Raw genomic sequence first — 57,671 nt, forward strand, 5'->3', positions numbered from 1 at the left:
GATATCAAAGAAAAGAGGAATACACTTGAAAAGAAAAGCCCTTCTATTTTCGACCTGTTTGCTTTTCGCTGTACCACTGGCGCCTGCAATGAACGTAAAAGCAGTGATGACAGAGGAAACACCAATAACTGCTGCGCAAGCAACATGGGCAAATACAAATAACATCACATTTACCGATGCTTTTTCTCTATTTAATTCGGGCGTTGCGAAGTTGCCTTTAGGCAAGCCCGTAAAAGTATCCGCGACCGTCTCTTTTTCAGGAGACATTGAAGCGATCCGTCAGGCACAGATAGCATTCGAGAATGTTGGCCAAGGTATACAAATCGACTATGATTCAATCCTTCAATTTAACGAAAATCAAAAGCAAGCGCAGTTCAGCTTTTTTATTACACTGATCGAACCGATCCCCAACAGTGAGACGCGCCTGTTCACTGTAAAAGTAGCCGATAATCGCCCTGGAGATACGAACCATTTAACGCCATACAGCCAACGCCAAACCGTGATCGAAGACAAATCCTACGTTTCGCATGACAGCACTCCGCCTGTACTCGTTCCTCCTACGACCGAGCCAAGCACGGAACCAAGCACGGAACCAAGTACAGAGCCAAGCACGGAACCAAGTACAGAACCAAGCACGGAACCAAGCACAGAACCAAGTACAGAACCAAGTACCGAGCCAAGCACAGAGCCAAGCACCAAGCCAAGTACGGAGCCAAGCACAGAGCCAAGTACAGAGCCAAGTACGGAACCAAGTACGGAACCAAGTACCGAACCAAGTACCGAATCAAGTAAAAAACCAAGTCAAAAGCCGAGCACCAAGCCTACAGAATCGGTTCCTTCTGAAAAAACCGAATCAAGCGTTACGGAAGTCCCAGTAAAAAACACTGTTCAGGTACATAGATCCTCGCTAGAAAGAGTGAATGAACGGTCAGTAAATCCTCATCTGGTGCAGAAGGAGAGGAATAAAGAATCGACTTCTTCTTATCGAATGCTGCCAAAGACTGGCGAAGCACTTTCAGATAGATTGCTGGTACTCGGAGGGATGTTTAGTTTACTCGGAGCACTCCTATTGGTGATCAAGCGTAAATCTTAAGCACGTCTTTACTAAGCCGACTTTTAGTCGGTTTTTTTGATTGGAATCGTTCACAATGATTGAAGGATAATGGCAAAATTGTTAAAGCGCTTAATTGTAATTATTTTAAATTGTGAAGTTACAAAATCAACTGTTAATGATTATCTTTCTCATTTAAGCGTTTCTTTTTTCAATTAAAGAATCAGAGTAGTACTCTTTTATTGAAGAAAGATGGAGGCGCAAAGGTATGAGTAATCGGAAGAAATTTTTGTCAACAGCGATGGTTGGACTCGTCGCACTAATTTTGGAATTTGGTTTCCATCAAAGCCAATGGGCATTTTGGCTGGTTTCGATCATTGGAGGAATAATGACGATCTCTATGCTGGTCGGGATGATCCAAACCTTGCGTTCAGGGAAATATGGCGTGGACATTTTGGCGATCACAGCGATCGTCGCGACATTGCTTGTTGGAGATTACTGGGCAAGTCTCGTTGTGCTGATCATGTTGACTGGCGGAGACAGCTTAGAGGATTATGCCAGCCATCAGGCCAGCCGCGAACTGCGTTCGCTTTTAGACAACTCGCCGCAGGTGGCCCATAGAGTAACAGGAGAAACGATTGACGATCTTGCGGTGGAGGACGTTCAGGTAGGCGAGTTGATTTTAGTGAAACCGGGAGAACTGGTGCCGGTAGATGGTCGGGTCGTTGCGGGAGAATCGTTTGTGGATGAGTCGTCATTGACAGGCGAGTCTAAACCCATTGAAAAGAAAGCTAACGATGAGCTGATGTCTGGATCGATCAATGGTGACGCAGCATTGCGGTTCAAAGTAACAAAGGCCGCAAAAGACAGTCAATACCAAACGTTAGTAAAACTGGTCAAAGAATCCGAAGCACAGCCTGCTCATTTTGTTCGACTGGCCGATCGGTATGCGGTGCCCTTCACCTTGATTGCGTATGTTATCGGTGGCGTCGCGTGGTTTGTATCAAAAGATCCTGTCCGTTTCGCAGAGGTGCTAGTCGTTGCGTCACCCTGTCCGTTGATTTTGGCGGCACCGGTGGCTTTAGTGGCGGGGATGAGCCGCTCGAGCCGTAATGGGATCGTCGTAAAAACAGGAACGACGATTGAAAAATTAGCACGGGCAAAAAGTGTGGCCTTTGACAAAACAGGGACACTGACAGAAGGAAAACTATCGGTCGACACGATTCATCCGACTTCAAAGGACTATTCCAAAGAGGCGCTGATCGCGTATGCAGCAAGCGGGGAACAAGAGTCTAGCCACATTTTAGCGCGTTCGCTTGTCACCTACGCCAAAGACCAAAAAATGACCTTGTACCCAGTTTCAGAGTTAGAAGAGGTCACGGGTCAAGGGATTCAAGCTATCGTTGAGGGCAAAAAGATTCGCGTTGGGAAAGCGGCTTTCGCAGGATCAGCGGTGTCCTTGAGCAAAGAAAAAACAGCCGTATTCGTTTCTATCGAAGGTGAGTCCATCGGTTACATCACCTTCACAGACGTTGTTCGCAAGGAATCCGCCGAAACGATCAAGGCGCTGACGGAACTAGGCATCAAGAAAACCATCATGCTGACGGGAGATCACCAAGTTATTGCAGATCAAATTGCTCGCGAAGTAGGGATCACTGAAGTCCACGCAGAATGTTTGCCAGAAGAGAAAATTAACGTTATTAAAACCTTGAGTGAAGCGGACCGCCCAGGAATCATGGTGGGCGATGGGGTCAACGATGCCCCGGCATTAGCCGTTGCTGATATCGGTATCGCTATGGGTGCCCATGGATCAACTGCGGCAAGTGAAAGTGCAGATGCGGTTATTTTAAAGGATGATTTAAGTCGTGTGTCAGAAGCGGTTCGACTCTCTCAAGACACGATGCGCATCGCACGTCAATCCGTCCTTATAGGGATCGTCATTTGTGTAATACTAATGCTGATCGCAAGCACAGGTGTTATTCCTGCATTAATGGGTGCGGCGCTACAAGAAGTGATCGATACCGTATCGATTTTATCAGCCTTGAGAGCACGTAAAGACAACTAAAAAAACGCAAATCTCTAGATTTAGGGGTTTGCGTTTTTTTTTAGCAGCAGACTCAATTCTTAAAATAACGATTTTGCAGTGTGATCAAGTTTCAAATACAAAAAAAATCTATTCAAATTCTGTTATTCGACTGTAGGCGTATTAAAAAGAAAACTTTATGCATAGATTGATTTGTTTTCAAAAGCATATAAAGACCGTTCCAATTTCTTCTATATAATTGACCGAATGAATGGGAAAAATGAGTTAAAAATGGCGTACAAATAAAGTGAAATAATTATTTTGAAAGATTGCGCAATAATTTGCAATCTAATTTATTTGAAAGCGTTTTTCGTTATGATACACTTATTTCAGAAGTTCATTTGCGCAGGGATTTCTAGTAGAAGAAGGGTGACTTTTTGTGTCATTTAAACCAAGTTACAGCTTTTTGCAAGACCGTTGTTTCTATGTTTAAGAACGATAATTAGCATAAAGGAGCGAGGTGTTTACACGTGTTTTCTTTTCAAGAACGATCAAACATGATTCAAAAATTAAGCAATCAGACGTATGATCTAGTGATTATCGGCGGCGGGATAACAGGAGCAGGGGTCGCTTTGCAGGCGGCAGCTTCAGGACTCTCAGTGGCATTGCTAGAAATGCAGGACTTTGCGGAAGGAACGTCTTCAAGATCGACCAAACTTGTCCATGGAGGACTCCGCTATCTTAAAACGTTTGATGTCGAGGTGGTTGCCGACACCGTAAGTGAACGAGCCATTATTCAAGGAATTGCCCCGCACATTCCAAAAGCAGACCCGATGATTTTACCTATTTTTGATGAACCAGGTTCCACCTTCAACATGTTTTCGATCAAAGTGGCGATGGCTCTTTATGACCATCTAGCAGGGATCACAGGCGGCCAATACGCGAACTATATGTTGAGTAAAGAAGAAATCTTAGAACGAGAACCGCAGTTAGAAGAAAAAGGGCTGCTGGGGGGCGGTGTTTATTTAGATTATCGGAACAACGACGCCCGATTGGTCATTGAGAATATCAAACGCGCAGTGTCAGATGGAGCCATAGCGGTGAGTCGGATGGAGGTTGAAGAGATCCTTCACGACGATCAAGGAAACGTATCTGGGGTAAAAGCCAAAGATCTATTGAATGAACAAGTCGTATCAATCACTAGTAAACTGGTGATCAATACAGCAGGCCCTTGGTCTGATTTTGTAAATAAGCTGGATAAGGAAATCGACCATCAGCCGCACATGCGTCCAACAAAAGGGGTCCATTTAGTCGTAGACGGCGAGAAATTAAAGGTTCCGCAGCCTACGTATTTTGATACAGGTGAAAATGACGGCCGCATGATTTTTGTGATCCCTAGAGAAAGCAAAACGTATTTCGGGACGACGGACACGGATTATGAAGGCGATTACAACCATCCGAGGGTAGAAAAATCTGATGTGGACTATCTATTGAAGATCGTCAATCGCCGGTATCCTGACGCGAAGCTTACGATTCAAGACATTGAAGCTGCTTGGGCAGGATTACGTCCTTTGATCAGCGAAGCAGGCGGCGATTACAACGGAACAAAAAAAGAAAAAATCAGCGACGAAAACTTTGAAAAAATCATTCGTGCAGCAGATGACTATAAAAATGGCAAACAGTCGCGACCGAAAGTTGAAAAAACGATCGCCGATGCAGCCAAGGAAGAACCTAAAGACAACCCTTCAGCGGTGTCTCGCGGCAGTGATCTGACGATCGCCAAAGATGGGTTACTGATTCTATCAGGCGGGAAGCTGACGGACTATCGGTTGATGGCGGCTGGCGCGATGAAGAAAATCGTGGCTCTATTGCCTGACAATACTATTGAAGTCATAGATTCTGAAAAATACCCTGTTTCTGGCGGTGACCTCGATCCAAAACAAGTGGATCAGGAACTCGACAGCCTTGCGAAAAAAGGGGAAGCGCTAGGGTTACCTGAGGAAGACGCGAAATATTTAGCTGAGTTATATGGATCAAATGCAAAAAAAGTGTTTGCACTGAAGGATCAAGGTGCTTTTGATGGCCTCACCTTAGCAGAGTCCATGTCCTTACGGTACGCGATGGCGGAAGAGATGACCTTGACCCCCGTGGATTACTTGTTGCGGCGAACCAACTATATGCTCTTTATCAGCCACCGGTTGATGGAGATCAAAGAGGCAGTCGTGGATGCGATGGCGGAGGTCTTCGAGTGGGATGCACAAACAAAGGAAGCGTATCAAAGGGAACTAGAAGAGCAGATCAGAGAAACACAATTAACGGATTTAAAGAAGTAAAAAACATATAAAAGGAGTGGGAACATGGAGTCTTATATCATGTCAATCGATCAAGGAACAACGTCAAGCAGGGCAATCGTTTTCGACAAAGCAGGTAAGGAGGTAAGTTCTTCTCAAAAAGAATTTACGCAGCATTTTCCAAAACCAGGCTGGGTAGAGCATGATGCAAACGAGATTTGGAACTCGGTACAATCAGTCATCGCCGGAGCATTGATCGAAGGCGGATTGAAGCCAAGCCAAATCGAAGGAATCGGAATCACGAACCAACGTGAAACAACGGTCATTTGGGAAAAAGAAACAGGGCACCCGATCTACAATGCGATCGTCTGGCAATCAAAACAAACAAGCGACATTGCGGACGACTTGAAGGAGCAAGGCCATTCTGAAATGATCCAGAAGAAGACAGGATTATTGATCGACTCCTACTTCTCAGCCACCAAAGTGAAATGGATCTTAGATCATGTCGATGGTTCACGTGAACGTGCGAAAAAGGGTGAGCTGTTATTCGGTACGATCGACACTTGGCTCGTATGGAAATTGACAGGCGGAAAGGTCCATGTTTCTGACTACACAAATGCCAGCCGTACCATGCTTTATAACATTTATGACTTGGAATGGGATCAAGAAATTTTGGACTTATTAGATATTCCGAGAGAGATGCTGCCAGAAGTAAAATCAAATTCTGAAATTTACGGACACACTGAGGACTATCATTTCTACGGCAATCAAGTACCGATCGGCGGAATGGCCGGAGACCAACAAGCGGCGTTAGTCGGTCAATTGGCGTTCGATAAAGGAATGGTCAAAAATACCTATGGCACAGGGGCCTTTATCGTCATGAATACAGGTGAAAAGCCGATCCTTTCTGAAAACGGGTTATTGACGACGATCGGGTATGGGATCGATGGAAAAGTGACCTATGCCATCGAAGGAAGTATCTTCGTAGCCGGCTCGGCGATCCAATGGCTGCGTGATGGGTTAAGAATGTTCAATAACGCGCCAGAATCAGAGGATTATGCGAAACGTGTCGACAGCAGTGAAAATGTATATGTCGTTCCTGCATTTACAGGGCTGGGCGCTCCTTACTGGGATCAGCAGGCTCGAGGGGCGATCTTCGGCTTGACACGCGGAACAACGAAAGAGCACTTTATCCGTGCAACATTAGAATCACTGGCCTATCAAACGGCCGATGTCGTGAATACGATGGCGAAAGATTCTGGCACAGACATCAAGTTGTTACGTGTCGATGGCGGCGCATCGAAGAATGATTTATTGATGCAATTCCAAGCTGACATTCTTCAAACACCAGTAGAACGTGCGCCTTATTTGGAAACGACCGCTTTGGGAGTAGCGTATCTTGCCGGATTAGCTGTCGGCTACTGGAAAGACATAGATGAAATCAAGAAATTCGCAGCAGATGGTCAACGTTTTGACCCTTCAATGGATAAAGAAGTTACCGATGATCTTTACGAAGGTTGGCAAGAAGCCGTACAGGCGACCATGCAATACAAACATAAACCAAAAGAAAACTAATTCAATTCGTCAGCTGCGCAGCATGTAAAGTTGTGCAGCTGATATAAGAATAAAAATTAAGGGGATGAGTTTATGGACACAAGTATGTCAACGCAGGTAATTGGAGAAATTATTGGGACCATGGTTTTAGTATTATTAGGTGACGGTGTCGTTGCAGGTGTAAGCTTGCGTAAAACAAAAGCAGAAGGCGCGGGCTGGATCGCGATCACTCTAGGCTGGGGCGCAGCGGTTACGATCGGTGCCTACGCGGCGGGGTATATGTCCTTTGCCCATTTGAATCCTGCTGTAACGATCGGAATGGCGATCGCCGGAAAAATCGGTTGGGATATGGTCGTTCCATACATCATAGGTCAAATGATCGGTGCAATCATTGGTGCAGTTCTTGTTTATATTCATTACTATCCGCATTGGAAAGAAACCAAAGATCAAGCGACCATTCTCGGTGTATTCTCTACTGGCCCAGCGATCCGAAGCTTAGGCGCCAATCTTATCAGTGAAATTATCGGTACCTTCATGTTAGTGTTTGCGTTGCTGACATTTGGCATGGGTAAATTTGGCGATGGACTGAATCCAATCGCTGTTGGTATTTTAATCTTAGTTATCGGGCTGTCTTTAGGTGGAACCACCGGGTATGCGATCAATCCTGCCCGTGACTTAGGTCCGCGGATCGCCCACGCATTTTTGCCGATTCCAAATAAAGGAGACTCTGACTGGGGCTACTCTTGGGTACCTGTAGTCGGTCCGATCATCGGCGGTATTTTAGCAGCATTGTTATTTATGGCGTTGCCAATTTAAGTTTGTTTAGGGTAATAGGACACGTTCTATTACCCTACTATTTTTAATACCTGTGTCTGCGGCCTCTGTAGAAGTGGATCGTGGACAAAAAAAGGGATTTGTTCTACGGTTAAGGAGGAACAAATACTTTGAAGTGAATAAGGAGGAAGAGCAAGTGAAAAAAATTATCAATGATCCAAAGAATGTTGTGGAAGAAATGGTCAGTGGATTAGTTGGCGCATATCCAAATTATGTAAAGCAAGTACCGGAAACATTAGTTGTTGCACGTAGTGATGAGTATGATCAAGTGGCATTGGTCAGCGGCGGCGGAAGCGGTCATGAACCTTCTCATGCAGGGTTTGTTGGGGATGGTATGTTAAGTGCCGCAGTTTGTGGTCAGGTCTTCACTTCGCCAACTCCCGATCAAATCCATGAAGCCATCAAAGCAACCGATAAAGGCAAAGGCACATTAATGATCGTTAAAAATTATTCAGGTGATGTCATGAATTTTGATATGGCAAAGGATTTGGCAGAAATGGACGATATTGAAGTCGATTCTGTTCTGGTAGATGATGACATTGCTGTAGAAGACAGTACCTATACACAAGGTCGGCGCGGTGTGGCTGGGACCGTTTTGGTTCATAAAATTTTAGGTGCCATGGCCCGTGAAGAAAAATCCGTTTCTGAATTGGCGAGCTACGGAAAAGCGTTAGTAGAAGATATAAAAACAGTCGGTATCGCGTTATCTGGAGCGACTGTTCCAGAAGTGGGCAAACCAGGATTTGTTTTAGCAGATGACGAAATCGAGTTTGGTGTAGGAATCCATGGGGAACCTGGGTATCGCCGTGAAAAGATCAAACCTTCTCATGCGATCGCCGAAGAGATCATCAGTAAATTGAAGGCAGAATTCAAGTGGCAAGAAGGCGATAAATACGGATTATTTGTTAACGGGATGGGCGCAACGCCATTGATGGAGCTGTTCATTTTATTCAATGACAGTAAAAAGATTTTGGCAGAAGACGGCCTCGATCTTGCTTTCAGTAAGGTTGGAAACTACATGACTTCGTTGGAGATGGCCGGAGCATCCATCACGATGATCAAATTAGACGACGAACGTGTGCGCTTATTGAATGAACCCGTTCACACGATTGCTTGGTAAAAAGAGCTGTTAGCTGGAACAAATAACGATCGAAATGCTGTACAAAAGAGTATCCAAGGAGGCCCATTATGTTTACACCAGATAATTTACGAAAAACCTTAGAACTATTCAATGAAAAAATCCAGATCAAGAAAGACTATTTAAGCGAACTCGATACACCGATCGGCGATGGCGACCATGGAAACAATATGGCTCGCGGGATGGACGCGGTGATGGCTGCGGATCTGTCTGGAGAATTGCCGGACATTTTGAAGGCGACTGCTATGGCGTTGATCAGCAAAGTCGGCGGGGCATCAGGTCCTCTTTACGGGACAGCAATGATGGAAATGATGAAAGCCAGCAAAGAATCAAGTGAACCAGAAATCTTACTAAATGCCGCCATTGCGGGGATCGAAAAACGAGGCAATTCAAAACCTGGTGAAAAAACGATGCTTGATCTATGGGTGCCCGCAGTAGAAAACTTGAACAATGGAACGTTGAATCCAGCAACACTTGAGATCTTAGTCGAAAAAACAAAAAATATCAAAGCAACAAAAGGACGGGCTTCTTATGTCGGTGAACGGTCAATCGGACACATTGATCCCGGCGCCATGTCCTCTGCATATTTATTTGAATCCATGATCGAGGCAGGTGTTTTTAATGACTAGAGGCGTAGTATTGGTATCACACACAAAAGAAATTCCCGAAGGACTGAAACGGTTGATCGGTGAAGTCGCAAAAGATGTTCCCGTTACGACTGCCGGAGGGTTAGAAGACGGCGGCATCGGCACATCCATGGAACGGATCTCTCAAGCGATCGAAGAAAATTCCGCAGACGAGCTCCTTGCTTTTTACGACCTTGGTAGTGCCAAAATGAATTTAGAAATGGCCATCGAAATGACCGAAAAAAAAGTGACGCTCTTTGATACCGCTTTGGTTGAAAGTGCGTACACTGCCTGTGCATTACTGGTAGCAGATGTCGGAGAAGCCGATATCGAAACGCAACTCGCTGCTTTAAAAGTAAAATAGAAACCCGTTATTCGAGGAGAAGTCAGTGTGAACTGGCTTCTTTTTTTTGTTGTATCGATGTGCCTACAAAAACTGGCTGCCAAATCGGCAGCCAGTTTTCTGTTAGTTCGGTGTTTTTCCCTTGGTGATTCGTGTCGCAAAATAGACGAGTAACAGGCTGAGCAGTACGATCAATGCCGCCGAGAAAAAGACGGCGTGATAGCCCGTGGTCGAAAGAGACGAATGTGCAAAAAGGGAAAAGATCATGCCAAAGAAGGTGATCATGAAGCTTTGTCCGAGTGTTCGAAAGAGCGTGATAAATCCCGATACTGCGCCAATATTGTTACCAGTCGCAGCCGCTTGTGCGGATAATACGCTGGTCGTGACCGTCGTCCCAATGCCAAAGCCTGAGAAACAAGCCAAAAGGAGAAAGGCAAGATAAGGTGCGTGTTGAGGTAGAACACCTAACACCGCAAATACCGCAATATTGACCGCCAAACAGAAAATCAATAAGCGTTCCCTACCGAAGCGCTTGCCAAGCTGGGCGGAAAAGAACGAACCGGTAATGAAGAAAATGGAGGACGGTAAAAGCGCCAATCCAGCAAAGGTTGGAGACAGGTGCATTTCCGTTTGAATCCATAAAGGCACATAAACTTGAAAGCCAATCAATACCCCGTTGATCAAAAAAGTGATCATTGTAAATAACAGAAACCCGGAAGCCTTGAACGCTTCGATGGGTAAAACAGGGTCTGTTTGCTTTCTTTCACTAAGAAGGAATGTGTACAGAAGGATGATGCCCGCGACGAAGAAAAGTCCGCCGAATCCGAGATTCGTAGTCAGTACTTGAATGCCAACGAGTACAAGAAACAGATTGACCGTTAAAAACAAATATTGTTTCAGTTCATCAAATGAGAATTTCGTTGAAGAAGATTTTTTTTCTTCCTTATAAAAGAACTGAACGATCAAGATCGTCAAAAGACCAAAAGGAATATTGATAAAGAAGACCCAATGCCAACTTAGCTGGCTGACTAAGAAGCCGCCAAGTAGCGGGGCAACCAAAGAAGCGATCCCCCAAGCCGAATTATTCAATCCCATGATCTTCCCGCGTGTCTCAAAATCGAACAAATCACCAATCAAGGCAAAGGTGATGGGCATAATGCCGCCAGCGCCGATTCCTTGGAGCACCCGAAAGAGAATCAGCAAAGAAAAGGACGTCGAAATGCCGCATAAAAAAGTTCCGACGATAAACAAGAAAAGTCCGAATAGAAAAACTCGTTTCTTCCCATATTGATCAGCCAGTCGGCTTAAAATCGGTGTAGCTAAGGCACTAGAAAATAGATAACTCGAGAATAATAAAGAAATAGGAACATCGCCAGCGAAGCTTTTCGAGATCGCGTTCGCAGCTGTCACGACGATGGTGGATTCGATGGCTGTCATAAAGGTCGCAATATAGATCGCCAGTAACATCCATCCTTTTTTTGTGTTGCCCATGAAAAGACCTCCTTAATAAGTCATGCATACAAGCCAATGGATTGACAAAAAAGTCAAATGGATTTATTATATGCTTGCGCACGCAATTATAAATCGCGCAGACGAGAGTTGTCAACTAAAAAGGAGGGGTTTTATGGAGCAGAAAACAGAAAGTAACTTGAAATGGTTAGGAAAATTATCGAGAGATTATCATAAAGAGCTTGATCTAGAGCTGGCCCCGTTGCGGTTGAACGCTACAAACTATTACTTTATCATGAAGATCCACGATCACGGAGGATTGCCTCAAGAGAAGTTGATCACACTGACAGGACTTAACGGAAGCAATGTGACGAGAACCACACAGAAATTAATCGATCTAGGATTTGTATTAAAAGAAAAAAACGACCATGATCGGAGAGGCTTTCTACTGGAATTAACCGAAGAAGGAAATGCGGTATATGCTGAAATCATCGAAAGCGTTGCGCGTGCTCAATCCAAGTTTCTCTCCTTGTTAACCTCAGCAGAGCAGGAAACATTTGAAAAACTATTAGGAAAATTAGCTGAGTCAGAATGAAAGGGCGATAACCATGCAAATCAAACACCATTTATCAGAACAATTAACAACCATGCCAAAGGACTATGAATTAGTCAATGAAGCGGTTGAGAGTAGAAATAAAAAAACAGTCACTATCGATCGCTACCAAAAAGACGGCGTGTATACCTATAACGGAGAAAGAGTGATTGAAGTCATCGAGAACGGTGTTCTTGTAAGCTTCAAGGATTATTCCCACGTACCCGATGGAAAATTACTATCCAATGAACGGGCAATGGATCTGGCGGAGGAAGTCTTCCATAAAACCAACCGCTCATATGCCAGAGGACTATCCTTCATCCGAATTGAAAATCAACGACGTTCTTTTATTGACGAGAACGGAGTAGAACAAACTTTCCCTGTGCAATGGATCAAGTTTGCACACAGAAACGGCAGCTACAACTGGGTAACCCTCGGCGGTGGCGGTGCAGTGGTAGAAATGGAAATCGATTCACGATGGGATTATTTCCGCGGTCGCCGCAAAACGGAAATGTGGGACAACGATGATTGGGTCCTAGCAAGAGAAGGAAACGGCCCGCAATTGCCAAGTCCGAGTGCGTTAGCGTAAAGGAGAATACGGATGAACGAGCTTCAATATGAAAGAGACATTGAACTTCTGGGTACTCTTCGGAATCGGCTCCGTCAATTAGAGGAGTCAGAGTATGTCACAGCCTATTATAAAGGCTACAGCTCTAGTGGGATGACGCTGGATGAGATCAAGGATGCGATGGAAGAACTCACAGAAGAAATCCGAGAATTAGAGAATCGGATGGAAGATATGGAATGGTAATGATTTTTACAGGAGACGCGAATACATGAGATTCGCGTCTTTTTTGTTTTAATAGGAAAGAAAGCACATTCAATTTCGTGTAACCGAAAACACTATATATTGTGTCTGTTTTTCTCATATCATTAAAAAGACACAAAATCTAGACTTTACTTCAAAAAAGTTTAGGAGTACTATTATCAAGGATAAAAAATAATTTTTAGTGAGAAGGGATGGATGAAACGATGCTATTGATCGCTGGTACGATTGGTGCGGGAAAAAGCAGTCTGACAGACGTGTTGTCGCAGGAGATGAACTCGAAGCCATTTTACGAGAATGTGGATGACAACGAAGTGCTGCCATTGTTTTACTCGAATCCAGAAAAATATACGTTTCTGCTTCAAATATTCTTTTTAAATAAACGCTTTTTAGCAATGAAGGATGCGCTGCAGCAAGCGGACAATGTCTTGGATCGCTCGATTTACGAAGACAGTCTGTTATTTCATTTGAATGCGGATCTTGGTCGGGTGAGTGCTGACGAGGTTCTCCAGTACGACAATTTGATGGAGACGATGCTGAAGGAATTGGAGCATGCGGCACCGAAAAAACGACCTGATTTACTGGTGCATATCAAGGTTTCTTTTGATGTGATGCTGGATCGGATCGAAAAAAGAGGGCGTGAGTACGAGCAAGTAGCCACGAATCCAGAGCTCTTGGCGTATTATCGAATGGTAAATGAGCGTTACCAAGAATGGTACGACAACTTCGATATTTGTCCAAAAATCCAAATTGACGGGGATCGCTATGATTTTGTCGCTGATCCGCAAGCGGCGGAGATCGTGATCAAACAAATCAAGGAAGAAACCGAAAAACTGAATCTGCAAGAGCCCCAGAGCTCCCGCTATTCTTCAAGAAGAAGTATTGAAAAAGGTATTTTTTAGTATTTCTTTTTAAATGAATCAAAAAGAACGACCGTTTTCTAGAAGGAGCCAATCATGTTAAACTATTTCAAATTTCTACTTCACCAATTAAAAGGATGGCCGCAACAAAACTATTATCTTTTTTTCTTTAGTTTAGGCTGTCAGGTCATGACACTCGTCAATCAACCGATGAACCCACTGACAGTAATCACCTTTATCGGAACGACATTGGGCGTGTTATGTATTTTGTCCATCAACGCCGCAAAATCAGTCAACGGTGTTTTAGGAATTATCTCAGCCATTTGTTTTATTTACGTCGGATACTCCGCAAAAAATTATTTGAGCATCGGCGAACAAATTGCGTATATGATCACTTTAGATATTCCCGTTTTGTTAAGTAAAGAATGGAATCATAACATGGCATCGAAAATTCGTAAATTTACTGGAAAGACATGGGTCCTCGCGATCATCAGCACGATCCTGATGTATTTCGTTTCGGGTTATTTGATCCAGCGCTTTACGGATGATCCGCGTCCTTGGATCGACGCGATTGCCTTTTCAATCAGTTTGAGCGCCGGAATCATCAGTTTCCTACGCTACAACAATCAATATTACTGGTGGTTGGCTTCAGGTCTTGCCCAGATGGTCCTTTGGTATATCTCATTCAGACATGGATCAGCCAGTTTGGCAATGTTCGTCAACAGTTCCGTCTACTTGATCAATGATGTCTTAGCCTTTACCGTTTCTCCTTGGTACAACAAAAAAGAACGGGAACGGATGCAGCAGATGGAAGAAGAATACTACCATTTGAGTCATTAATTTAAAAAATCGAGCGCCTAACAATGCCTAGCCGTTGTTAGGCGTTTTTTCTGTCAAAACCATCCAGAATGTTTAAAGAAGTTTTGCCAGATGAATTTATTATGAACAATAAGAACATTCTTTGATTATTCTGTGATTTATGAGATTTGCCTTTGAAAATCAGTTATTGTAGAAGTATCGAGCATGAACGAAGGAGGGCGCGTATGCGGTATTTGTATCAACAGCTTTTAGCGTTTTGGCTGATTATCATTTTAACGATCGTTTTGATCGGTCTTTCTTTCACGAATATTAACCGACGCACATTGGTGGCTCAAAATTACAATCAAATTCGAGATTATATCGATTCTGTTGAACGTAATTTGAGTCATCCAGAAGAAAATTTACCGGATACGTTCTCGAGTCCTTACAATGCACTGACTAGAGAAGAACACCTACGCTTCTATTTATACAACGCTGAAGTCATTCTTGCGAATCAAGGAATCAAGTTTGTATTGTTAGATAATAACAAATCTGTCATTTATTCTTCCACAGAGTTCAAAATTTTAGATTCCCTATTAAATAACGAAGAATGGGAAATCATTCGAACGGGAAGAAGCCTTGAGAAAACGATCAAGTACGACCTGAGAGGCGAACCGAGTCAAACGTCCTACATTCTTTCGGGCCGATTTGACCAGGATCAATTTTACGGGGTCTTGATCGCAGCGAAATCAGCCCGAGATTTGGAAAATAGCCAGAAGCTGATTACGGACAATCTATTGAAGGGCTTTGTTATTTCATTATTGTTTGGCGGCGCTATCAGTTTTGCCCTTGCGACACGTCAGGTGAAGAAGATCAATGATTTGAAGCGGGCAGTCAACCAAATCACGAATCGAAATTTTGAGATCACGGTGGAAGAGGAACAGGGAAAGGATGAGTTCAATGAATTGGCGCATGATTTTAATAAAATGGCGGTGGCTTTGCAGGACAACGAAAAGGAAATCATTCGCCAAGAAGAGCTGCGCAAGCAATTTATGGCAAACACGTCCCACGAAATGCGCACCCCATTGACGACGATCAAAGGTCTGCTGGAGGGATTGAAATACAATGCGATCCCTGAAACGCAAAAGGATAAAGCCATTGTGCTGATGCAAAATGAGACGGATCGGCTGATTCGCTTAGTGAAGCAAAATTTGGATTATGAAACCATACGCAGCCATCAGATTACCTTAACGATGTGTTCTTTTGATGGAACAGACGTATTAAGAAACATTCTGACGCAATTTCAAGAAACGGCCGACGCTGTGAATGACCGCTTGAGCTTGCTGAATGAGCAGCCGGTCGAGGTGTATGCCGATCGTGATCGTTTCATCCAGATCATGGTCAATGTGATCCAGAACGCCATCCAATTTACGGACAATGGTGAGATAACAGTCGACCTGCGAGAAACGGATTCAACGGTTCTTGTCTCTGTGGAAGATACGGGCATCGGAATGACCGAAGAGGAGCAAAAAAACATTTGGGATCGTTATTATAAGGCAGATCCCTCTAGAAAAAATACGAAGCTCGGCGAATCTGGTTTGGGACTTTCTATTGTGAAAGAATTGATTCAGCTTCATGGCGGATCGATCGATGTTTCAAGTCAGAAGGAGGTCGGAACCCTGTTTGTGATCCGATTGCCGAAAAAGACGCTGGAGAAAGACAAGCAATAGAAGTCGCTGAAAACAGCGATCAAATTCGTTAGACTGATTCCTTTGAATCGGTCTTTTTTTGTGGAAACAAGGTGAGAGAACTTTCTAGTTGACAATGTGTCTAAAAGACTTATAATTACAAAGTCGATAGATCTAAAAGACTGATGAAGGGGCATCAGGAAGGGGGATAATATGTACGATTTACTACTTTTAGGTTCACTGATCACTGGCGATAAGACCGGCTACAAGCTTCAAAAAATTGTCGGATCTGCCTTGCAGCCGATGCGAAAAGTGTCTAGCGGAGTCTTGTATCCTTCACTGGAACGGCTGGAGAAAGAAGGACTCGTCACCTCCACGATCCATGAAGAAGGTCGAAAGATGAAATTATGGCACATCACCGCGACGGGTGTGGACCGATTCATTGAATTGATGAAGGAAAAAATCCCTTCGGACGCGAAGCGAAATGACAGGATTCACTTCAAGCTGCGTTCGTTGGATAGCGTGTCGCTAACGGAGCAACTAGCAATATTAGAGGAATTTCAGTTATTTATTGAAAAGGATTTGGACTTTTATCAACACGCGCAAAAGGATATGACGGAGCATCAGGCGCGTTTTCCAGAAAACAAGGAACGCTTTCGTATTTTGGCCGAAGCCTATGAATTGGATATCCAATTAGCCAAAACAAAATTAACATGGATCAATAAACAGCTTGCTGATCGGAAGAATTCTTCTCAGCAGCTTGATACTTATAACTAGGGGTGCAAACAATTTATGGAAAATTCTTCAAAAAAATGGTTCTCATTAGTCGCGATGTCTTTGGGCGTCTTTATGGGACTTTTGGACGTGACGGTAGTAAATGTGGCGTTGCCAACAATGCAAAAGGCCTTCGATGCGCCATTTACACAATTACAGTGGGTGCTGAATGCCTACACATTAGTATTCGCGGTCACGTTGCTGATCGTGTCAAAAATGGGAGACATGTACGGGCGAAAGAAAGTCTTTTTGGCAAGCTTGATTTTATTCGTCATTGCTTCAGTAGTGAACGGCTTTGCGCCGACGTTGCTGGTTCTAGACATCGGACGGGGAATCCAAGCCATCGGCGGAGCAGGCATGATGTCTCTGTCAATGGCGTTAGTTGCTTCAAATTTTGATGGCAAGCAGCGTGGGTTAGCGTTGGGGATCTTAGGGTCGGTTATTGGATTATCTTCCGCTTCTGGGCCATTAGTGGGCGGCTTATTGGTGGATGCCTTTGGTTGGGAATCGATTTTCTTTATCAATTTGCCGATCGGGATCATCGCTGTTTTAATGACGATGCGTTATGTAAATGAGACGCCGAGCTACGGAAAAGATCAGAAAATTGATTTTCTTGGGATGATTTTGTCTGCCGCAGCATTATTTAGTGCGATCTATGGCTTGATCGAAAAGGAAACACACATCAATTGGGGTTGGACAAATCCTCACGTTGGTGGCTGGATGCTTTTAGCGGTCGTGTTCTTAGCGTTATTTATCTTTGTCGAATCAAAGGTCGAAAGTCCTATGATGAACCTGAAGATGTTCAAGAATATCAACTTTGTCGGGTCCGTCATCGTTGCTTTTGCGCTAGGTTCAGGAATTTATGCGTTTAATACGTACTTAACAGTATTGATGCAGAACTATATTGGCTGGTCTGCCTTTGACACGGGGATTCGTCAATTGGCACTATCTGTCTGGTCCTTGATTTTAGGACCCGTAGTTGGGATTCTGGGAAATAAATTCTCGAAAAAATGGATGATCGTTGCGGGCTTATTGGTCAGCGGCGCCGGTTTTCTTTTCTTGATCGGTCAGCTTTCCCCTACGATGGGGTATGCACAATTGTGGCCAACGCTAGTGATGATCGGGATCGCCAACGGGATCGTGAACCCGGTATTGAACTCCGCTGGGTTAGAAGGGGTCGCGCCTCATGAGATGGGGATGGCTTCAGGCTTGTTGAACGTCTTCCGACAATTTGGTACCAGCTTTGGGGTGGTGATCCTAGGCTTAGTAGAGGCAAACCGTTACGCGGCTGTCCTTAATCAGCATGCCGCATCAATGCACTTGCCAGAAAAATTGACCACCAGCTTGATCAATGCCGGTCCTTTCTCTGGTCATCAAATCGTGTTCTCAGAGGCATTAAAGAACGCACCCTTTGCCCACGAATTGCAAAAGGTAGTGGTGAATGCCTTTGATAAGGGACTGATCCAGATTTGTTACGTAGCAGGAACCATCGTGCTGATCGGTGCTGTTGGTGCAGCGATCTTTATGCGTGAAAACAAAGAAACGATTCAATAGAGCAGGCTCTTTATTAAAAAGATAGACCGACCGCCAATGTTAGATCGAAATCTAACGCTGGCAGTCGGTCTTTTTTAGAGGTCATCGATGAATTTTTTGTTATTTTTTTCTTCTAAAATAATCGACGTAGAAACTTTCCCATAAGCCATCAACTTGGAAAGAATCTCCTCCACCTCGCTAACGGAACGTGCATGACCGAAAAGAATATAGTTTTCTTCTCCGGTTACGGCATAAATAGAAACAAAGGCACTGATTTCCTCGACGATAGAAACAAATTTTTGTGCTGAAATCGTCAGATCACTGATTTTAACGAACAATGGCAGGATGTAGCCTAGTTTTTTATAGTCGATATCAACAGTAAATGCGTTTAAAATCTCTTCATCCATCAAGCGCTGAATGCGCGTTTTTACACTTGGTTCGGAAAGAGCGACTTCTTTTGAAAGATTTTTTACCGTTGTTCGGCTGTTTTTTGAAAGTAGTTTTAAAAGTTTCAAATCTGTATGGTCAAGCATGAAAGAGTCTCCTTTATTTATGCTAAAAAAATCCTTCATTTTCCTTATTTAATAAAAATAGAGCCCGAAATCTATTGGTTATCGTATATAAAAAAAGTGGGCAGAGGGATAAACTTTTAGGTAAGGACGTTATCAGACGAGCATTGAGTGTATTATAACTGAATGCATCCGTTTCTGGTAGGAAAATTTGATTAATGGAGCGTGAATGACGATGGAACGAACATTTGAAAAGGGCATTGAATTTGCCAAAGCAATGGATTTAAAGGATGAGTTACGAGACTATCGCAAGGAGTTCTTTCTCCAAGAGAACGAGATTTACATGGATGGAAATTCTTTAGGGATGGCCTCTAAACCAGCCGTTGAAAGTTTAGAGAAAATGATTGAGCGCTGGAAGGTGGAAGGGGTGCGTGCGTGGAATGACCTTTATCGCTACAGTGAGAAAATCGCGGATCTGATGGCGCCGTTGATCTGTGCCTCAGCAAAGGAGGTCACCGTGACTGGAAGTACGACAGCGAATATCCATCAGGCATTGGCAACTTTTTATCACCCAACAGTGAAGAAATATAAAATTTTGATCGATGATTTAAATTTTCCTACGGATCGGTATGCGGTGGAAAGCATCGTTCAGCTAAAGGGGTATTCAGCAGCAGAGGCCGTGAAGGTAGTGCCAAGTAGAGACGGGCAATTTATTGATGAAGAGGCAGTGATCGAGGCGATGACAGAGGATGTCGCAGTCATCCTGCTGCCGGCGGTCCTCTATCGGAGTGCGCAACTGCTGGATATGAAACGCCTGACGGAAGAAGCCCACAAGAGGGGTATCCTGATTGGCTTTGATCTCTGCCATGGGATAGGCGCAGTCGAGATCGACTTTTCAGTGATTCAACCGGATTTTGCTGTGTGGTGTACGTATAAATACTTGAATGGCGGCTTTGGATCAACTGCGGGCCTCTACATCAATCAAAAGCACTTTCAACAAACACCAGGCTTGGCTGGCTGGTTTGGAAATCGGAACGACACGCAATTTCAATTGAAGCAACAGTTTGAACACCAACAAGATGCGAGTGGTTGGCAGATTGGTTCTCCCGCACTCTTCTCGATGGCGACGCTGGAAGGGTCATTGCAGGTTTTTAATGCGGTTGGAATGGCGACAATCAGAGAAGTTTCACTGGCTAAAACGGCGTACCTTATGTATTTGATCGATGAACGATTGACCGCCTATGGCTATTCTTATACAAATAAGCAGGAAGATTCTCTTCGTGGCGGGCATGTATGTGTGGTCCATCGTGAAGCCTATCGAATTGCGGCGGCATTGAGAGATCATCACGTAGTTCCTGATTTTCGTGAACCCAATGTCATTCGCTTAGCGCCGATCGCCTTGTACACTTCCTATGAAGACATCCACAAAGTCGTTGATACGTTGGAAGAAATTGTTCGAGAAAAAATCTATTTAAATTACAGCAACGAACGTTCCGCGATCGTTTGATAAGAAGAACTACCGACTATTAAAAGAAACAGCAATCGGCGCATCGATTGCTGTTTCTTTCTCTATTTGTTACTGTAAAAGCAGGTAAAAGATAAAGGAGGGACGAAAGAATGAGCTTGACGATCAAAGAGGTAGGCGAGACCAATTGGCGAGCTGTCTGTGGTCTTACCGTCGCAAAGAATCAGAAAGGATTTATCGAAAGCAATGCGCGATCCTTATTAGAAGCGGCTTACGACGTATCCCTTCATTGGCAGCCTCTCGCTCTATACGATGGGGAACTTCTTGTGGGTTTTTCGATGATCGGCGCAAAGCAAGAGGAGGAGATGTGGCTAGATCGCTTGATGATCGACGCACAATTTCAAGGAAAAGGCTACGGCACACGGTTTATCCCGATAATCCTTCAATTCATGAGGCAACAGTATGCAGTCCGTCGAATCTATTTGAGTATCCACGATGAAAATGAGAAAATTCTTCCCTATTACCAACGCTTTGGGTTTATCGACAGCGGAAAATACGATCCTGAAAATGGAGAACGGATCATGTTTTTAGACATAGAATAACTGATTGTCACGTCTTCATAAGTTTCATAACTAAAATAAAAAAGAACGAAGCGCATTGATGGTAGAGTCAACGCGCTTTGTTCCTTTTTTATCTAATGTTTCTATGGTTAAAAGAGAGGGAGAATAGAACTAACTGGTAGATTAAGAGAATAGCTGCATAAGGAATCCTGAAATGATCAGTACGATCGCACCGCCAAGACGGTTCCCCATTTGAGCGAAAGCAATCAATTCCATGCGGTTTGCGGCAGATAATACAGCCACGTTACCAGTACCGCCCATGGAGTTGTTACATAGACCGGCAGTAATGGTCGATTCGATAGGGTACAAGCCAAAGAGGCGTCCCACGAATCCAGAAACAAGGGAGATCACAACCACACTTGTTAAACATAAAACAACAAATTGCCATGTTAATGCAGAAGCTAACACATTCAAGTTCAATAACGCAATACCAATACCGGCTAAAACAGCGGCAGTTAGGTTTTTAACGATCAAATTATTGAACATGATTGCTGCGTCTTCATAATATTCAGGTAAGATGTTCGTGATTTTACAAATAACAACGATGATGATCATAAATGCGTAGGCGTGGATCTTTGGAACGAAGAAGTTACAGATTTGTCCTAAGATGAAGAAGGACAAAGCAACCATCAAACCAACACCCAATTGAGCGATATCTGGTTTCACTTCGCGAGGTTTGCCATCGCCAAGGTCGCCTTTTTCCATCAATTTTCCGTTACCGTTTAATTTAGGCAACGATTGTCCAGCACGCGCGACTAACGCAGCACCAATGATTGCTAAAACGTTGGTCATAGCAGTTGCCGGGATCAAACGAGAGATGATGGCAGAAGCATCGGTTCCTAAAACATGTGCATAGATCGTTGATAATGGCACGGCGCCAGCACCCACACCGCCAGCCATAGCAGGCAATGAAATGTACAAGACAGAGTTCGCAAACCCGTTACCGATCAGCATACCAACAAGTCCAACGGCAAAGAAAGAAACGATCATTGAAATAAGAGCAACAGGAATAAAACGAACAGATGCCTTCATCAATAGTTTACGGTTCATTCCTAAAATGCTACCGGTGATCAAAGCAGCAATGTAAAAATCTAAGAAGCCCATATTTGTCACGAAGTTTTCTGTTGATTTTACCACTGCGTCAGGTAAGATTCCGAACGTTGCGATTGCGGCAGAAGCGAAGATCGCAAAAACAGAGCCGCCGCCAAGATAACTTTTAACGATAGGGATTTTGTTGCCGATAAAATGGAATAAGTTCCCAAAAATAACAAGAATCGCGATTGGTCCGATCATATTTGTCGGTAATTTTCCTAACGCCATCGCCACGATCAAGACAACGACCATGATCAAGTAGATAGGCAAACTCACACCGCTGATTTTTGTTGACCAGAAGCTGGTCTTTTTTTCTTCAACTGGCGTAGCAGCTGATGTATCTTTTTGTGTCATTTTTTAAAGATCCTTTCTTTAGTAAAACGTTGGTTGAATCCATAAAAATGGGGAGTAGAGTCACATCTACTCCCTCATCTAAGAGAGTTGTTTCTATCTATATCTAAACGAATCATTTAAAAGAGAGGGGAAGCTGATTCGGGATTAGTCTTTGTATTCTGGAGCCCATTTCGCTGCTTCAACAGCAGCTTTTACGTCTGAGATTTCTTCACGGTTCAATTTTTGGTCAACAACGGATTTAACCACTGTTTCCGCAATGATTTGTGAGAATTCCGTTAATTTCGCAACTGGAGGCAAGATAGATGCACCAGGTTTTGTTACATCAACGATTCCGCCAAGTGCGCGGCTTGCTTGAGAAATGATTTCATCATTGACACGAGTAGACGTAGAAGCGATCAAGCCTAAGCCAAGACCAGGGTACATCAAGGCGTTGTTTGCTTGTCCGATTTGGTACGTCACGCCGTTGTATTCCACATCAGCAGCTGGGATACCTGTTCCGATCAATGCTTTACCATCTGTCCAGTTAATTAGGTCTTCAGCAGTTGCTTCAGCTAATTTTGTTGGGTTTGATAAAGGCATAATGATTGGGCGAGGTGTGTGTGCAGCCATTTCTTTGATGACTGTTTCACTGAAGGCACCTGGTTGAGTAGATGTACCGATCATGATTGTTGGGTGGATTTCTTTAACAACGGCTTCTAAGTTTGTTAATTCTTCGCTACTTGTAAATTCGCCACGTTTTCTAGCAAATGGGATTTGACCAGGTGTCAAGCCTTCTGTATCTTCAAACAACAAACCTTGTTTGTCGACTTGGTAGAAGTGTTTGCGTGCTTCTTCTTCTGGTGTTCCTTGGCGAACCATTTCTTTTAATAGAATGTTTGCAATACCGACACCGGCTGTACCAGCACCAAATGTCAAGATCGTTTGATCTTTCAAGGCTTCACCAGAAATGTTCAATCCGCCTAAAACACCGGCAAGAACAACGATACCAGTACCTTGGATATCATCATTGAAGGTCGTGATTTTGTCTTGGTATTTTTCTAAAATGTTTGCTGCATTGCCGCGTCCGAAGTCTTCCCAGTGTAATAGTAATTCAGGGAAAAGATCTGATGCTGATTCAACGAATTGGTCGATGAAGTCGTAGTAAGTGTCGCCTGTCACACGTTCGTGGCGGTTTCCTAAGTAAAGCGGGTTGTTCAATAATGTTTCGTTGTTTGTACCAGCATCGATTGAAACAGGTAAAACTTGCGCAGGGTTGATACCCGCTGCAGCCGTGTAAACCATTAATTTACCGATGGCGATATCCACACCGTTGACACCCCAGTCGCCCATACCTAAGATTCCTTCTGCGTCAGTCACAACGATCAAACGAATGTCGCGGCCGTCAGCAGCATTTTTCAAGCTGTCTTTGATGCTTTCTGGATCATCGATTGATAAGAAAGCAGCGTCTTGTGGTTCAACGAAGATTTCGTTGTATTGTTCGATGGAATCCGCAACAACTGGATCATAAACGATTGGCATGAATTCAACGATATGTTGACCCATTAATTTGTAGAACAATGTGCGGTTTGTGTTGAAGATGTTCATTAAGAAAATACGTTTTTCCAAATCAGATGGTTTGCTTAGGTATTGTCCATACGCTTGAACGGCTTGTTGTTCTAATGTTTGAACAGTGCTAGGAAGCATACCAGTGATGCCGTATTTTGCGCGTTCTTCTTTAGTAAAAGCAGTCCCTTTATTTAGAAAAGGGTTGTTTAATAGGTTTAAACCTGTAATCATAAATAAATCCTCCTAAAATTTGATTGCTCACGAAGTATAAAAGGGAGGGCAAACTATAGTCAAAACATTGGGTAATGATAAAAAAAATTTATATGAGGGAGGTTAGGATAAAGGGAAAGTGGGGGAAAATAAAAAAGGAAAATCTTTTACAGATTTTCCTTAGCAGTTATTAAAAATAGTTTCATAGGTTGCGGGTAGTCAATTTGATGACCTTAGAAACATCGTCCTCAAGCTGATCAAAATCTCCGGAAAAAGTAGCGATATAAATGACCAGATCAACTTCATCTTGCTGCGGCAGAACAAACGAATACCCATTGATCCGTAAAAATACTAAAGCAGACATTAAGGCTGTCCGGTTGTTCGCATTGTGAAACGGATGCTTCTTTATCAGTTGAATCATCAGAATGGCCGCTTTTTCGTAAATCGAAGGATACACCATATATACGAAGGTCTCAAATGTTTATTCATCTGATACTAGTTCTCGGAGATACTCATTTTTATTTTCTTTATCGAATGCTGCAACAATCGTTTGATCAGTGTCATCGTTTTTTAAATCAATGATCTTAATATGATACTTGTCTTCCAGCGAGCCATCATTCATCCCCGAATAGAGGAAAGCCAAACCTTCACCAACTGAAACCTTCGCTAGACCGGCATCAAGATCCTTCACATAAGAATTTGCTTTGACATTGAAGCCATAATGGATAAATTGGCTGACAACGTAATCAACAACGATCGGTGATTGTTGTCTTTCTAATAAAATAAACGTCTCTTGACTTAGATCCGCAAAATCAACTTGCTTCTTACGACTCAGAGGATGATGAATCGGTACCGCGATCTGTAAACGATTTTGAATAAAGGGAATTTTTTCGATCGGCTCATTATGCTGAAAATAAGTAGCTAGATTAAAGACCACATCATATTGGCCATTAGTCAGACCATCCGTTAAGTTCATCGGGGTGTCTTGTTTCAATAAAAATTTTATATTCGGATGATCTACTTTGAAATGCTCAAGTAAGTCGTACATTTTCCTCATATTGAAATTCGGCAGATAACCGATGCGTAGAAGCTGTGTTCCTTTTTCGGAAGCCTCTTGCTGATCGAACATGTGGGACAAATGCTCGACCTGCTTTAAGACATCATTTGCTTCAGTCAAGAACTGTTCGCCGGCATTCGAAAGGACGAGACCGTGGTTAGTACGAATAAATAGTTCCACACCTAATTCGACCTCTAGTTCTTGGATTCTTCTGCTTAAAGTGGGTTGCGAAATAAATAGTTTCTGAGAGGCCTTAGTAAAACTCCCTTCAGTCGCGACTTCCACAAAGTATTCCAAATTTGATAACTTCATACGGACCTCCGATCCAATCATACTAGCTGTAGTCAGTATAAAGTCATCAGTGATTTTTCACAATTATTTTACAATAGGCAATTGCAGATATGAAGCATATTCGCCGCCAGTATGCAGGATATGAGCTTCATGATTGTCAGGTTTAGCACCAGGAGTACCGGGCATTACAGAACCGAGCTCATCTTTTGTACTTACGACGACTCTTAAGGTTTCTCCAGCTTCATAGGCTAAGCCCATGGGACTCAAGACAATATCCAGTTCAACGATTTCTCCTTGAGAAAGCTTTTCTACACAATCAAAGCGATAGGCAGGAATTTCATCCGTTGAAAACTGATCATCAAGCTGACGCATCGATGCCCGCAGACGTCCCCAAGCCCCTTTATAGCGCAACGCCGAAGCACCTTCTTGGGTAAAGTCTTGTAAGGCAGCTCCATGATTCGGCACGACAAATTCGCTTAATACATTGCCGAATTTATCCAATTTTTGTACCCAAACAAAGACATCCATATCATCGTAGCCATCCGCTTCCATGAACAGCTTTGCTTTTGGATAACCGACGAACGTTGTTGCTTGATCGAAGGTCATTTGGAAAGAGGTTCTTCCTGGTAAAGCTTCGGCTGTGTAGTTTACTGGAAAATCTGCTAATTCAGGATTCTCTTGCAACGTACGAAAGCGGCCGTTCATGTAATAGCGTTTAGTTTCACTTGCAGCAGGTGGAAAGCTTTCTGCTGAAATATCCGTTTGATTGCCGCCTTGAAAATCAAGGATTGAGTAACGAACCGTTGGTGTTTCCAGCCAATCATTTTCTTTTCCAAGTAAATAGTAGTCGAAGAAGCGGCGCAGTTCTTCAATATTTTTTTCATCATAATAGTAAGGCCATTCTTGACGGTCATGGATGCGAAGCCATTTTTCTTTTGAGCCTAGCGTACGCCAAGAACGGAAGGTGCCCATCGTGTGGAGCGTGTTTGAATAGCTGGCGATGACGAATGCTGGTACAGTGATCTTCCTTGGATCAGCCATTTTATCTTTCCAAAGCGCCGCATCTGCCAATGGATAAGCATCCATTTCCTTGGTCAAATCTTCCCGCAGCGCGCCAGTGGCACTGACATGGTTGACTTGCAGACGCTCGATGAAATTTTTATCAGGAATGCCTCCAATAAAGGCTAGATCACGATAACCGTCAGCCAACCCTTCTGTTGGATTGATACAAGTTAGGTGAGGCGGCTGTTCTGCTGCGATATACCATTGGGAGAAGGCCAAGTAAGAAGTTCCTGTCAGAGCAATTTTTCCGTTGCTCCAATTTTGCGCTGCCAACCATTCAATCAAATCGTAACCGTCTTCGGCTTCTTGTGAACCGAGCATCGTTGTATTGCCTTCGCTATGAGCGATGCCTCGCATATCTGGATTGCAGACTGCATAGCCATGAGCACACCAATAATCTGGATCTGGTGCTTCAAATTTTGTTAAACCGGAATTCCAGTGATTGCCCATGCCTAACATATTGAATAAATTTTTATAACGTGGAGCAGTTCCGGCGCTTTTTCCGTAAGGGCTCCAAGCAATCAAAACAGGAACTTTTTCTACTGTTACCGGTAAATAAATATCGGTGTAAATCGTCACACCATCGCGTAATTTCACGGGCACATCCTTCAGCATCCGAATATCACCAGATAACGGCTTGAAGCCTTCTGCGATCACCTCGCCTTTTTTTAAAATCACTTCTTTGGTTTCGAAGGGACTAAGCACACCATGTTCGATCCCATCATCAATGTATTCAAAAGCTGGACTAAATTTCATTTTATCTGTAATTTTTGCGGTCATATTCTTTTCCTCCACTTCATTTCTAGTTGTTGAACAGTTCGAATTATAGGAGTCCTTTTGAAGAAAGTAAAAGTCCGAATTTGGATAGTCATACTTTGTTTTTTTTTAGTTATGCAAAAAATGAATAGCTAAAGTTGAGTTCACTTCAGATTTACTAATACTAGGATTTATCTAAGCAATTTAAGGTAGAATAGAAGAAAGAAGTTTATGGAAAGCAGAGGAGGAAAGCGCCATGCGTCAACATAAAACTATTACACCTGAAATAAGAAAGCTGCTCTCATTTTCTCCATTGCAATACATGCTTGATACAGTGGAGGAGAACCCGCAACTAGCCAAAATCTTTGCAGACGACAACGAACGCCCGAAATGGTGCCTGCTGATCTTCGGTCACTACATTTGGATAGCTGGAAATATTGAAAACAGGGAAGAGGAAATTTCTTCTGTCATCGCTGAGACGGATCAAGAGATAGTGATCATCTTCTACGATGCTTTAGCGATTCCGAAAATGATCAAATCGAATTTTGCCTCTGTTTTTGAAAATGTTCGCAGTCTTTTTTATGTTTTACCAGTGCAAAAAGAAATAACGACATATGAAGGGGTAGCGGCAATTGACCAAGAAATGATGAGTTCGGATATAAGTAATTTGGGCATGATTATCGAGGAAGTTAGCGAGACGGCTAGCTACAGCAATCTTGATTCTTTCTTGCAGGAAGGTATTGGCTATGCATTCCTAGCAGAAGATAAAGTGCAGGGATTTTGTACAAGTGAATATCAAAGCAGTAAATCAATTGCGATTGGGATCGAGCTGAGTGAGGAATATCAAAGAAGAGGCATCGCCTCAAATATGGTAAGGCTATTCTTAAATGAAGCAAGCAAACGAAAACTAGCTGTTTATTGGGATTGCTGGAAAGAAAATGTTCCCTCAATTAAAACGGCAAAAGCATGTGGTTTTACAAAAATAGCGGAATATCCCGTGGTGATTATCGATAAGCAAGGTTGACAAAAAGGTTCTCCATTGATTTTTCAATGAGGGAACCTTTTTGTTTTATTAAGAATCAATTGTTTCATGAGGCTCTATGGTTTCCAAAAGGCCAACACAAAATATAAGTCGTCATCAACACGGCTTGAAGGCCTCCATATTGTAGCAAAACGCTCAAAGATGATATGATTGCAACGATAGAAAGGAGCGATAATTGTGAAAAAATGGAAAAAAATCCTTCTAGCTATTTTCATCGGAATCGTTGTCGTGATGATCGGCGGTATCGGGTACCTAAAATCACAGACCTATTCACCAGCAAACGATGCGAAGCAAACGGCAGAAAAAGCAGAACAGGCAAGTGAGTGGCTTTACTTCCCTTCAAAAGACACGTCAAAACCAATGGTTATTTTTTACCCAGGTGCGCTAGTCGAACCGAAAAGCTACAGTGTCTGGGCGAAGGAGTTGGCGGATGCGGGCTATCCCGTTTATATCATGAAAATGCCGCTTGATTTGGCTGTGCTTGCGCCGGATCGTGGCGAAAAGGTGCTTAAGGAACAGCCGAAACGTCCCTTCATCATGGGGGGCCATTCATTAGGCGGTGTGATGGCTAGTCGGTTTGCGAAAGGTCATTCTGACAACTTAAAAGGCGTATTCTTCTTGGCGAGTTATCCTGATGAGAAAGGTCGTTTAGCGGATAGTGAAATTCCTGTGCTGTCTCTGACTGGTGAGAATGATCATGTTTTGGATAAAGAAGCCTATCAGAAAGCCAAAAAGAACTTACCTGAGGCAACAGAGGATCAAGAAATCGCTGGAGGAAACCATGCTGGATTTGGTGCTTATGGGCATCAAAAAGGAGATGGAAAGTCTACGATCAGCGATCAAAATCAGCAAGTAGCACAGCGGCTGATCCAATGGTTAGATACGATAAAATAAAAAATTCCTTATTCTATTTAGAAATAAAGAACCGTTTCTAAGTAGAATAGGGATTTTTTATGCCTTCATTGCGTTGCTATGAAATAACAATGATAGACAATACACGAACGTGCGAGTTTTTTCTAATTGAATAAAAAAAAGCTTCCTGATTCATTGGGTTTATTGTTATTATAATCCTATAAAAATCAAGCTAGAGGAGCGATTAGATGAAAAAATCAGTTATTAGTATGGGTGTTTTAATAGGTTTATTGGCCTTGTCTGGGTGTAGTAAAAGCGAGGATATGACTACTAAAAATAGCAGTACGTCACAAACGTCGATTTCTACGACTATGTCTTCCACTAAACAATCAAACATAACAACCAGCAGTACAACTAGTACAACGTCATCGACAAGTACGGGAGTTTCGACTAGTCAATCAATGGAAAGTACAAGTGAAACCATTTCTGAGCCAGAAACAGCCTGGAATGCTGAAAAATCAGGTGAATTGGACTCATTTATGACTAGTTGGGGACAAGAGATGGGGCAAACCTATGGCGCGTACCAGCCGAACAATAATGTGAATTACTACGGCGTGCAATTTCCTAGTGAAGTGGTCGGAGCGAATGCTAAAATGCCGATAGCCATAAATGATATCATCGTTTCTAGTGAATGGTCCGAAACAGGCGAGTCTTCTGCGGATTACAGTATCGTCGCTGCTTATTCAGATGCGCAGACGGGATCACCCAAAGCGAGTATGAGCCGGCACGTCTATCTCTTTGGCTTTACCAATGATCAGCCGGTCGTGCTAGTCTCCATGCAAAATCAAGGGATGCCCGATGGTGCTCTGCATTTCCGTCTGACAGAGAATGCGGCTTTGACCAATGGGTTTCAAGGGATCGTCGCTGGGAATGTATCGGAGTAGCCACGTTTAACTAAATGAAAGCTGCATTCACTCAAAGCCTCTTTTTAAGAGGTTTTTTTTATCCACACAAACTCTCCATTCCTAAAAAAATAGCACTGATCGCTAAATATAGCCAACCTTGTTTCTCAGATCGCGGCTTAGTTATTTCGGCATCATTTGGTGGATAGATTCATTTTTTAAACGCTGGTGATGTACGAATTATCAAAATCACTAAAAAGGTTTTATCAGTAAAGGAACTGACGGATCATGCGAACCTTAGAGAAAGTCATCTTACCGGTAGATGTGGAATATACGATGCATTTTAAAATCAAGGAGTGACTGATCCACCTCAATAATAATGTTGGTATGAAAATGTACTCAAATGAAAAAGTCTTCTAAGTGGTTTAAACAGAGGCACAAGATCCCCATCCATTTCTCAAAGCACTGACAAGATCGCTGATATCAAAGACCTCAAGAAGCTGCCAAATAACTAAAAAAACAAAAAACTTATTTGATATCGGTTTTCTTGTGTTTTTTGTTCAATCAGATTGGAACGTTCAATCTGTTAACATCCTCTCTAGCATTCCCCCATCTTGACTATTTATCATTTACCACAAAACAGATTGTCTTTCCATTCACCATTAGGTATTCACTATTTTCTCCTTAAAAACTATTATTATCGGTTAAAAATTATTAAGAAAAAGGGTAGTTAATTTTCGTATCGTGAAAGCATTGTTGTAACAGTGTTTTCAGCATCCTTCACTAATTAAGAGCATTAATTATAGTGAAGAGTGCGTTTTTTTTATGAATTATACTGGCCTTACTGAAAGGATTACAAAAAGAAGGTGACGAAATTGAATAACGCAAGAAAGAAAAAAAGGAAAAATGTAGTATGCCGCGTACTCTTGATCGGAGTGCTTGTCTTTTTACAAATTGCCAATTTAAGTTACGGAAAAGCCTTGGCAAATGAAATCACTAGTACGGAATCGAGCACAGGATCGATAGAGAAGTCCGCAGAGAACAGTTCGATGGTTCAATCAAAAGAGGCTCAAACAGAAAGCATAAGAGAATCAGATAAAACAGTCCCCTCCTCCAGCGAAGGAAAGGAAAAGGATACTGTAAAAGAAAAAAATCCGGCAAACAAAACCTCAGAATCAAAAGATCAGAAGAAGGACGAGACGATCGACGATGGGGAAGAACAGGAGATAGGACCAAAGAAAAATACGTATAGAGCGAGTTCAACTGCCGACTTTGTGGTGGAAATTACTGGAAGTGCAGGCGTAAAGTATCATCTGTATTCCGATGGCACCGCCGTACTCGTGGATGGCAAAAGCGTGACTGGCGATTACAGACTCTTTGCGAATGCCAGATATCAAGAGGTTGTTTATCGAGTAACGAAGATAGCGGATAATGCCTTCAGTCATTCAGCAAATGGCAAGACGAATGAAAAAATCACTGGCATTGATTTTTCTAATTCGGAGAATCTGGAAGAAATCGGCAAGCAAGCTTTTTATGGCTGTACAAAAATCAAAACGGCGCTTGATTTTACAAACTGCAAGAAGTTAACGACGATTGGCGAGGGGGCGTTTTGGGATTGTTTTGAACTATCTGGCTTGGAATTTGGAAGCCATTCAGTGGTAAAAACGATTGGAAAGGATGCCTTTCGTACGTGCAAAAAACTAGCCGGCACTTCGATTATTCTTCCCGACAGTGTCAGAGAAATCGGGAACCAAGCGTTCTTAATCTGGGATGGTCCTCGATTCAAACGATTGCAGCACAAAACCGTGCTTGAAATGGATGGACAGCTGCCAAGTTTAGTCAGCGTTCCTCCGCCAGTCACAGAAGAAATCAAGGGATATGAAAGTGCTGTAGATAGTTCGAATGATAAAACGACCCTGCACAAAGCAGCGAAATGGTTAGACAAGGATCGCACAGAAGCTGAAATTCGGATCGATTATGGCAGCAGTTTTGACCGTCAAGCAAAACTGGATGTTGTTTTTGTATTGGATCATAGTGGTTCAATGCTGAATTCGGCCGATGCAGTGGGCACGATCGATCAAGAAAACTACAAATACCCGCGTTCTTTTTTGACCAACGATGTGGTGAATGGCGCGACAAATATTTTACTAAACAGTTCGCAATCTGGCTATGATAACCAAGTGGCATTGACGGCCTTTGGCGGGGGAGAAAGGTATCTATTTCGAACCAATTTTTCAGATGACGCACATGGTATAAAAGAATTTCTATATGACAATCCAGCAACTACCTACAATCAGACAAATTATTCTGCCGGCCTTCAAGGAGCGATAGACACGATAGAAGAATACCAAAAGCCGGGACGAATTCCTGTTGTTATATTTATCAGTGATGGGTTGCCAGAAGGGACTGGAGATATTCACGGATTGAATCAAGCAAAAATCCTAAGGGACCGTGGTCACCGGGTCTATCCGATCGGTATTTATGGGACCGGTGATGAGAATGAACGAAGGAAAAATCTGGAAAATATTTCCTACGATAATAAGACGGCTTATTTAGCAAAAGACAGCGCAGCCTTCGAAAAGATCATGGAAGACGTCTTAGAAGATGTGGTTAATTCAGCCGTACCGTTAGAAATAAAACTTGAAGATGTGTTATCTAAAGACTTTGAGCTATCAGAAGAGAGCGATGCAATCAGTATTTCTGAAGATGGAGGAACCGCAAGCACATCCGCTGGGAAAATAAGCTGGGATTTAGGCGGCTGTGAACAAGGTGTCCTTCATACGATGAAACTAAAAGTAAAACTGAAAGCTGGAACGGCGCTTTCTACCAGCGGGGTTCTTCCCACCAATGATTCATTACAGGCGGAGGACAATAGCATATTTTCGGTGAAGCAGCCAGAGCTGGTTCGTTATTTGGCGCATCATACGTTTGAAAATGCATCATTCACCGGTAAGGAGCTGCCGGAAGAAATCAAAGAACTGTTGCCAGGATCGAAAGGAGGCTTCGGAGATCATGAGACGATCGCTGTGACTGATGTGGCAAAAACCACCCTTCGAACAAAAAATGGCCAATGGTGGGAATTTGTCGGCTGGGATGCCAATCAAAAAACGATCGCAAGTGCCGATGTTACCTTTGTTGGAAAATGGAAATACCTTGGCTATGAGTGGAGTTTTATTAAGCAAACGTCAGAGGAAGAGGGACTGAAAGATGCGGAGTTTAGTCTTTATCAATGGAGTGGACAAGGTGTTCCTGCAAACGACGACTTAGTGACAACAACGACTCTTACAGAAGGCAAATGGACGCTCCTTGCTGTGAATAGCAGTCAAGAAAATGGCCGGGTTGATTTCAATGTACCTTATGGGAAGGATTCCCATTACCAACTAGTGGAGACGAAGACGCCAAGCAGTTATCGGCAGCCAGATGGCCAATGGCGATTTACTTTTGATGAGAATGGATGGATCAAGGACAATAAAATGGAACCGATAAAAGGGCCGAGTGGCGAGTTTCCTCCAGCATTTGAATCGATCAAAGAAGGCGAATTTACTGGATTTCTTGGAGTTGTCAATCATGCCTATAAAGGGGCGCTGCCGAATACTGGCGGATTCGGACGCTCTTCCTTCTCGATAGGTGCTTTCATTTGTTGGACGGCAGGGATGAGCGGTGTGGTCGTATGGTATTTTTTCAATAAAAAGAAGAAATGATCGCTGAGTTTCACCTGAAGAATTCGTAGCGATCTATCTACAGTGTCCATAACTGGAATTTGCGAGATTTAAGAGGGAGACCAAAAAACGAAAATGGCGTGTATTGTGTTATTTATTATGATAAAATAAATAACACAAACGCTGGGAGGTGCTAAAGGTGGAAGCAGCAAATAGCCACTCGCAAAGAATGAATGACCTATTCGAACAAGCGGTTAGATCCCCTATTGTTCTAATAGAAGCAGGTCCTGGATATGGAAAAAGTGAACTTTTGGAAGCATTTTTGGAAAAAGGCATCTACAATCATGCTTGGCTTCGTTTACGGAGAATGGACAATCATTTGTTTTTTAATTGGAAGAAATTAACGCAGTCATTGAAGAAACTCATGCCTAATCATTCCGATGCGTTTTCTAAATTGGAAACCCCCACGACGCTGGGACAAATCGCAGAGTTAATCGAGCTGATCGAAGCAGCGTCTTTAGAGACGCAGCGAAGTGTCTTCGTGATTGATGACTACAGCATTTTAGAAGAGGAAAATGTCCGCTTTTTGTATGAGAGTCTCGTTGAGAGCGATTTTTCAAACCTTTGTCTGGTAATTCTCTCAAATCAAAAAAGCGACCTTCATAGCCTTTGCATACGGAGTACTATCGATTACTTCTCTATTGATAAAACAAATCTGCGACTGACAGAGGGGGAGACTGCGGATTTATTTCACGCAAATGCCCTTTCTTTAACAACGGAACAACTGGCAAAATTATCAGAGAGATGGCAAGGATGGCCGTTACCTTTGTATATGCTGGCAAAGAGCTGCCGCGATTCTGAAGAAATCATGCAACAAAGTCAGGATGTATTGCTACAGTTATTCCATACACAATTTTTCCAGGAGTATCCTCTTAACCAAAAAAGAAGCCTCATACAATTGGCGTTACTGGATGTGATTCCCCCAGAATTGTTTGAGTTGTACGATGAAGCGGTTGTTGCCATGCTGAAGAAGCATCCACTCATTACCTATGATTATAAAAATGATGTGTACACTCTTCAAACCGCTTATAGAGACTTCTTAAAGGCCCGGCAAACTCTTATAGATCAAGAGGAAACACGTTCTTTTTATCAAAAAGCTGCAGAGGTTTTTTTGAAGCGAGAAAGAGACGAAGAGGCGCTGACGATGTTTGTCGAAAGCCGCCAATATGACCAAGTAGTCGCATTGATTTGGCGTATGCTGACACCTTTTACAGAGTATTCGCAAGCAAAATTTCTCTATGATCACTCTGAGAAGATCCCCAAAAGATATTTCGAGGAGTACCCGAGAGCAGAGCTCCAAAACATTTGGTTGTTACTCTCTATTGGAAAAGTCCATGAGTCGGATAATCGGCTGACAACTTTGATAAAACGGCTTGAATCAGAGGATTTCGAAGATAAGACGGTCTTAGGCGATGCGTATCACATGTTGGCTCAAAACGATCGCTTGGGGGGAGACGAAAGTTTTTTAGAGCATACACGACTTGCCAGTATATACTTGCCGGAGGGCATGAAGCATTGGAATAAGCCGGTACCAGTCATTCTCAAAGCGCCTTGGGCTCGTTTCCCGTGCTATGAAGAGGGGGTTCCTGATCAAATAGAACACGCAAAGCAGGTGTTCCGCACACTCAATTCGTATATTACAACTATTTTAGGTGGATTAGACATCCATGCAGATGTTTTTTGTCAAGCTGAGATCGCCTATTTTCAGTATGACTTGAAACAAGCAAAGATACTTTTGCTGGAACTATTGCATGCGGCTGAAAGCGAACAGCTTTATGAATCGATGCTATTGGTCCGTCATTTCTTGATGCGAACGGAACTGCTAAAAGGAGAACTATCAGAAGCTGAATCGCAATTAACGGCAGTGACTCGATTGATTCAAGAGCAGGAACTGTACCAATACAACGGTTTTCAAGCGCGGATGGCTAGTTGGCTCGCCTTGTATCTCCACTCCCCAGATGATGTCCCCACGCGGGTGGTCAAAAATGACATAGAAAAAGGGGCGAAATGGGAATTGGCCAGAAATGGTTTTCCTCAAGCAAAATACCTCATTCAAAAGAACCGCTATGACGAAGCACTTGCCCTACTGAATTATCTTGAAAGGTACTACAGCAATTACAAGGGGCTTTGGATGGACGTGATGTATGCAAAAACGTTTCGAGCGATCACGTATTTGAAAATGAATGAACACGATTTAGCCATTGCTGATTTAGAAGCGGTATACCACATGACTCATGGAAACAACATTATCACACCGCTGATCGAGTGGGAAGAAGACATGCGTCATTTGATTCATGTCGCACAGGAAAAAGCCCCAGAGGCATTTGATCCTGAATGGTTGCGACTAGTTGGTGCAAAAGCGACCACCCTCGCCAAACGGGTATCAAAAATACGCAAGCAAAAAGTTGCCGAAAAAAATTCCTTGCGCTTAACCCCACGCAGGCTGGAGATTCTCAAAGATTTGGCAGAAGGCCTCACGTCAGAGGAAATTGCCGAAAAGAAGGAACTATCCATTCATACGGTCCATAGTCACATAAAAAATATCTATAATGACTTAGGCGTTTCGAATCGAATAGAGGCGATCCGAATTGCCGAACAAAATCGATTACTGTAACCTCCCATACATTTGGATACGAAATAAGCATAGGAGACGACGCTCCTATGCTTTTTTTCTTTGTTGATTTACGACCACAAATCATTCATCGCATCGCGTTTTTTCTTGCCCGCGATATGGGTGTAGACAGTCGTCGCCGAGGTGCCTGATTGTCCGAGCTGTTCTGCGACTTGGACCAGTGAATTTGTTTTGCTGTATAGCTGTGTGGCGACTGAGTGCCGCAGTTTATGGGGCGAAATCTTGATTTTGAAGGCTTCTGAATATTTTCCCACCATGGCTTCCACCGCACCGCTGGCGATGCGTTTGGCTTTGCCGCGGTAACGTGTTAAAAAGAGCGCCGTTTCATTTTCATCTGGATGATAGAGCTGCTCCCGTTGAGCTAGATATTCTGTCAAATAGTCGATGGCGATGGAAGAAATGACGACCATGTCCCATTTTCCGCCTTTTCGATAGACCCGTGCTTCTCCTGTGTGAAGGTCGAGATCCTGTACATTCATGTTCACTAGCTCCGATAAACGCATCCCAGTCCCAAGAAAGAGTCCAATGATGGCGAGATCACGGAGCTGATTTTTTTTGAAGGCGGTGATGGCTTGCCGTGTTTCTAAAGTCTCTATGTACCGCTGGTCAACGAAATCCAGAAAATCGAGGGCTTCTTCATCTAGAAAAAGTTTTTTCTCAATGGCCGCGCCACGCTCAGCCATGGTTTTGTTATCCTTGACATTTGCGACTTTTCCCATCATATTGTGTTCAAGATAAGGTTTTCCTGTATGACGATCAATGGCTTCATTCAAATAGTTGAACAGCGAGCGCAACGCAGTGACTCCCCGTTGGACCGTCGCATTTTGGCGCAAAGGCAGGGATTGCTCGCTTTCTTCCAAGCGTTTTTTGGTGGATTCTTTCAGAATTTTGGGCGCTTTGACAAGGTGGGCTTTGTAAAACTCCAAATCTTCCGGCCACAAAGCAGAAAATTCCGCTAAAGTGACTTCCGAAAGCGTTTCGGCAGATGAAAAGCCTTCTTGAATCAGCCAATTCAAAAACCGTCGGTATTCTTTGGCGTACTCGTACAAGGTGATGGAGGAGTATTGATCGCCGCTTTTTTTGCGAAAATAATTTTGAACGAACCAAGGGAAAAATTGAATTTCCTCTTCCATTCGTCGATTGGCTTCTTGTTGATTCATCCGTGCCAGCTCCTTTATAACTAAAAGTATAAGATAGAGTTTTTCTGGTGTCAAACGACAGTTATTTTATGTCAGATAGTTATTTTATAAGTGATGCTCTATTAAACGAATTAGTTATTTTATAAAATCAAAAAAAGAAATAGTTGTTCATTTTTCGAAAGTATCCATCTGCCCAGGCGCGTATACTAAAAGAAATAAGAGGGGGGCGTTACTCATGATTACGTCAGATAAAAAACGAGAAGAATACTACCAAGCTTTAAAAACCAGAGACCAAAAATACGACGGCATCTTTTTTGCCGGAATAAAAACAACCGGGATTTTTTGCCACCCGACATGCACTGCACGAAAGCCTAACTATGAAAACTGCGAGTTTTATTCGTCGGCAGAGGAAGCATTGTTGTCAGGCTATCGGCCTTGTAAAATTTGTCAGCCGCTCTCATTTCCTCAAGCGATCCCTGAGGAGGTGCAATTGTTGGTAAATGAAGTCGAACGGCATCCAGAGAAGCGTTGGAAGGAAGCAGATTTTTCAGCGATCGGATTGAATTCAGCGACCGCTCGTCGTAAATTCAAAACTATTTACAACATGACCTTCGTGCAATACGCGCGGGCACGACGGATGGGACTGGCCTTCAAAGAAATCAGTCACGGCAGCAGAGTGATCGATCAACAGTTTGAAGCCGGGTACGAATCAGCCAGTGGGTTCAATGACGCGTTTACTAAAATTATGGGGAATCCCGTAAAAAAGACCACCGCACGTCCGTTGAATGCTTCCTTTATTTCCACACCGATCGGTCGGATGCTTTGTTTGACCGATGACGCGTATCTCTATTTATTGGAGTTTGAAGACCGACGTGGTTTGGAAAAGGAAATAGAGGGATTGCGGGAAAAATACAATTTTCGCATCATCTACGGACAGACTGTGGTCAGTCAAGAAGTGACGCGTCAATTAACCGAGTATTTTGCTGGGGATCGCACAGAATTCTCGTTGCCTTTGTTTTACGACGGCTCGCCATTCCAACAAGAGGTATGGCGGATGCTGGAGACGATCCCCTGTGGTGAGACACTAAGCTATCAAGAAATCGCGATACGTTTAGGGGATAAGAACAAGGTGCGGGCGGTAGGACGGGCAAATGGATTAAACAAGATCGCTATCGTTATCCCTTGCCATCGTGTGATCGGCAGTAATGGAAACTTGACGGGCTATGCCGGAGGATTGGAACGGAAGCAATATTTGCTGGATCTGGAGAAAAAGGAAAGACAGGTTGGGCGGGATGACCGTTCATTGAGCTAAAAAACGAGCGGATTTGGATTCGCTCGTTTTTTACGTGAAGCGCATGAGGGCAATCACAGCGGCTAAGAAAAGGAAAAGGTCCACCGCCATTAAATAGTAAATTTTCTTTTTAAGCTGAAGAAAGCGCGCCGATTCAGTGTCCGTCATGTTACTGACAGTCTTTCGTCGATTGAAAAGATACAGCAGCAGCCCTTCGCCGTGCTGTCCTCCGGCCGCAACGAGAGACCAAAACTTGGGATTTTTGATCCCTCGGCTTTTGGCATCCAATAGGACCAATGAAAAAACATAGTAAAACAACGAGAAAGCGGCAATTACGAACAGCACGCTTAAAATGATAAGTATCCCGATAGCATTCATAAAGAACTCCTCCTAAATTTTTTTGACGATCAGATAGAAAAGACTGAGGGTGTTGATACCGATCAATGCGAAAATAGATAGAACAAAGCCGTCACTCATAGAGGGGGTAAAAAGTAGGACCACCATCAATAAGCCATTGATACAAAGCATCGCAATAAAAATTTTTAAAAAGTGATTCACGACCGTACTTTCTTGTAAATGCTTCACCATTTCTTGATCTCCTTTCAGCAGCTCATCCAAGGACAAGTTATAAACATCAGACAAGCGAATGATTCGTTCAATATCTGGATAGCTCCGTCCGTTCTCCCAATTGGACATGGTTTGCCGGGTGATCCCTAAAACGGAAGCAACATAATCCTGCGTCAGGTCCAATTCCTTTCGACGTACTTTTAAGCGTTGACCAATCTCCATCGTAAGCCCTCTATTCGTTTTCTTTTTTCTAGCATAAAACAAATGCTGTCGAATCACTAGAAAAAGCGGGTAAAAATGCTTTTACATTGACCAATAAGGCGTTGTTTCGCTGAAAAAACATAGTTTGAGGTAAATGTCCAATCCATTTATTTTATATTATCTAAAGTTATTATCCAGAGGAGCCACTGCTATCTCACGGGATACTTGTTATACTTAGAACAAATGTATGACGTTTTAAGGAGGGATTGCAGTGAGTTTCTTTAGCTATAATGGAAAGAAAATCTTTTATGAAACACAAGGAGATGGAAAGCCGCTTGTTTTTTTGCATGGAAATACTTCGTCCTCAAAGTTGTTCAAACCTATGCTGCCTCTTTATAAGGATTTTCAAGTGATCTTGATTGATTTTTTAGGTTACGGGCGTTCGGACCGTTTGAAAAAATTTCCTGTAGAGCTCTGGAAAGAGGAAGCGCGTCAAACCATTGCATTGCTGGAACATTTGGCTATCAAAGAAGCCAACCTTGTTGGGACGAGTGGAGGTGCCTGGGTAGCAATCAATGCAGCATTTCTCAGACCAGATCTGATCGCGACAGTCACAGCGGATAGTTTTGACGGCCGCACCTTCCATGATGGTTTTGATGAAGCATTGCTGGCTGAACGCTCCTCTACAATGGCTGATCCAGAAGCCTCCGAATTTTATCATTGGTGTATTGGAGACGATTGGAAAGAAGTCGTCGAAAGGGACACCGATTGTTTGTGGCGAATGATTATTTCCAGAAGAGAGCTGTTCTTCGACTCGCTGCAAATATTGCAGGCCCCGCTGCTTCTAACAGCAACCAAAAAGGATGGAACGATTCGTCCAAATATTGAAAGAGAATACCAAGCAATCGTTGGTGAAGTGGTGAAGGGGGAATTTAAGATTTTTGAAAATCCTGGGCACCCGGCGATCGGAACGAGTGCAGAGGAAGTAGCTGAAACCATTCACCAATTTATTACTCAGTATAGTTAACGAAAAGTCCCTTGAGCTGGCCACCGTTCTCGCCAGTTCAAGGGGCTTTTTTATTTGTTTTGCTTAAACGGATCGTTAAAAGCGGTTGACGAATCTTAGAATCCCAGTTATTGTTTAGTAAACAATCGAGGTGAACATACATGGTAGGAATTCGTGATGTAGCGAGACGAGCCGGAGTGAGTCCGGGAGCTGTTTCGAGAGTATTGAATAATGATCCAACATTGTCGGTTACCGATTCGACAAAGGAACGCATTTATCAAGCAATCAAAGAATTGAATTACGATATAGACAAGCGTAAATACATCAAGCGTCGGCTGCCTTCGATCGGTGTGATCACGACCACCAGTCGGCAAAAGGAATTGGATGATCCTTATTTCAATGGTCTGCGGATCGGCTTAGAGCAAGAAGCTCGTCGTCTCCATTTAGGATTGAATCGTGTCTATAATCTGGAAGACAATCCTAAGACGTGGCAGGACTTTGACAAGCTGGGGGCGATCATTATTGTCGGGACGGTCTCAGAAAGCGCAGTGAAACGGTTAAGTAAACAAAATAAAAATATCGTCGTGCTGGATAACCCGGATATCAATCTTGAAGTGGACATGGTTTATGCGGACTTCGAACGAATGACAAAACGTGTGTTGCAGCTTTTCTATGAAAAGGGCCATCGACGGATCGGGTACATTGGCGGTGTGACGATTGAGATCAATGAAGCTGGCGAAAAAATTTATACTGAAAATGAGAAACGCTTCCGAGCCTATCAAGAATTTATGTCGGCTAATGGATTGAAAAAGCAAGCAAAACTCGGCTTGTGGGAACCGCTTGAGGGAAAACGATTGATGGATGAGTGGTTGGCTTCCGAGGAAGAACTTCCGACCGCGCTTTTAGTCGGCAGCGATCCACTGTCGGTCGGTGTTTACCGTTCCTTACAGTCCGCGAACATTACAGTGGGCGAGGAGATCGATGTCGCCAGCTTTGATGATATTGAAATTGCTGAATTTCTTACACCCAGCTTGACGACCGTGCACATCAGCGCCCAAGAAATCGCGAAAGCCGCGGTACGTTTGGCAAAAGAACGAATTGAAGATGAACGGCAGGAACCGGTCATAATGACCTTTCCTTCAAAATTAGTGGTACGTGAAAGTTTTGTGCCCAAAAAATAAGCATCAAGAGGACTTTAAAAAAAGTTCTCTTTTTTTTTTGAAATAATTCTTGACAAAATTGTTTAGTAAACATTATAAGGTAAACAACAAGTTAAGAGGAGGAAACACAAATGAATCAAAAGGCAGTCATGTTTGACCAAGAAAATCAGGTATTTCATCTACGGAACAATGAAATCTCTTACATTATTCAACTTGAAGAGGACGGAATTCTGAATCACCTCTATTTTGGCAAGGCAATTACCCGTTATAATGGGTATAAAAGATATTTGCGAAGAGACCGCGGATTTTCTGGAAATGTTCCGGGCAACGCTGAAAGGGCTTACTCGAAAGACACGTTGCCACAGGAATATTCTAGTCATGGTTCAATGGATTATCGTGTACCGGCGTCATTGATTCGACGAGAAAATGGATCGAATCTGCACGATTTTCGTTATTTTGATTTTCGTATTGAAGCAGGAAAACCCGAGCTTAGCGGTCTGCCTCAGTCTTATGTGGAGAGTGACGACGAAGCAACGACCTTGATCGTCGTTCTTAAGGACCGGGATCAAGAAATCTATCTAGAGCTAGTCTACACGATCTATCATGACCGCCCAGTCGTGACTCGATCAGCACGCGTTTTAAATAAAACGGCGGAAACGATCGTAGTAGAAAAAATGGCGTCAATGCAGATGGATCTCACGAATAGCGGGATCTACGATGAAGTGATCTCGTTGCCAGGGGCGCATTTACGAGAACGTCAAATCCAACGGGAAAGCATTCATACTGGGATTCAGCGTTTTGAAAGCCGACGGGGAGCTTCAAGTCATCAAATGAACAGCTTTATCGCACTCGTCAACCATGACACCAATGAGTTCAGCGGCCCAGCGATCGGGATGCATCTCGTTTACTCCGGCAATCATGCCTTTGAGCTGGAAAAGGATCAAATCGATCAGGTCCGTGTGCTGACGGGGATCAATGAGTACAATTTTTCATGGTCGCTGTCTTCCGATGACGTTTTTCAGACGCCCGAGGTTCTTCTGACCTATTCTGATCAAGGATTGAACGGTATGAGCGGCAGTCTGCATCATCTGCTGCGGGAACGAGTTGCTCGAGGGGAACATCAACTGAAAGAGCGCCCGATCTTGGTAAACAATTGGGAAGCGACGTATTTTGATTTTGACAGCAAAAAAATCGAAGAAATCGTGGATGAAGCCGCCGATTTAGGTATTGAAATGTTTGTCTTAGACGACGGGTGGTTTGGTCATCGGGATTCAGACAATTCTTCTTTGGGGGATTGGTTCGAGTATGAAGGGAAATTGAAGGACGGATTAAAGGGAATCTCGGACTATGTTCATGATAAAGGGCTGCAATTCGGGGTTTGGTTTGAGCCGGAAATGATCTCAATAGATTCGAGGCTTTATGAAGCCCATTCAGATTACTTGATGCAGGAGCCGAATCGTACGCCTTCCTCTTCTCGGGATCAGCATTTATTGGATATGGGGCGTAAAGACGTACGGCAAGCGATTGAAAAACAACTCTGCGCTATTTTGGACGAAGTGCCGATCGATTATATCAAATGGGACATGAATCGTAGTTTGTCCGATGTTTATTCGATCCAGCTCTCTCCAGAGAATCAAGGGGAAGCGGCGCATCGCCATATTCTCGGAGTGTATGAATTGATGGAAAACTTGATCGCCCGTTATCCGAATGTTCTATGGGAAGGGTGTTCCGGCGGCGGCGGACGTTTTGATGCAGGGTTCCTTTATTACATGCCGCAATCTTGGCCAACGGACAACACCGATGCAGTTGAACGACTGAAAATCCAATACGGGACTAGTTTAGCTTACCCGATTTCTTCCATGACGGCCCATGTCTCCGCGGTTCCGAATCATCAAACGGGGCGGATCACCTCACTGAAGACCAGAGGAGATGTTGCCATGAGCGGCGTCTTCGGCTACGAATTGGATTTGACGGAGCTGTCTGTTGAAGAAAAGACGATCGTAAAGGCGCAGGTTGCCCAGTATCAAGCCATTCGACCACTGATTCAATTTGGCGAATTTTATCGTCTGAATAGTCCTTTCGAAGGAAATGTCACCGCTTGGATGTTTGTTTCGGAGAATAAAGGCGAGGCGTTTGTCATGATGGCACGGACATTGGCTTCTGCGCAACCTGTATTTCACGAAATCTTTTTTACAGGCTTGGAGGAAACGAGCTGCTATCAAGACCAAGAAACAAATCAACGGTATTTTGGCGATGAACTGATGACACTCGGTATTCAAGTCCCTGATTTTTATGGCGATTTCCAAACGGCAACCCTGCATTTGAAGAAAGTAGGAGAAGAAAATGATCAATAAAAACAGTCTCATGACCCGCCTGTCTATTTTATCCATCTCGCTTCTTTTGACGAGTGCGCTATCGATCAATGGTGCCCTGCCTCAGATGCGAGCCGCACTGGGAATGACGACGACTCAAGTGGAACTGGTCGCAACGTTGCCCGCGCTAGCCGTTGTCCTTTTTGTTGTCCTTTCCAGCTTTATTGCTGAGAAAATCGGTACTAAGCGAACCGTTCAATTGGGCTTGCTTCTGGTTGGCTTCGGCGGCGGCTTGGCTCCGCTATTCTTAAACAGCTATGTCCCGATCTTGATCAGCCGTTTTATTTTAGGTGCCGGGTTCGGACTCTTTAACTCCTTGGCGGTCTCAATCATCAATTTACTATTTCAAGAAGAACCAGAGGAGCGCGCCTCTCTGTTGGGCTATCGCGGCGCTGCTGAAAATATTGGGAATGCTGGCTTGACGCTTCTGGCGGGGGCGTTGCTGACCTTCGGCTGGAGAGTTTCCTTCAGTGTCTATCTCATCGCTTTTCCGATTTTGGTGTTATTTACTCTTTTTGTTCCAGAAATCAAGGAAGCAAAAAAAGCGAAGACGGGCGCAAAGGGAGAACTCAAGGCTTCTGTTTATTTATTAGCGCTCTTCGCCTTGTTTTTAGTCATGACGTTTGTGGCGATCGGGGTACGTTTTCCAACGATGGTGACGGATATCAAAGGGGCAGATTACAATGCGTCGGCGTTCTTAGCGGTAATGCCGATCATTGGGATCGTGACGGGGTCGTTATTCGGCTTTGCGAATCGGCTGCTGGGGGAGAAATGCTTGTATCTCGGCTTGGCAATGCTGGCGTTAGCGACGTTCTTGATCGCGATCTCTGAAAATAATTTTTTCTTGCTGCTGATTGGTTATTTTATCAGCGGGATTCCAGGGAGTTTGATTTTTCCCTTCATTTATAATTCATTGAATCTCTATGCTTCACCAGCAAAAATGACGGCTGCCACTTCAATTATTTTAATTGGCTGCAATCTTGGGAACTTTATCGCACCTTTTGGCTTGAGCACGCTGCAATTGGTTTCCGGTACGACGAATCTTTTCGCACCTTTTAAATTATTGAGTATCCTACTCATCGTTATTTTAATAGGCATTTTCTTAAAGAAAAGAAGGCCTGTCCAGCCTAAAATCTTAAATGGGGGGAAAAATCTTGACTGATACGATGCTTCAGACGCTAATGGACTCAGGTGAAACCTATTTCGAGTCCTTCGAATTAAAAGAAGAGCAAGCCTTTTATCGTGACTTGCTTTTCCGATTTAACCAAACGCTGCCTAGTAAACAGGAAGAAAAAGCGGTGATTTTGAAGGCGCTGTTAGGAAGCTTTGGTCAAGGTTCGTACATTGAGCAACCCTTTCACGCGAATTGGGGGAAAAATACGCACTTTGGAAAACAGGTGTACGCGAATTTTGGGTTGTCTTTAGTGGATGACACGACGATCGAGATCCACGACAATGTCATGATTGGCCCAAATGTCACACTGTGTGCGGGGACACATCCCTTGTCGCCGTCACTGCGCGTTCAAAAAGCACAATACAATTTACCTATCGTGATCGAGAAAAATGTTTGGATCGGTGCCGGCACCATCGTTTTACCTGGGGTAACGATCGGTGAAAATTCTGTAATAGGCGCCGGCAGTGTCGTGACCAAATCCATCCCCGAAAATGTATTGGCCCTTGGCACTCCCTGTAGAGTAATCAGGTCCCTCACAGAGGAGGAGGCAGTTCAAAGGTAATCGAAGCAAGCAACTCGATTTTTCTACTGGTTTTCGTTTAAAGAGATTTCTCTGAGGAGAGATCTCTTTATTTTTTTCTAAATATTGTTTAGGTAAGCGATAAGACTGTCGGAGGCTATTGTCAAATTTATCGAGATGGTATTCAATGATTTAGGTGGAAAGAGAGAGAGGATTTTATGGGATGAAGATTTTATTAGGTGAAGACGAAGACAAAATGCGGGAGCTGCTGACCAAGTTTTTTGAAAAGGAAGGCTACGACGTCGTGGAGGCGAAGGACGGCGAAGAGGCTTTAGAGAAATTCTATGAAGAAACCTTTGATTTAGCGGTTCTGGATTGGATGATGCCCAAAATGAATGGGTTGGAGGTGGCGCAGACAATGAAGCGAACGCGTGCGGTCAAAATTTTGCTGCTGACGGCTAAAAATCTGCCGGAGGACGAGGTACAGGCGTTATCTTCTGGTGTCGATGACTACCTTGCGAAGCCCTTTCACGCAAAGGTTTTATTGGTTCGTGTCGCCAAATTATTAGGGATCGTCAAGCAAGATATCACGCAACCCCTCGTGTTTATCGCAAATGAAAAACGAGTCAAGTGTTACGGAAAAGACCTTTCTCTTACGAAAAAGGAGTACGAGTTGTTATATTATCTTTACCAAAATCAAGGTGCCGCCCTTAGTCGTGAACAGATTCTGCTGTCTGTCTGGGGAATGGATCATGAGACGGATGAAAGGACCGTAGACAGCTTTATCCGTATCCTGCGAGACAAGCTGGGAAAAGAGTGGATTCAGACTGTCTATGGGATCGGGTATCGTTTTGAAGAAGCAAAAAAATAGTCTGACGCGGTCCTTCGTCCTTCGAGTGAGTGTGATTTTTTTCATGATCGTTGTTCTCTTGGCCGTCTTTTATCGATGGGGATTCCCTACCTATTATTACTGGAAAATGGAGCAGCCGGTAAAAGAAACGCAAAAGAGTATCCAGCAAGGAAAGAACCCCTCAGCCTCTTCTGATGTGGTGGTCATTGATCTAGCGGCTAAAGAATTCGCCCACGAGGAAGAGGCGACGAATGATTTGGCCTTTCGTTTAGACAAAGAGGGGATTTCTCTAAATCGTTTTTGGGTCGATCGGACAACGATCCAATCTGTACAGGCGGGCGTTTCTGTCCAGCGACTGTATGCACAAACCAAACAGAAAAGCGATTTCTACACGTTGTTCTTTCAAAAAAAGGATCGTGTTTATTTAATTGGAACAAGTATCCCCGCCTTTAGATCGGCGATTCGTACACTACTGCCGATCCTGATAGCAGCGACCGTGCTTTTTTTAGGGCTAGTATTTGGTTCGGTGGTTCTCTTGGTGCGGAATCAGATCATTTGGCCGATCCGACGATTGGAACAGACGACACGGAAAATTTCATTGCTTGATTTTGCGGAAGAGGAAGTCACGTCGGAAGAGAATGAATTAGGCAGCTTGAGTCACGCCATTGCCCGTATGAAACAATCTCTTCAGCAGCATGAGCTGGAAATGGCGGCACGTAACGAGCGATTGAAGAATTTTTCAGGCAATCTCGCACATGAATTGAAGACGCCGTTAGCTGTCATGCGCCTGCTAGTGGATGGAGAAGAGATGGAAATAGGAAATCCCACCTTCCTTCAGGATATGGATCAGCAACTATCGGACATGAGTGGGCTGGTAACGAATCTCTTGGCGTATAGTCGCCAAATGAACGAAGCACCGGTTTTCGAACCGCTGGCAATTGAAGATGTTATAAAAAGAGAAGCGCAACAACATCGCTTGCTTGATCCTCAGTTTTCGATAGAAGAACGGCTCGAGCCTTGCACGGTGTCTTCCAATGAGCCGCTCCTTCAAATCGTTTTGAACAACCTACTGACAAATGGAATCAAATACAGCCTTAACCGTCACCTGATTATACGGGGAAAACGAAGGGGCACTCATTATCAGCTGCTCGTTGAAAACAAAGCAATGCCAATGACTCCTGAGCAATTTTCTCACTTGCTCGAACCGTTTGTGGTGGGGGAAGCTTCTCGAAATCATCACCTGTCGGGAACTGGGCTCGGCTTGTCGATCGTCCAAGAAACGGTCCATGCATTAGGCGGCACCTTGCAGTTGGAGCAAGACAACGGATGGTTTCGTGTCCTTCTGCGTTTTCCCATCGAAATGAGCGAGACAAAGTAACTAAAGCATCAACGAAAACATCCTTTTTTCGAAAGGGGTGTTTTTTTGCACAAGTTTTGCATAATTGTTTTTTATCCTTCTACTCATAGGAGGGATGAGCATGACAAATAAAACAAAACGAACGCTTATCATCGGCTGTTTATCCATTGCGTTGATCGTAGTTGGAGGGCTCTTACTTTTATTGATTTTGCAAGATTACCAATCGGTCCGTCCGATGGTCAAAAAAGGGAAGGTGTGAAACAAATGATCAAGAAAATCGTCCTTGGTGTCGTACTGATTGTGCTCGCATTGCCTATTTATGCCTTCGCTATCGAGCCTAATATCGTGATCGTTCATCAGCTAGATTTAGGGGATCGCACCAAGCCTAAGGCGCTCAAGGTAGTACAGCTCTCAGATATTCAAGTATCCGAAAGTTATGAAACGAAGCGCTTAGACAAGGTGATCCGTAAAGTAAACCGCGAGAAACCAGATATCATCGTCTTTACTGGAGACTTATTTGATAATTACGCGAAGTATGCCCATGAAGAGGAAATCATTCAGAAATTAAAAGAAATGACCGCGACGGTTGGAAAATATGCCGTTTGGGGCAATCATGATTATGGCGGCGGTGCAGGACACATCTATGAACGTGTGATGAATCGTGGAGGGTTTGAAGTGTTAACGAATGCCGGCGAAACACTGCCGCTGCCCAATGGCAAAAAGCTGTTTATCGGCGGGTTGGATGATTCTTTGCTGGGGAATCCCTCCGTAGAGGCGACATTGTCCTATCGTGACCGCTACGATTACTCCGTATTGTTGACCCACGAGCCTGATGTAGCGGACAAATTTGTCGGAACGAATACCCAGCTTGTTTTAGCAGGCCACAGCCACGGGGGACAGGTTCGTTTGCCGTTTTACCAAGTCAAAAATGTTTTAGCGGAAAAATATGTTCGAGGATTATACGAGCTTAGCGATCACACCCAATTGTATGTCAATACAGGATTGGGAACGACTGCGATCCATGCACGATTTGGCGTGCCGCCGGAAATTTCCGTTTTTGATTTGCATTTTTAACTAGGCTAGGCATCATCTTGGTTGAAATCTCTTCTGTTACGTTAGAATAGAATCAAACGTAAAGGGGCGGACACAAATGAACAGTCAAGAACTTATCACCAAGTATCTTTTAGATAAAAAGAGCCGAATCAAATTAGCGATCCTGCAATTTCTTTCGGATAATCCCTTTTATATTACCCGTGATTATTTAACTGAAGAGTTTCAGCTATCCACGCTGAATTTTACCCTGTATATGAAAGAGCTGGAAGCAGATATTCTTTCGTTACAGTTAAGTGAGCAGCCTATTTTAAAAAAGGGAAATTTTGTAAAAATCAACGTGCCTTATGCAGATCTGGCTACGTATTATTACCGCTTGCTGCTGGCTTATTGTGAGCAGTCCACGAATTACCTGATATTGGTGTCTCTGCTGAAAAAAGATACCAATTCTATTTTAAGCATCAGTGAGAAAACCAATTTCAGTGTTTCCTACATCTATTCTCGGATGAAAAACATCAATGCGTTTCTTTTCCATTACGGGATCGCCATTACCTTTTCAAAGCCAGGTAAAAAAACGATCAAAGGAAACGAGCTTCAGCTGCATTATTGTCTGGTCGACATTTATTGGAACATTCATTCCAATGTAACGATCCACTCATCCGACGAGTCTTATCAGCACGCCGTTCATACGCTAAATCTGTATGTTAAAAAAGACGTACTGCAACATTTAGAAAATGGCATGATGGACAAGCTGTACCTGTTGATCCATCTGTGTTTGAAAAATTTCCCGATTACGAGTTTAGCGAAATTCTACGGGCAGCTGCAACAGATCCCGAACGTGGAATTGTTTACGCACCCGACCTTTGACCTGTTGAAGCCTAATCTTCCATTGAGCGATGAAGCAAGAATGGCGATCAATATCCTGTCACGCCTGCTAGTGTCAAAAACCGAAACAAGCGACGTCAACGTCGAGCAATACGCTGTGCTGCAGCAAGAAAAAACACTTTATTTTCGCTACGCAGAGGAAATGATCGCTACCTTTTCAAAAGCATTCGAATTGACCATTCCAGAAAATGAGCGCACTTTGTATACTTTAAATTTTATTCGGAACCAAGTTTATTACGACGTGCTGAGTAAAAACAATCCCAACACAACGATGGCAAGTTTCCTTATTTATACTGAAAAGAAACACCAAGAGGTAAAAGAGGCGATCGAAGGCTTTTATCAAGAATTCAAGTCTTTGAAGAAAACGGACTATCCCTTCATGGAGAAGCAAAGTGAACAGGGGCTGCTGGAGGACTTGATCCATATTTACGATCGCTATAAAAAGAAAGAGAAGCTCGTGATCGGTGTCAATTTTACGAGGGATTATTATATCAACGACGACCTTTGCTCCCAGATCGAGCAGCACTTTGGGACGAAGAATGTCTTGTTGAAGAAGAAAGCCATGAATCAGTGCGACATCGTTATCAGTGACTGCCCGCTAACCCATTTGCCGGAAACAACGAGAATTGTCTATTTAATTGATGGAAATATCACCTCGAAAAAGATGAAAGAGCTGTTCAAACAGTTATCCGATCACATTTTTGACCTGCGTCAGGAATAAGCCGTTTTCTACAATTTAGTTATTTTTTCAATAAAAATAGAAGAATCCATCCTCCGCTTTCTCTTTTATCATAGAAAAAAGGAGGAATCACGATGGTGACTATTTTAATTGGCAATTCTTGTACATCCTGTCGGAAAACGAGGACTTGGTTTCAGGCGTACGGCATCCCTTACGTTGAGAGAAATATTGACCACGAGCCTTTGACGCAACAGGAATTGAGGCAATTGATCACGCTGTGCCCAAACGGTGTCGATCCAATCCTCTCAAAAAAATCCAAAGCATTCAAATCACTGAACATCGATTTTGAAGACCTATCCTTCAATCAACTGCTAGTGCTTCTCAGTCAATACCCTAAACTGGTGAAACGCCCAATTATTTTCGATGAACGCAAACTTCTAATTGGTTTTAATGAAGAGGAGATTCGAACACTCCTGCCAAAGAAAATCAAACAGACAAGCCGGCAGTCGCTTTACAAAGGCAACGTTGCGATGCTGTACGAAGATGTGCTCACACTGCAAAATGAAAAGGAGATTTATTAGAAAAACAAGGGACATTCCACTTGCTGGAATGTCCCTTGTCTACGTCCAAAGATCATTGATCACCGACCGTTTTTCTTTTTTGACGATGTGGGTGTAGATTTCTGTCGCGGAGGTGCCGCTTTGTCCGAGAATCTCGCTGACGGTTTTCAAATTTTTGGTTTTTCTGAAGGCCATCGTGCCGACGCTGTGGCGCAGCTTATGGGGAGTGGTGCGTTTTCCAAATGCGGTGGAGTATTTATCGATCATTTTTTCGATAGAACCACCCTCCATTCGTTTAGCCACATTTTTGTGCTTGGTCAGAAACAGGGCGGCCACGGAATCGTCAGCATTGTATAGTGCCTTCCGCTGATCGATGTATTCTTGGATATAATCGATAAAAATGGGTGAGATCATCGCGTGGTCAAGCGTATCGCCTTTTCGCTGCACTTGAATGTACAGGCCGTCATAATTAAGATCATGGACATTGGTGTTTACCAATTCGGATAACCGAATGCCCGAGCCAAGAAAGAGAGCTAAGATCGCCGTGTCTCGAATACGATTTTTTTCATAGGCGGTCTTAGCTTGACGAGAGGTCAACGTAGTGCCGTAGCCGCTATAAACATAATCGACAAAATCAATCGCATCCGAATCTAAATACAGCATTTTTTCGATTTTATCCTTTCGTACGGCGTCTGATGCGTCGACGCCGCCATTTTCGATATTCACCATGATATTTCTACGCAACATCGGCCGTATCACGTAATCCCCAAGCTGCTCGTCAAATTCTTCAATTTCTTCATTTGCGAGATATTTAAACAGGGAACGAAGTGCAGTGATGCTACGCTGAACAGTGACTTTTAGGCGATGTGTATTTCGTTCAGTTAAGGGGGCTTGTGCCAGATCTTTTTCGGCTCTGCCTTCGAAGGTTCGCTTAGGGGACTGATTCAAAAAGGACTTATATAAAACGATATTGTCTTTGTTTAGTCTTTCAAAATCTTCCAAACGAATCGTTGAGATATCAGCAACTTGAATAATCGTTTCAGAAGAGAGCCAAGTCAAAAACCGGCGATATTCCTTGGCATATTCGTACAACGTATTGGTAGAACGGGGGATGGCTTCTAAGTACAATAAATATTTTTGAATAAAGTCGGGGAGTTTTTCAAATTCTTTTTCATAACGCTCTTTTAGTAATTCGCGACTCATGTCATACAGTCCTTTCAGTTAGAGTAGGAGAGACGTGGTGATCTCTCTATCTTTATGATAATAGGTATATACCAATTTGTCAAGAATAAAATAACAATTATATAAAAGGGTAGAGGTGCCTTTATTTTTATAAGGATTACTGAAAAATGGTTCTTTTTGTAATGCTTAACAGGTGTTTTAGCAAGGTATAAATAACTATAATATAAATGTGCAGAGGAGGTAAATATGAAAAAAGAAAATCCTTGATCGTGCTAGATAAATGTTTGATGAATTTGAAACTAAATTAAAGGAACAAATTTGAATCCATCTGTTAACAAAAAAACTTTGAGATCACTGATTTTACAGCATTTTTAAAACCATGAGCGGATTAGATCAAGTATAATTGTTCAGAAATCCGTAGAAAAAACGCGTCAGTGAGAATTTATGGGATCTATGCGACAAATAGATTTAGCTATAAAAATCAGACTATTTACCTTACAAATGAGTTCTAAAAATCATGCTTTCGGGAAAATACATATTGTTACGAAACCTTGATTGCTTAATAAACGCCTTCCTCAGTAAATAGATTGCTAAAGATCCTTCATTGACGACTCACTTCGCATGTTTTGATAAAAGTGATCCATGACGCTTGAAGTGTTCCATTAATATGGCTCCATTGTATATGCGTGCTAAAACATCCTTTATGGACCGTTCGTTGCACAATGATCCGTACCAAATGATCCGTTTTTGACTCGAGAACGTCTTTTTTAATTTATTGCCGACTGTTGGTTCTGTACAATGACGACTTAACGATCGTAAAGTTTTATCACGATTTTCTTTTCAATCGTAAATAATTTCGTGGTTTTTCTTTTCATTTGTAAAGTTTTGTTTCTATAGATGTATGATTTGCTGCGACTCGTGTAGATACTTAGTTGATAGCTCTGACGCTTTTCCTCTTTTATGGTTTGAGAAAAACTAACATTATTCTCAAACCATAAAATGTCTTCATTCCTCTCTTACGTCCTGAATCATTAAAACAAAAAACTTTCCGACCACGAACGTCGAAAAGTTTTTTGTTTTAATACGTCAATTTCTGAACTCTTTGAGCTTTAGTGAGTTGTTCACTTTCTGCATCAATCGTGTAGTTAGCGCCATATTCCAAATCAAGTGCATCAAATGAGCCGATCTGGATTGCAGGAATCTCATTCTCCCTTAGAACGATCGATAAATGGCACAGGATGGAGCCGCTCTCGAAAAGAAAGCCGATGTTCTCTGGCTTGTTCGCATAGATGAACCGCAGCAGTTCGATGCTGGTCTTTTTACAGGCAAAAATAAGATTTTCGCCGTCGTTTGGTTTGTTTTCTTCATTGAAGGCATTATGAAAATGAAGATCGAAAGACCCCTCGTCGGTTAAATCCACGTAAAGTAGCTTACCCGTTCGTTTTCCATGAGATAAAATGCCTTGAGAAATATCTTTAGAGGTTAATTCTGGCAAATCCTCAGAGTTTTTAACAAGATCAATCAAATAAGGTTTGGGGGTATCGTTGATTTCCAATAGTCCGAATTCGATCAAAGCCTCCTGCTCCTGTAAAAATGTGTCAAACTCTTTCAGAATACGCTGAATCTCCTCTTCGGTTAAACAATTCTTTTGATTAAATTTGTCTGCATGCTGGATCACGGCTCCTTCAGAGATCTCATACCACTCTTCTTGGCAAACCTCATGTTTAGAAAGGACCGTTCCTTCCCGTGAAATAAGGTAACTAGAAGCTGGGATCGTTCCCTTTGTAAAGAAATGCCCCTTGATTATTTCAACGATGGTGTTTTCGCCCTCTTTTTTGACGACACCGGTGAATTTAGGCGAATAAATTTCCTGAATAATGATAGAGGAAACCCAAAAGTCATCATTTGCCATCGTCACAAACTCGGCGACGCACTCCTCGATAGTTGAATATTTTGGGGAGGTGTTCATGGTACTTCCTGAATCTTCTAGTGAATTCAAGTGGATACGGTCAGTATCGCCAATAAAGGACCGAACTACCTTTTCTGAAATGAGCTTTGGATAGATCACGACCGCACTGTATCCGTGACAGAGAGGACTTCTTCTGATCGTCTCGAGGGAGGCTAGCTCTTGCTGCGTGCTTGATGTGTTGCTGACGATGACGTAAGCGTCCGAGACATGGGTGTTCTTTTTCTGGGCATCGATCCTTAGTGAAACTTTGTCACTCTTCAGCAATTGTTTAGGGATACTGTCTAGGTATTCGGCTGTTACAGGAACGGTTTTTGACGGTATTTTTGTAATAGAGGTCAATGGTCTGCATTGGATATAGGTAAAAATGTTATCTTTTAGGGTCCATTCCACGTCAATCGGATACCCTAGGACGCGTTCCAGCTCTTTTACCTTCTGGCATAATTCAAACAATTTTTGTTCCCCGAACGGAATGACTTGTTCATGAGGTAGTGACCAGCCCTTTTCTGAGAGCGTGACAAGGACATCTGTGCCCGCCTCTTCGCCGGACACCAGCTTGTCGCCGCAGCCATCCGTGAAGCTGACGATGCATTCTTTTTTTGAAAAAGTAAAGGGACTAGATGAAAAAAGGACTCCAGAATAATCCGCACGAATAAACGGTTGGATCACGACGCCCATTTTATTCGAAGAAGATGTCTCCCCTTTTTCTTGGCTTAAAAGCACCTGTTTAATTCCTGCCAGGACATCCTCAAAACACATGAGCCCCAGAATCGTATCGTAATGCCCTGCGAAGCTGTCATTAGCCCCATCTTCATTAAGAGCAGACGATCGAATCGCAAGATCATACAAATCCTCTTCAGTTTTGAAGGCTTCCAAATGCTGGAAAAGCGTCTGCTGGAACGAAGGACAATCTACTTCCGCAGGATCATCCGTTGCTTCGATAAAGATGCTTTCAGGGACAGGCAGTTTGTTTAAATACAATTCATGTAAGCCGTTTGCTTTGCCTCCATATGGATAGGAGGACGAAAAATTTTCGAGAGAACAACTATGCAGCATCGATTACCCCTCCTCCGACATCCGAATAATTCTTTGGTCGATTTCGTTCTTTTTAATGAATGTGGAAACACTGTCGGGAACCAATTTTTCCCATGGTTCGCCAAGTATAATTTTTGAACGTACTTCCGTTCCACTCGTTATTTTTTGTTCATTTGTCCGTTCCCACATGACCTCGATCTCACAGCCAAGTGCTGAGAGTGTCGCGTATTTCTCATGGCTCCACTCATCGTACAACGTCATCAAATAGGTCCCATCTTTCGGAACATAATTAAATAATTTCTCAGGGACATTGATCGGAAAAGGCACGATATCAAATCTTTCTCTAGGGACTGATTGCTCAAGCAGAGCTGCCCGAATCATTTGAAACCGTTCGTAGTAGGTCATTGGATTGGCACTATCCAATGAGCGGTGTGGATTGGCTGCCGTAAATTTCGTGTAGCTGCTATCGGGGCTTGAAATGCCAATTAATAAATACTCACATCGGTTCAAGCCTTCCAATAGATATTCCAAATGTCCGTTATGCAGGATTTGAAACCTTCCGTGGATAATTCCAAGTTTATTTGTCATTTTTTTCTCCAATACAAAAATATATATGTTTAATTAATGATACCATGCCGTTCATAAAAAATATGCCGTTTTTTAATGCTGCCCGCGGAATAAAAAAACAAAAAAAATCATCGTGCAGCATCCGCAAGAACCTTAGATGCCACACGATGATGATTAGTTGATCGATTGTTTAAAATTCACCAAGTCAACAGCCGTCTGCAAACTGGCTTCATCTTTGATAGGAACCAAAACGGCAGTTAGTTTCCCCGACTGGTCAATGGTGGCGCCGTGATCCTCCAGTCTTTGGAATAGCTCATTCGCCACAAGCTGTGGCCAAATGCGCGCTCCGAAAAAGACGCTCACCTTGACTCCCGTCTCCTAGACAGAGATCCAACCAAGATTTTTCTTCTTAAGAAGGATTTTGCTCAACCAATTATGACCGTCCTTATAGTAGTGCCACTCCTCCTGATAAGAAAAGTCATGGAGCGCTTCAAAAAGCTGCTGGTAAAGCGCCAGATGCTCGGCTGACAAGTGATTCGCTAAATGTTCGATCGATGGAAATTCCTCAGGGTCCTTTAAAATAGGTTTCATACAAACGCCTCCTTTTTCTCTAGTCTACCAAGTAAAACCTGTAAACCCATGTCAAGTTTTGTATTTATTTCGCAAGTGTTCAATACGCAGCTTCATTTTTTCACGATAAGCTGCAGGCTTCAAGATTTCTACACGATCCCCAAATGAGAATAAGTAGTCCAGAGTAGTCTCATCTTCCGGCAAAAGAACCGATACATGCAGGCGCCCGTCTTCTAGATATGTGACCGTTCTAAATTCCTCCAATACACGATAAGCCGCACTTGCATCAAACAACAAGGTCAACTCGATTCGTTTTTGTGGCGAAGTGTTTAACGTTTTAAACACTTTTTCGGGAATTTGTCTGGTAAAAGTTTCGTCTTGAAGCCTCACATCACGCATACGAGCCACCTTGAACAGGCGCGCCTCGTCTCTCAGACGGCAAAAGGCATAGAGGTACCACGCTTTCTCACGAAAAACAAGCTTCAGAGGCTCCAGCGCTCGATCAGAAAATTCTCCCTTCGCATTTAGATAATGGAAGTGAACGACTTTTTTAGCGATGATGGCATGCTGCAGCGTTTCAAAAAGACCGTTGCGCAGTCCCGTCCAGTCAGAGAAATCAATCTCCAGCCAGGGGGTCTCCTTCTTTTCAAATAGGCTATTCATTTTTGACAGCAACGCACGTGATCGTCCGCCGTTCGTAAGATTTAGATTTTGTACCGCGAGGAGGATCTCCTGCTGTTCGTCTTCGGAAAAGAGAGCTTTTTCCAGCACATACGTTTCACGGATGAACAAACCGCCGCCTTTTCCTCTAACCGCATAGACAGGAATCCCTGCGGCACTCAACGCATCGATATCTCGATAGATCGTTCGTGGGGTGACCTCAAATTGTTCCGCCAGCTCTGGGGCGGTGGCGGACCCTTTTTCCATTAAAATAAAAAGTATCTGCAACAATCGACTTTCGATCATGACGCGCCCTCCCCTCATTATTCAGGATAGCATGCGGCTCTTTAGAGCGGAAGAAAAAATAGAAAAACACTCAAAGAACGGATCTT

50 protein-coding genes and 1 pseudogene are annotated in these 57,671 nt (G+C 43.2%); 35 read left to right on the forward strand and 16 right to left on the reverse strand.

The annotated features are described in order from the left end of the window. The first annotated feature begins 25 nt into the window (after positions 1–25). The 8 genes from IGI66_RS15540 to dhaM all read left to right on the forward strand — a co-directional run bounded on the left by IGI66_RS15540 (position 26) and on the right by dhaM (position 9,881). Entirely contained in the window at positions 26–1,093 is a 1,068-nt protein-coding gene (locus IGI66_RS15540; RefSeq protein WP_438849506.1) for an LPXTG cell wall anchor domain-containing protein, read from the forward strand. 226 nt (positions 1,094–1,319) lie between these two features. After that, a complete protein-coding gene (locus tag IGI66_RS15545) occupies positions 1,320–3,116 on the forward strand; it encodes a heavy metal translocating P-type ATPase (RefSeq protein ID WP_438849507.1) in 1,797 nt (598 codons plus the stop codon). A gap of 488 nt (positions 3,117–3,604) precedes the next feature. Beyond that, positions 3,605–5,407 carry a type 1 glycerol-3-phosphate oxidase gene (gene glpO / locus IGI66_RS15550; protein WP_438849508.1) on the forward strand — a complete coding sequence of 601 codons (1,803 nt, stop codon included), beginning with the start codon at positions 3,605–3,607 and terminating at the stop codon, positions 5,405–5,407. A 24-nt stretch (positions 5,408–5,431) separates the two neighbouring features. Then, entirely contained in the window at positions 5,432–6,940 is a 1,509-nt protein-coding gene (gene glpK, locus IGI66_RS15555) for a glycerol kinase GlpK (protein WP_086304907.1), read from the forward strand. 72 nt (positions 6,941–7,012) lie between these two features. Further along, positions 7,013–7,735, forward strand: coding sequence for an MIP/aquaporin family protein (locus IGI66_RS15560; RefSeq protein WP_010779236.1), 723 nt, complete (start codon positions 7,013–7,015; stop codon positions 7,733–7,735). Between the two features lie 154 nt (positions 7,736–7,889). Next, on the forward strand, positions 7,890–8,873 hold the full coding sequence (gene dhaK, locus IGI66_RS15565; RefSeq protein WP_438849509.1) for a dihydroxyacetone kinase subunit DhaK: 984 nt from the start codon (positions 7,890–7,892) through the stop codon (positions 8,871–8,873). 68 nt (positions 8,874–8,941) lie between these two features. Continuing rightward, positions 8,942–9,520 carry a dihydroxyacetone kinase subunit DhaL gene (gene dhaL, locus IGI66_RS15570; protein WP_010779238.1) on the forward strand — a complete coding sequence of 193 codons (579 nt, stop codon included), beginning with the start codon at positions 8,942–8,944 and terminating at the stop codon, positions 9,518–9,520. Next, complete coding sequence (dhaM, locus tag IGI66_RS15575) at positions 9,513–9,881, forward strand: dihydroxyacetone kinase phosphoryl donor subunit DhaM (RefSeq protein WP_438849510.1); 369 nt, start codon at positions 9,513–9,515, stop codon at positions 9,879–9,881. Before dhaL ends, dhaM begins: the two co-directional genes overlap by 8 nt. A 102-nt stretch (positions 9,882–9,983) precedes the next feature. Here dhaM and IGI66_RS15580 read toward each other — a convergent pair whose 3' ends face one another. Then, positions 9,984–11,351, reverse strand: coding sequence for an MFS transporter (locus IGI66_RS15580; RefSeq protein ID WP_438849511.1), 1,368 nt, complete (start codon positions 11,349–11,351; stop codon positions 9,984–9,986). A 133-nt stretch (positions 11,352–11,484) separates the two neighbouring features. On the opposite strand from IGI66_RS15580, the gene IGI66_RS15585 reads away from it, so the two are divergent. The 8 genes from IGI66_RS15585 to IGI66_RS15620 all read left to right on the forward strand — a co-directional run bounded on the left by IGI66_RS15585 (position 11,485) and on the right by IGI66_RS15620 (position 18,401). Next, positions 11,485–11,904 (forward strand): MarR family winged helix-turn-helix transcriptional regulator, encoded by a 420-nt coding sequence (locus IGI66_RS15585; protein ID WP_010779241.1) that lies wholly within the window; start codon positions 11,485–11,487, stop codon positions 11,902–11,904. Between the two features lie 13 nt (positions 11,905–11,917). Next, complete coding sequence (locus IGI66_RS15590; protein ID WP_438849512.1) at positions 11,918–12,490, forward strand: hypothetical protein; 573 nt, start codon at positions 11,918–11,920, stop codon at positions 12,488–12,490. Positions 12,491–12,502: 12 nt separating this feature from the next. After that, positions 12,503–12,712, forward strand: coding sequence for a hypothetical protein (locus tag IGI66_RS15595; protein WP_288226047.1), 210 nt, complete (start codon positions 12,503–12,505; stop codon positions 12,710–12,712). Between the two features lie 209 nt (positions 12,713–12,921). Beyond that, positions 12,922–13,629, forward strand: a complete 708-nt coding sequence (locus IGI66_RS15600) for a deoxynucleoside kinase (RefSeq protein ID WP_438849513.1) — start codon at positions 12,922–12,924, stop codon at positions 13,627–13,629. 54 nt (positions 13,630–13,683) lie between these two features. After that, a complete protein-coding gene (gene pnuC, locus IGI66_RS15605) occupies positions 13,684–14,427 on the forward strand; it encodes a nicotinamide riboside transporter PnuC (protein ID WP_431378512.1) in 744 nt (247 codons plus the stop codon). A gap of 203 nt (positions 14,428–14,630) precedes the next feature. Next, the gene (locus tag IGI66_RS15610) at positions 14,631–16,115 is read left to right on the forward strand and encodes an ATP-binding protein (RefSeq protein WP_438849514.1); all 1,485 of its coding nucleotides are present in this window, start codon (positions 14,631–14,633) and stop codon (positions 16,113–16,115) included. A gap of 171 nt (positions 16,116–16,286) precedes the next feature. After that, positions 16,287–16,850, forward strand: coding sequence for a PadR family transcriptional regulator (locus IGI66_RS15615; RefSeq protein ID WP_288226050.1), 564 nt, complete (start codon positions 16,287–16,289; stop codon positions 16,848–16,850). 15 nt (positions 16,851–16,865) lie between these two features. Beyond that, positions 16,866–18,401 carry an MFS transporter gene (locus tag IGI66_RS15620; RefSeq protein WP_114525520.1) on the forward strand — a complete coding sequence of 512 codons (1,536 nt, stop codon included), beginning with the start codon at positions 16,866–16,868 and terminating at the stop codon, positions 18,399–18,401. 74 nt (positions 18,402–18,475) lie between these two features. Here the strand turns inward: IGI66_RS15620 and IGI66_RS15625 are convergent, their stop codons facing one another. Further along, entirely contained in the window at positions 18,476–18,913 is a 438-nt protein-coding gene (locus IGI66_RS15625; protein WP_438849515.1) for an Lrp/AsnC family transcriptional regulator, read from the reverse strand. A 211-nt stretch (positions 18,914–19,124) separates the two neighbouring features. Here IGI66_RS15625 and kynU point away from each other — a divergent pair, with 211 nt between their 5' ends. Further along, entirely contained in the window at positions 19,125–20,396 is a 1,272-nt protein-coding gene (gene kynU, locus IGI66_RS15630; RefSeq protein ID WP_438849516.1) for a kynureninase, read from the forward strand. A gap of 110 nt (positions 20,397–20,506) precedes the next feature. Further along, positions 20,507–20,956, forward strand: a complete 450-nt coding sequence (locus IGI66_RS15635; protein WP_438849517.1) for a GNAT family N-acetyltransferase — start codon at positions 20,507–20,509, stop codon at positions 20,954–20,956. 141 nt (positions 20,957–21,097) lie between these two features. On the opposite strand, the gene IGI66_RS15640 is transcribed toward IGI66_RS15635, so the two are convergent. The 5 genes and pseudogenes from IGI66_RS15640 to IGI66_RS15660 form a co-directional block, all read right to left on the reverse strand. Further along, positions 21,098–22,420: a 2-hydroxycarboxylate transporter family protein gene (locus IGI66_RS15640; RefSeq protein ID WP_086304880.1), complete on the reverse strand. Its 1,323-nt coding sequence runs from the start codon at positions 22,418–22,420 to the stop codon at positions 21,098–21,100. A gap of 144 nt (positions 22,421–22,564) precedes the next feature. Next, entirely contained in the window at positions 22,565–24,196 is a 1,632-nt protein-coding gene (locus IGI66_RS15645) for a malolactic enzyme (RefSeq protein ID WP_438849518.1), read from the reverse strand. 181 nt (positions 24,197–24,377) lie between these two features. Then, positions 24,378–24,632, reverse strand: a pseudogene (locus IGI66_RS15650) (type II toxin-antitoxin system death-on-curing family toxin); the annotation flags it as partial. Between the two features lie 24 nt (positions 24,633–24,656). After that, the gene (locus IGI66_RS15655) at positions 24,657–25,544 is read right to left on the reverse strand and encodes a LysR substrate-binding domain-containing protein (RefSeq protein ID WP_438849519.1); all 888 of its coding nucleotides are present in this window, start codon (positions 25,542–25,544) and stop codon (positions 24,657–24,659) included. Between the two features lie 63 nt (positions 25,545–25,607). Beyond that, complete coding sequence (locus tag IGI66_RS15660) at positions 25,608–27,365, reverse strand: CocE/NonD family hydrolase (RefSeq protein WP_438849520.1); 1,758 nt, start codon at positions 27,363–27,365, stop codon at positions 25,608–25,610. Between the two features lie 232 nt (positions 27,366–27,597). On the opposite strand from IGI66_RS15660, the gene IGI66_RS15665 reads away from it, so the two are divergent. The 5 genes from IGI66_RS15665 to IGI66_RS15685 all read left to right on the forward strand — a co-directional run bounded on the left by IGI66_RS15665 (position 27,598) and on the right by IGI66_RS15685 (position 36,470). Then, entirely contained in the window at positions 27,598–28,365 is a 768-nt protein-coding gene (locus IGI66_RS15665; RefSeq protein ID WP_438849521.1) for a GNAT family N-acetyltransferase, read from the forward strand. Positions 28,366–28,560: 195 nt separating this feature from the next. Continuing rightward, a complete protein-coding gene (locus IGI66_RS15670) occupies positions 28,561–29,277 on the forward strand; it encodes an alpha/beta hydrolase (RefSeq protein ID WP_438849522.1) in 717 nt (238 codons plus the stop codon). Positions 29,278–29,483: 206 nt separating this feature from the next. Continuing rightward, entirely contained in the window at positions 29,484–30,179 is a 696-nt protein-coding gene (locus tag IGI66_RS15675) for a DUF4767 domain-containing protein (RefSeq protein WP_431380929.1), read from the forward strand. A gap of 833 nt (positions 30,180–31,012) precedes the next feature. Then, positions 31,013–33,838: a leucine-rich repeat protein gene (locus IGI66_RS15680; protein ID WP_438849524.1), complete on the forward strand. Its 2,826-nt coding sequence runs from the start codon at positions 31,013–31,015 to the stop codon at positions 33,836–33,838. A gap of 157 nt (positions 33,839–33,995) precedes the next feature. Then, positions 33,996–36,470: a LuxR C-terminal-related transcriptional regulator gene (locus IGI66_RS15685; RefSeq protein WP_438849525.1), complete on the forward strand. Its 2,475-nt coding sequence runs from the start codon at positions 33,996–33,998 to the stop codon at positions 36,468–36,470. A gap of 68 nt (positions 36,471–36,538) precedes the next feature. Here the strand turns inward: IGI66_RS15685 and xerS (IGI66_RS15690) are convergent, their stop codons facing one another. Continuing rightward, on the reverse strand, positions 36,539–37,648 hold the full coding sequence (gene xerS / locus IGI66_RS15690) for a tyrosine recombinase XerS (protein WP_010779259.1): 1,110 nt from the start codon (positions 37,646–37,648) through the stop codon (positions 36,539–36,541). A 214-nt stretch (positions 37,649–37,862) separates the two neighbouring features. Between xerS (IGI66_RS15690) and IGI66_RS15695 the strand changes: the two genes are divergently transcribed. Beyond that, positions 37,863–38,939 (forward strand): bifunctional transcriptional activator/DNA repair enzyme AdaA, encoded by a 1,077-nt coding sequence (locus IGI66_RS15695; RefSeq protein ID WP_438849526.1) that lies wholly within the window; start codon positions 37,863–37,865, stop codon positions 38,937–38,939. Positions 38,940–38,969: 30 nt separating this feature from the next. Here IGI66_RS15695 and IGI66_RS15700 read toward each other — a convergent pair whose 3' ends face one another. Together IGI66_RS15700 and IGI66_RS15705 are read right to left on the reverse strand one after the other, a co-directional pair. Next, positions 38,970–39,296: a hypothetical protein gene (locus IGI66_RS15700; protein ID WP_431380924.1), complete on the reverse strand. Its 327-nt coding sequence runs from the start codon at positions 39,294–39,296 to the stop codon at positions 38,970–38,972. A gap of 12 nt (positions 39,297–39,308) precedes the next feature. Then, complete coding sequence (locus tag IGI66_RS15705; RefSeq protein ID WP_086304833.1) at positions 39,309–39,707, reverse strand: helix-turn-helix domain-containing protein; 399 nt, start codon at positions 39,705–39,707, stop codon at positions 39,309–39,311. Between the two features lie 250 nt (positions 39,708–39,957). Here IGI66_RS15705 and IGI66_RS15710 point away from each other — a divergent pair, with 250 nt between their 5' ends. From IGI66_RS15710 to IGI66_RS15760, 11 genes are all read left to right on the forward strand, one after another. Further along, on the forward strand, positions 39,958–40,713 hold the full coding sequence (locus IGI66_RS15710) for an alpha/beta fold hydrolase (RefSeq protein WP_314574944.1): 756 nt from the start codon (positions 39,958–39,960) through the stop codon (positions 40,711–40,713). 140 nt (positions 40,714–40,853) lie between these two features. Then, positions 40,854–41,873 (forward strand): LacI family DNA-binding transcriptional regulator, encoded by a 1,020-nt coding sequence (locus tag IGI66_RS15715; RefSeq protein WP_431380922.1) that lies wholly within the window; start codon positions 40,854–40,856, stop codon positions 41,871–41,873. Positions 41,874–41,983: 110 nt separating this feature from the next. Then, complete coding sequence (locus IGI66_RS15720; RefSeq protein ID WP_438849527.1) at positions 41,984–44,206, forward strand: alpha-galactosidase; 2,223 nt, start codon at positions 41,984–41,986, stop codon at positions 44,204–44,206. Next, the gene (locus IGI66_RS15725; RefSeq protein WP_438849528.1) at positions 44,196–45,386 is read left to right on the forward strand and encodes an MFS transporter; all 1,191 of its coding nucleotides are present in this window, start codon (positions 44,196–44,198) and stop codon (positions 45,384–45,386) included. Before IGI66_RS15720 ends, IGI66_RS15725 begins: the two co-directional genes overlap by 11 nt. Then, positions 45,379–45,960: a sugar O-acetyltransferase gene (locus tag IGI66_RS15730; protein ID WP_438849529.1), complete on the forward strand. Its 582-nt coding sequence runs from the start codon at positions 45,379–45,381 to the stop codon at positions 45,958–45,960. The genes IGI66_RS15725 and IGI66_RS15730 overlap by 8 nt, the downstream gene beginning before the upstream one ends. 181 nt (positions 45,961–46,141) lie before the next feature. Next, a complete protein-coding gene (locus IGI66_RS15735; RefSeq protein WP_010779268.1) occupies positions 46,142–46,789 on the forward strand; it encodes a response regulator transcription factor in 648 nt (215 codons plus the stop codon). Beyond that, positions 46,770–48,146: a sensor histidine kinase gene (locus IGI66_RS15740; RefSeq protein ID WP_438849530.1), complete on the forward strand. Its 1,377-nt coding sequence runs from the start codon at positions 46,770–46,772 to the stop codon at positions 48,144–48,146. Before IGI66_RS15735 ends, IGI66_RS15740 begins: the two co-directional genes overlap by 20 nt. 100 nt (positions 48,147–48,246) lie before the next feature. After that, positions 48,247–48,384 (forward strand): hypothetical protein, encoded by a 138-nt coding sequence (locus tag IGI66_RS15745; RefSeq protein WP_010779270.1) that lies wholly within the window; start codon positions 48,247–48,249, stop codon positions 48,382–48,384. 5 nt (positions 48,385–48,389) lie between these two features. Then, positions 48,390–49,199 (forward strand): metallophosphoesterase, encoded by an 810-nt coding sequence (locus tag IGI66_RS15750; RefSeq protein ID WP_288226165.1) that lies wholly within the window; start codon positions 48,390–48,392, stop codon positions 49,197–49,199. Between the two features lie 76 nt (positions 49,200–49,275). Next, positions 49,276–50,781: a helix-turn-helix domain-containing protein gene (locus IGI66_RS15755; protein ID WP_438849531.1), complete on the forward strand. Its 1,506-nt coding sequence runs from the start codon at positions 49,276–49,278 to the stop codon at positions 50,779–50,781. Between the two features lie 92 nt (positions 50,782–50,873). Beyond that, on the forward strand, positions 50,874–51,320 hold the full coding sequence (locus IGI66_RS15760) for a Spx/MgsR family RNA polymerase-binding regulatory protein (RefSeq protein ID WP_438849532.1): 447 nt from the start codon (positions 50,874–50,876) through the stop codon (positions 51,318–51,320). 39 nt (positions 51,321–51,359) lie between these two features. Here IGI66_RS15760 and xerS (IGI66_RS15765) read toward each other — a convergent pair whose 3' ends face one another. The 6 genes from xerS (IGI66_RS15765) to IGI66_RS15790 form a co-directional block, all read right to left on the reverse strand. After that, complete coding sequence (gene xerS / locus IGI66_RS15765) at positions 51,360–52,502, reverse strand: tyrosine recombinase XerS (RefSeq protein WP_114525503.1); 1,143 nt, start codon at positions 52,500–52,502, stop codon at positions 51,360–51,362. A 1,057-nt stretch (positions 52,503–53,559) separates the two neighbouring features. Beyond that, the gene (locus IGI66_RS15770; RefSeq protein WP_438849533.1) at positions 53,560–55,503 is read right to left on the reverse strand and encodes a PEP/pyruvate-binding domain-containing protein; all 1,944 of its coding nucleotides are present in this window, start codon (positions 55,501–55,503) and stop codon (positions 53,560–53,562) included. A 3-nt stretch (positions 55,504–55,506) separates the two neighbouring features. Then, positions 55,507–56,070, reverse strand: coding sequence for an adenylyltransferase/cytidyltransferase family protein (locus tag IGI66_RS15775; protein ID WP_288226173.1), 564 nt, complete (start codon positions 56,068–56,070; stop codon positions 55,507–55,509). A 153-nt stretch (positions 56,071–56,223) separates the two neighbouring features. Continuing rightward, complete coding sequence (locus IGI66_RS15780) at positions 56,224–56,373, reverse strand: hypothetical protein (protein WP_438849534.1); 150 nt, start codon at positions 56,371–56,373, stop codon at positions 56,224–56,226. A gap of 54 nt (positions 56,374–56,427) precedes the next feature. After that, positions 56,428–56,640 carry a DUF3788 family protein gene (locus IGI66_RS15785; protein WP_438849536.1) on the reverse strand — a complete coding sequence of 71 codons (213 nt, stop codon included), beginning with the start codon at positions 56,638–56,640 and terminating at the stop codon, positions 56,428–56,430. 51 nt (positions 56,641–56,691) lie between these two features. Next, positions 56,692–57,585: a helix-turn-helix transcriptional regulator gene (locus IGI66_RS15790; protein ID WP_438849537.1), complete on the reverse strand. Its 894-nt coding sequence runs from the start codon at positions 57,583–57,585 to the stop codon at positions 56,692–56,694. Positions 57,586–57,671: the final 86 nt, after the last annotated feature.

The organism is Enterococcus sp. AZ048, assembly GCF_051715125.1.
Taxonomy (GTDB): domain Bacteria; phylum Bacillota; class Bacilli; order Lactobacillales; family Enterococcaceae; genus Enterococcus_A; species Enterococcus_A gilvus.

Coding starts and splice junctions, on each gene's coding strand:
- IGI66_RS15725 (WP_438849528.1), top strand. CDS start 44,196: ATGATCAATAAAAACAGTCTCATGACCCGCCTGTCTATTTTATCCATC.
- IGI66_RS15665 (WP_438849521.1), top strand. CDS start 27,598: ATGCGTCAACATAAAACTATTACACCTGAAATAAGAAAGCTGCTCTCA.
- IGI66_RS15675 (WP_431380929.1), top strand. CDS start 29,484: ATGAAAAAATCAGTTATTAGTATGGGTGTTTTAATAGGTTTATTGGCC.
- xerS (WP_114525503.1), bottom strand. CDS start 52,502: ATGAGTCGCGAATTACTAAAAGAGCGTTATGAAAAAGAATTTGAAAAA.
- IGI66_RS15720 (WP_438849527.1), top strand. CDS start 41,984: ATGAATCAAAAGGCAGTCATGTTTGACCAAGAAAATCAGGTATTTCAT.
- dhaM (WP_438849510.1), top strand. CDS start 9,513: ATGACTAGAGGCGTAGTATTGGTATCACACACAAAAGAAATTCCCGAA.
- IGI66_RS15715 (WP_431380922.1), top strand. CDS start 40,854: ATGGTAGGAATTCGTGATGTAGCGAGACGAGCCGGAGTGAGTCCGGGA.
- IGI66_RS15580 (WP_438849511.1), bottom strand. CDS start 11,351: ATGGGCAACACAAAAAAAGGATGGATGTTACTGGCGATCTATATTGCG.
- IGI66_RS15590 (WP_438849512.1), top strand. CDS start 11,918: ATGCAAATCAAACACCATTTATCAGAACAATTAACAACCATGCCAAAG.
- IGI66_RS15545 (WP_438849507.1), top strand. CDS start 1,320: ATGAGTAATCGGAAGAAATTTTTGTCAACAGCGATGGTTGGACTCGTC.
- IGI66_RS15635 (WP_438849517.1), top strand. CDS start 20,507: ATGAGCTTGACGATCAAAGAGGTAGGCGAGACCAATTGGCGAGCTGTC.
- IGI66_RS15705 (WP_086304833.1), bottom strand. CDS start 39,707: ATGGAGATTGGTCAACGCTTAAAAGTACGTCGAAAGGAATTGGACCTG.
- glpK (WP_086304907.1), top strand. CDS start 5,432: ATGGAGTCTTATATCATGTCAATCGATCAAGGAACAACGTCAAGCAGG.
- IGI66_RS15660 (WP_438849520.1), bottom strand. CDS start 27,365: ATGACCGCAAAAATTACAGATAAAATGAAATTTAGTCCAGCTTTTGAA.
- dhaL (WP_010779238.1), top strand. CDS start 8,942: ATGTTTACACCAGATAATTTACGAAAAACCTTAGAACTATTCAATGAA.
- IGI66_RS15585 (WP_010779241.1), top strand. CDS start 11,485: ATGGAGCAGAAAACAGAAAGTAACTTGAAATGGTTAGGAAAATTATCG.
- IGI66_RS15600 (WP_438849513.1), top strand. CDS start 12,922: ATGGATGAAACGATGCTATTGATCGCTGGTACGATTGGTGCGGGAAAA.
- IGI66_RS15775 (WP_288226173.1), bottom strand. CDS start 56,070: ATGACAAATAAACTTGGAATTATCCACGGAAGGTTTCAAATCCTGCAT.
- IGI66_RS15655 (WP_438849519.1), bottom strand. CDS start 25,544: ATGAAGTTATCAAATTTGGAATACTTTGTGGAAGTCGCGACTGAAGGG.
- IGI66_RS15760 (WP_438849532.1), top strand. CDS start 50,874: ATGGTGACTATTTTAATTGGCAATTCTTGTACATCCTGTCGGAAAACG.
- IGI66_RS15625 (WP_438849515.1), bottom strand. CDS start 18,913: ATGCTTGACCATACAGATTTGAAACTTTTAAAACTACTTTCAAAAAAC.
- kynU (WP_438849516.1), top strand. CDS start 19,125: ATGGAACGAACATTTGAAAAGGGCATTGAATTTGCCAAAGCAATGGAT.
- IGI66_RS15790 (WP_438849537.1), bottom strand. CDS start 57,585: ATGATCGAAAGTCGATTGTTGCAGATACTTTTTATTTTAATGGAAAAA.
- IGI66_RS15745 (WP_010779270.1), top strand. CDS start 48,247: ATGACAAATAAAACAAAACGAACGCTTATCATCGGCTGTTTATCCATT.
- IGI66_RS15695 (WP_438849526.1), top strand. CDS start 37,863: ATGATTACGTCAGATAAAAAACGAGAAGAATACTACCAAGCTTTAAAA.
- IGI66_RS15615 (WP_288226050.1), top strand. CDS start 16,287: ATGTACGATTTACTACTTTTAGGTTCACTGATCACTGGCGATAAGACC.
- IGI66_RS15700 (WP_431380924.1), bottom strand. CDS start 39,296: ATGAATGCTATCGGGATACTTATCATTTTAAGCGTGCTGTTCGTAATT.
- IGI66_RS15755 (WP_438849531.1), top strand. CDS start 49,276: ATGAACAGTCAAGAACTTATCACCAAGTATCTTTTAGATAAAAAGAGC.
- IGI66_RS15560 (WP_010779236.1), top strand. CDS start 7,013: ATGGACACAAGTATGTCAACGCAGGTAATTGGAGAAATTATTGGGACC.
- IGI66_RS15610 (WP_438849514.1), top strand. CDS start 14,631: ATGCGGTATTTGTATCAACAGCTTTTAGCGTTTTGGCTGATTATCATT.
- IGI66_RS15645 (WP_438849518.1), bottom strand. CDS start 24,196: ATGATTACAGGTTTAAACCTATTAAACAACCCTTTTCTAAATAAAGGG.
- IGI66_RS15595 (WP_288226047.1), top strand. CDS start 12,503: ATGAACGAGCTTCAATATGAAAGAGACATTGAACTTCTGGGTACTCTT.
- IGI66_RS15750 (WP_288226165.1), top strand. CDS start 48,390: ATGATCAAGAAAATCGTCCTTGGTGTCGTACTGATTGTGCTCGCATTG.
- IGI66_RS15735 (WP_010779268.1), top strand. CDS start 46,142: ATGAAGATTTTATTAGGTGAAGACGAAGACAAAATGCGGGAGCTGCTG.
- IGI66_RS15785 (WP_438849536.1), bottom strand. CDS start 56,640: ATGAAACCTATTTTAAAGGACCCTGAGGAATTTCCATCGATCGAACAT.
- IGI66_RS15620 (WP_114525520.1), top strand. CDS start 16,866: ATGGAAAATTCTTCAAAAAAATGGTTCTCATTAGTCGCGATGTCTTTG.
- IGI66_RS15770 (WP_438849533.1), bottom strand. CDS start 55,503: ATGCTGCATAGTTGTTCTCTCGAAAATTTTTCGTCCTCCTATCCATAT.
- IGI66_RS15640 (WP_086304880.1), bottom strand. CDS start 22,420: ATGACACAAAAAGATACATCAGCTGCTACGCCAGTTGAAGAAAAAAAG.
- xerS (WP_010779259.1), bottom strand. CDS start 37,648: ATGAATCAACAAGAAGCCAATCGACGAATGGAAGAGGAAATTCAATTT.
- pnuC (WP_431378512.1), top strand. CDS start 13,684: ATGTTAAACTATTTCAAATTTCTACTTCACCAATTAAAAGGATGGCCG.